Consider the following 57671-nt stretch of genomic DNA (forward strand, 5'->3'; position numbering starts at 1 on the left):
GAAGGTTTCCAGCCACACATCGAGATTTTCCAGCGCGCGATTACGGCGCTCCTTCAGTGCGGCGCGCGTGGCGGGAAAATCGATCGCGGTCATGGCCGTGGCGCGAGCCGATACGAACTTGGTCGACAGCTTGGTGAGGTTCTGCTGCAGACGCTGGTCGGCGAGTTTCTGACCGGCACGTGCTTTGAACTGCATCGATTGGACTTGCATGGCGGCCTTGTACGTGATCAGGCAAAGCGGGCGAACCGCGAGTTAGGACGAGTGAGTCAAGCGCGCCTATCTGGATAAAAAGGCGGACGTGCAGCCGCCCGCGTTATACGTCGCCGGCCAGCACCTGCGCGATGTGCAGCACGCGCGTGGTGGCGTCGCCGGTCCGCCGCAAACGGCCCTCGATATTGAGCATGCAGCCGAGATCGCCCAGCACGACCGCGCCAGTGCCGCTGGCCCGAATATTCGCGCATTTTTCGTCGACGATCGCCGTGGAGATATCGCCGTACTTGACCGCGAAAGTGCCGCCGAAGCCGCAGCAATGCTCGCAATCCTTCATCTCGTTCACCGTCACGCCGACCTGCGCCAGCAAGGCGCGCGGCTGCGCCTTCACGCCGAGCTCACGCAGACCGGAGCAGGAATCGTGGTACGTCACCTGACCCGCGAACTCGCCCGGCTGCAATTGCACTTTGGCCACGTTCACGAGGAAATCGGTCAGCTCGAACACCTTGGCGCGTAGCCGGCCGAAGCGGTTCATCAGTTCAGGATCGTCGGCGAAGAGGTCGCCGTAATGCGCTCGGATCATGCCGCCGCACGAACCGGACGGGACCACGACGTAATCGAACTGCTCGAACTCGCGCAAAGTCTTTTCGGCCAGATCGCGCGCGATGCGCCGCTCCCCGGAGTTGTACGCCGGTTGCCCGCAACAGGTTTGCGCAGGCGGCACCATCACCTCGAATCCGGCGCCTTCGGTCAGTTTGATGACCGAAAAACCGATCTCGGGACGCATCAGGTCGATCAGGCAGGTAACGAACAATCCGACTCGCATGAGCCCTCCTTCGGGAAAACGTCCCTGATTATCCGCTGTTTGCCGCACAATACCAACGGCCGGAAGGCATAGGACGAAAGCGACTTAATTTGGAATAGACGTTCCAACCGCTTTCCATCTTTTCACAATACGGGATACAATCAATTTCCGCTGTTTGACGCGTCAACCGATTCCTCCCCATGAGCGATACGAACCCGGATCCCAAAACTTCGATCCAGGTGATCGAACGCATGATGCGCTTGCTCGACGCACTCGCTGCGCACAGCGACCCGGTCAGCCTGAAAGAACTCGCCATCCGCACGGAGCTGCATCCGTCCACTGCGCACCGCATCCTGAACGATATGGTGATGTGCCGGCTGGTCGACCGGTCGGATCCCGGCACTTACCGTCTCGGCATGCGCCTGCTCGAACTGGGCAATCTGGTGAAGGCGCGCCTGTCGGTGCGCGACGCGGCGCTCACGCCGATGCGCGAACTGCATCGTCAGACGGGCCAGACCGTGAATCTGTCGGTGCGTCAGGGCGACGAAATCGTCTATATCGAGCGCGCTTATTCCGAGCGTTCCGGCATGCAGGTGGTGCGCGCCATCGGCGGACGGGCGCCCTTGCATCTGACCTCGGTAGGCAAGCTGTTCCTCGCCGCCGACGAATCCACCCGCGTGCGAGCCTACGCCACGCGCACCGGTTTGTCGGGCCACACGCAGAACAGCATTACCGACCTGACCAAACTGGAGCGTGAGTTGTCGCATGTGCGCCAGCAGGCGTGCGCGCGAGACAACGAAGAACTGGAACTCGGCGTGCGCTGCATCGCCGCCGGTATCTACGACGACACCGGCAAGCTGGTTGCAGGTTTGTCGCTGTCGGCGCCGGCGGATCGCTTGCAAGACTCCTGGATTGGCCAGCTGAGCCAGACCGCGCTGATGATCTCGGCGTCACTCGGCTATCGACCGCAACCCGCGCAGGACCATTCGCATAGCCATCACGCGTAAGCCGGCACTTCACATCCGCGGTTCAAAACAAAAAGCCTCGCAAAAAATGTGAGGCTTTTTGTTTTCATGCGGCCGGTCCGAAAACCGGCCACTGACGCAACACTTCAGGTACCCGGGCCGCCGGCGTCCGCGCTGGTAATGCGCGCCTGGTCGCCGCCGTTATCCAGCCATGTGCGCAGACGCGTGGCGTCAGCGAAGCGCGAGTACTTACCCGACGAGTCGAGCAGCACCATGATCATCGGACGGCCGTGAATGGTCGCCTGCATCACGAGGCACTCGCCCGCTTCGTTGATGAAGCCGGTCTTTTGCAGACCGATGTCCCACGTTGGGTTACGCACCAGCGCATTGGTGCTGTTGTACGCCAGCGAGCGCTTGCCGGTGTACACCTCGTAGCTGTGGTCAGTCGAGAACCTGCGGATAATCGGATACTGATACGCCGCATTGACCATCTTCACGAGGTCGCGCGCGCTCGACACGTTCTGGCTCGTCAAACCCGTGGGATTTTCAAAGTGCGTGTCGGTCATGCCGAGCTGCTTGGCCTTCGCATTCATGGCCGCGAGGAACGCCGGACGGCCACCCGGGAAATAACGCGACAGCGCCGCGGCCGCGCGATTTTCCGACGCCATCAGCGCGATGTGCAGCATGTCTTCACGCGAAAGCACCGAGCCTACCGACAAACGCGAGCCGGTGTTCTTTTCGTAATCGCGGTCTTCGTCCGTGACTTCGATCTGGTCGGTCATCGGCTCTTTCGAGTCGAGCACCACCATCGCGGTCATCAGCTTGGTGATCGACGCGATCGGCACCACGGCGCGCGAGTTCTTGTCGAACAGCGATTCGCCCGAGTTCTGATCGATCACGTACGCAACGCTCGAGCGCAGCATGAGCGCGTCCGGCGTTTCGTGCAGACCGAAAGCCTGACCGACGCTCGGCTGACGCGGCTCGTACGCAATACGGCGCACCACCGAACGGTGACGGCCGTTCGACGTATACGTTACGCGCTTGCGCTTGACGCCCGCGCGCGGTGCGTCGTCGTCCGCGGCTACGGTCTTTGCAGCCGCGCCCTTGGTCGCCTTCGAGGCTTTGCTCGACACCTTGGTGGCAGGCGCGGCAGCCGGCTTTTTGGCCGCCTTGGCGTGTTTGGAAGTTTTTGCAGGTGCAGCAGGTGCGGCGGCAAAAGCGCTCACGGGCGTAGCAAACGCCGCTGCGATGACCATGGAGGCGGCCACCGACAGAGCGGTGCTGCGGGCCGCGCCGTGGATCACTTTTAGCGACGAAAACATGTCGGTTTTCATGGGTGTTCGGTAGGGAGCGGCGAGTGGGTTCCGCAAGTGTAGTAAAACAACGAAAAATTAGCAATTTGAAGCACTTATGAGCGCTCCTTAAACCGGCTTGTAAGCTCCGATCGCAAAAACACGAATAAGTGCCGCGCTTCGATCGAAAAAAACGATCGCCGACGCGTTACGCCTCGCCGCTGCCGCCATACGCCGGAATCGAGGTGATTCTTCCAGCATAACGGCAATTTCGAGACAACCTTGATCAGGGGAAATACGGTCAGAGCACGGGCGGTCAAGACCGCCGGAGCAACAGCACGTGGCCAGAATCGCGCGGCAGGCTTGTTAAATGCCTGCTGCAGACCGCCAACGCGCATTCGACCAGCATCAAGCATTAACGTTCCGTGACACTTTCCGGTTTACACCGAAACGGCCTTCGAAAGCTTTTTTAACGATCGCAGGATGTTAACCTCCCCGCGTTAGCACGCGCTCGCTCGCCAAATTCACCTTACCATTTTGTAATAAATGCGGCATGATTCAGCACCAGTGCGGTGCGGCGGTTAAATTGACCTGCGTCACGCCGATGTCATGCCGATCGCATAACACTCTGTTTTATCAGCAGTTTCTTAATATTGTGCGACGCACAAAAAGCGCTTGACATTCTTTGCAGCCATCCTAAAATGGGAACCATTGCTGCGATGCACAATTCATCGCGGTCCGGCGGGACGCACCAATGTGTCTCACCACTCACCCAATGCGGTCCGCACAGACAGACCGCGATCCAGGAGCGTAAACCATGACTTTGCTGACCCCTGAGCAGTTCGCCGCAGCCCAGAAAGCCAACTTTGAAACGTTGTTCGGCCTGACGACCAAAGCATTTGAAGGCGTCGAAAAGCTGGTTGAGCTGAACCTGCAGGTCGTGAAATCGACGCTCGCGGAAAGCCAGGAAAATGCCCAACGCGCGCTGTCGGTCAAGGACGCGCAGGAATTGCTGGCACTGCAAGCAAGCCTTGCACAGCCGGTGGCTGAAAAGGCGCTGTCGTACGGCCGTCACGTGTACGAAATCGTTTCGGCAACGCAAGGTGAGTTCACCCGCGTCGCAGAAGCCCAATTCGAAGAGCAAAACCGCAAGGTGCAATCGCTGGTCGAAAACGTCGCGAAGAATGCACCGGCTGGTTCGGAAACGGCTGTCGCCGTTCTGAAGTCGGCTATCACGGCTGCCAACACCACGTACGACACGGTTCACAAGGCAACGAAGCAAGCTGTCGAAATCGCTGAAAGCAACTTCAATGCAGCTGCAACGGCCGCATCGAAGGCAGCTTCGCAAGCCGCCGCACAAGCATCGCGCTCGGCCAAGAAGGCAGTCTAAGCTTCGGTCGCAAGCAGCACGCTTCAAGCATTAACTGGCGCCGGCGCAGCTCACGAGTTGTGCCGGCGTTACCGCAAGCAACAGCGTTGTGCCGTTGCCGCTCACACGGTGTTAATTGGCCGAACGCTCCGATACGTTGAATAGCGTATCGTTTGCCCGGCGAAAGGCCGGGATTTTTTTATCCCACGCCTTTTCACTGTCGTCGCGGCGGCGCCGCCCTACTCTGCTGCCCGAAGAAAAAGCGGCGCGCCCTTTACGGGGCGCGCCGCTTTTTTTATCGATCCCGCCTGCACGAATGCAGACGGTCCGAATCGCGTTACTTCTTTTTCTGCGGCGGCAGGTCGGTACAGACGCCTTCATACAACTCGGCGGCCATACCGATCGATTCGCCGAGCGTCGGATGCGGGTGAATCGTCTTACCAATATCCGTTGCATCCGCACCCATCTCGACCGCCAGACAGACTTCGCTGATCAGGTCGCCCGCATTCAGACCGACAATCCCGCCGCCGATCACGCGATGCGTTTCCTCATCGAACAGCAGCTTCGTGAAGCCTTCGTCGCGGCCGTTGGCGATCGCGCGGCCCGACGCGGCCCACGGGAACACAGCCTTACCGTACTTGATGCCCTCGGCCTTCAACTGGTCTTCCGTCTTGCCGGCCCACGCCACTTCCGGATCGGTGTAGGCAACCGACGGAATCTGCAGCGCATCGAAGTACGCCTTTTCGCCGTGTGCGACTTCGGCGGCGACGTGAGCTTCATGCACGGCTTTATGCGCGAGCATCGGCTGGCCGACGATATCGCCGATCGCGAAAATGTGCGGCACGTTAGTGCGCATCTGCTTGTCGACGTCGATGAAACCGCGCTCCGTCACCGCGACGCCTGCCTTGTCCGCGCCGATCTTCTTGCCATTCGGCGAGCGGCCGACGGCAACCAGCACGAGGTCATAGCGTTGCGCTTCGGCCGGCGCTTTCTCGCCTTCGAACGACACATAGATGCCGTCGTCCTTCGCTTCGGCCGCGGTGGTCTTGGTCTTCAGCATGACGTTAGCGAAACGCTTGCTGTTGTACTTCTCCCAGACCTTGACCAGATCGCGGTCCGCGCCGGCCATCAGGCCGTCGAGCATTTCGACCACGTCGATCTGCGCGCCGAGCGTGGCATACACCGTGGCCATTTCCAGCCCGATGATGCCGCCGCCGATCACCAGCATGCGTTGCGGAATCTGCCGCAGTTCGAGCGCGCCGGTCGAATCGACGACACGCGGATCTTCCGGAATGAACGGCAGCTTCACCGCTTCCGAGCCCGCGGCGATGATTGCCTGCTTGAACTTGACGACCTTCTTGCCGCCCTCGACCTGCACTTCCATATGATGCGGATCGACGAACGAGCCCGTGCCCGTGACCACTTCGACCTTGCGCATCTTCGCCATGCCGGCGAGACCGCCGGTGAGCTTCTTGACGACGCCCGACTTGAAGTCGCGCAGCTTGTCGAGATCGATTTGCGGCTTGCCGAACGTGATGCCGTGCGAGCGGAGCGCTTCGGCTTCGTCGATCACGAGCGCGGTATGCAACAGCGCCTTCGACGGAATACAGCCGACGTTCAGACACACGCCGCCAAGCGTCGCGTAACGCTCGACCAGCACCGTCTTCATACCCAGGTCAGCCGAACGGAACGCCGCCGAATAGCCGCCGGGGCCCGAACCGAGCACGAGCATGTCGCATTCGATATCCGCGTTGCCGGAGAAGCTGCCCGCCTGCGGAGCGGGCGTGGCAGCCTTGGCCGGAGCCGCCTGCGCCGCTTGCGGTTTGGCTTCCGCCTGAGCAGGCGCCTTCTCAGGTTCCTTGGCCGGCGCCTTCGGTGCGTCTTTCGCGGGCGCTGCATCCGCCGACGTTTCGACGAGCGCGATGACCGTGCCTTGCGAGACTTTATCGCCGGCTTTGACGCGAACTTCCTTGACCGTGCCGGCGGTATCGCTCGGCACTTCGATGGAGGCCTTATCGGATTCGAGCGTCATGAGAGCCTGTTCGTTCTCGATGACATCGCCCGCTTTGATATTGACTTCGATGACATCGACGTCTTTGAAGTCACCGATATCCGGCACTTTTACTTCGACGAGACTCATTAGTGTCCCCTTCTCTTATTGACCGTGATGAAGGAAGAACCCAAAAAAAGCAGCCTACAAGCTAGCAGCGCGGCAAACAGAAAACATCCTTTGCCGTCCGCCGAAGGACGCGCCTTTCTTTTGCCTACTTTTCTTTGGAAGACAAAGAAAAGTAGGTGCCGCCCCGCACAGGGGCGACGCTAATAGACCGACAAGAAATCAGGTTCTACAGAGAGACGCAGATAACAGAAACAGAAAGAAACCCGCGCCCCACGCAACTACACGATCAAAGAATCACACGCCGGAAATCGGCAAGAAGCGCCCCAAGATACGCATTAAACCTGGCCGCCGCGGCACCATCGATCACCCGATGGTCATACGACAAGGACAGCGGCAGCGTCAGCCGAGGCACGAACTGCTTACCATCCCAAACCGGCTTCATCGCGCCACGCGACAGACCGAGAATCGCGACTTCAGGCGCATTGATAATCGGCGTGAAGTTCGTGCCACCGATGCCACCCAAAGAAGAAATCGAGAAGCAGCCGCCTTGCATCTGATCCGGCTTCAGCTTGCCGTCACGCGCGAGCTTGGACAACTCGGCCATTTCCTTGGCGATATCGATCAACCCCTTCTTGTCCGCATCGCGAATAACAGGAACGACCAGACCATTGGGCGTATCAGCTGCAAACCCGATATGGAAATACTGCTTGAACACCAGGTTATCGCCATCGAGGCTGGCATTGAACGTCGGGAACTGCTTCAAAGCCGAGACCACAGCCTTGATCACGAAAGCCAGCATGGTGATCTTCACACCCGACTTTTCGTATTCCTTGTTCAACTTCACGCGCAACGCTTCCAGCTCGGTGATATCCGCTTCGTCGTTATTGGTGACGTGCGGAATCATGACCCAGTTGCGATGCAGATTCGCGCCCGAAATCTTCTTGATGCGCGACAGCGGCTTCGGATCGACCGGACCGAACTTCGTGAAGTCGACCTTCGGCCAAGGCAGCAGGTTCAACTCGCCGCCACCGCCCGCGGCCGCCGGTGCGGCCGCACCAGCCGGCGCAGCACGCTGACCGGTCATGACGCCCTTGATAAAGGCGGTCACGTCGGCTTGCGTGATACGGTTCTTCGGACCCGTGCCCTGCACCTGCGTCACATCGACACCGAGCTCACGCGCGAATTTACGCACGGACGGCGATGCATGACTCGCATGGCGCGCGCCACCTTCACCAGCCGGAATCACCGGCGCCTGAGCGAGCGCCGACGGAGCCGCCGGAGCCGGCGACGGAGTGGCCGGCGCATCCGACGGTTTCTCGACCGCTTGCTTCGGAGCCGGAGCGGGGGCCGCAGCCGCGCCGCCTTCCGCTTCCACGATCACAATCACCGAACCTTCCGACACGGTATCGCCGACCTTGACCTTCACTTCCTTGACGACGCCGGCAGCCGAGCTCGGCACGTCCATGGTCGCCTTGTCGGATTCGAGCGTCACCAGCGACTGCTCTTTCTCGACGCGATCGCCGACCTTCACCGCGACTTCGATCACGGGAATGTCTTTGTAGTCGCCGATATCCGGCACTTTGACTTCCTGCAGACCGCCGCCGCTCGCAGCGGGGACGGGTGCAGCCGCGGGGGCCGCAGCCGCCGACGGAGCCGGAGCAGCGGCAGGCGCCGGAGCCGGCGCAGCCGCGCCACCTTCCGCACCTTCCAGCACGACGATCAGCGAACCTTCTGACACGTTGTCGCCGACCTTGACCTTCACTTCCTTGACGACGCCGGCGGCCGAGCTCGGCACGTCCATGGTCGCCTTGTCGGATTCCAGCGTAACGAGCGATTGCTCTTTTTCGACGGTGTCACCCGCCTTCACCAGCACCTCGATCACAGGAATGTCCTTGTAATCGCCGATGTCCGGCACCTTGACTTCGATCGCTTGACTCATTGTTAGTGTCTCCTGGGCCGCGCACGCGGCCTGCCCCTGCAAATGCAGGAGCGGGCGCGCACGCCATGGCACACGGGGAATGATGCCTTAGACGGTCATCGGGTTGGGTTTGGCGGGATCAAGGTTGTACTTCTTGAGCGCCTCGGCGACTACCTTGCGTTCGATCGTGCCTTCATCTGCGAGTGCATTCAACGCGGCAACCGTCACCCAGTAGCGGTCGACTTCGAAGAAGTGGCGCAGCTTTTCGCGCGTGTCCGAACGGCCGTAGCCATCCGTGCCCAGCACGACGAATTTCTGCGGCACGAACGCGCGGATCTGCTCGGTCAGCGCGCGCACATAGTCGGTCGATGCGATGACCGGACCTTGTGCGTCCTTCAGCAGCTTCTCGACGTGCGAGAGCTTCTTTTCTTCGGTGGGATGCAGCAGGTTCCAGCGCTGCACTTCGTGGCCTTCGCGCGCGAGTTCGGTGAAGCTCGGCACGCTCCACAGATCGGCGGCGACGCCCCAGTCGTTCTTCAGCAGGTCGGCGGCGGCGATCACTTCGTTGAAGATAGTGCCCGCGCCCATCAGTTGCACGCGCGGCGCCTTCTTGTCCGCTTCGGCCTTACGGAACGCGTACATGCCCTTGATGATGTCGGCTTCCACCGAGTCGCCCTGCGGAATCGCCGGGTGCTCGTAGTTCTCGTTCATCACCGTGATGTAGTAGTACACGTCTTCCTGATCCGCGACCATGCGGCGCAGGCCGTCGCGCATGATGACCGCGAGTTCGTAACCGAAGGTCGGGTCGTAGCTGATGCAGTTCGGCACCGAAGCCGCCCACAGCAGCGAGTGGCCGTCTTCGTGCTGCAGACCTTCGCCGTTCAGCGTGGTGCGGCCGGCCGTACCACCCAGCAGGAAGCCGCGCGAACGCATGTCGCCGGCTGCCCATGCGAGGTCGCCGATACGCTGGAAGCCGAACATCGAGTAGAAGATGTAGAACGGGATCATGATCTCGCCGTGCGTCGAGTACGACGTCGCGGCCGCGATCCAGTCACACATACCACCGGCTTCGTTGATGCCTTCCTGCAGAATCTGACCGGTTTCCGACTCACGGTAGAACATCAACTGGTCGGAATCTTCCGGCACGTACTTCTGGCCTTCCTGATTCCAGATACCGATCTGACGGAACAGGCCTTCCATACCGAAGGTACGCGACTCGTCCGGCACGATCGGCACGATGCGTTTGCCGAGCGCCTTGTCTTTCAGCAGGATGTTCAGGATCCGCACGAACGCCATGGTCGTGGAGATCTCGCGGCCTTCGCCCGTGCCCTTGAGCAGCGGTTCGAATACCGACAGTTCCGGCACCGGCAGCGACTCGGCCTTCTGGCGACGCGCCGGCAGATAACCGCCGAGGTCCATACGCTTCTGGCGCATGTACTCGAGTTCTTTCGAACCCTCTTCGAACTTGAGATACGGCACGTTGACGAGGTCGTCGTCGGCGATCGGCAGGCGGAACTGGTCGCGGAATTTCTTCAGCTGATCCACGTGCAGCTTCTTCTGCTGGTGGGTGATGTTCATCGCCTGGCCGGCTTCGCCCATGCCGTAGCCCTTGATCGTCTTCGCGAGAATGACGGTCGGCTGGCCCTTCGAATTCGACGCCTCCTGGAACGCCGCGTAGATCTTGTGCGGATCGTGGCCGCCGCGGTTCAGGTTCCAGATTTCCTCGTCGGACCATTCGGCGACCAGCGCCTTCAGTTCCGGCGTATTGAAGAAGTGCTCGCGCACATACGCGCCCGACTCCGACTTGTACGTTTGATACTCGCCGTCGACCACGTCCATCATGCGGCGCATCAGCGCGCCGGACTTGTCGCGTTGGAACAGCGCATCCCAGCGGCTGCCCCAGATGACCTTGATGACGTTCCAGCCCGCGCCGCGGAATTCGCTTTCCAGTTCCTGGATGATCTTGCCGTTACCGCGCACCGGACCGTCGAGGCGCTGCAGGTTGCAGTTGATCACGAACACCAGGTTGTCGAGGCGTTCGCGGCCGGCCATGCCGATCGCGCCGAGCGATTCCGGCTCGTCCGTTTCGCCGTCGCCGAGGAAGGCCCAGACCTTGCGGCCATCGGTCTTCGCAATGCCGCGCGCCTGCATGTACTTCATGAAGCGCGCCTGATAGATCGCCATGATCGGGCCGAGGCCCATCGAGACGGTCGGGAATTGCCAGAAGTCCGGCATGAGCCACGGGTGCGGGTACGACGAGATGCCCTCGCCACCCACTTCCTGACGGAAGTTGTCGAGCTGATTCTCGGTCAGGCGGCCCAGCAGGAACGCGCGCGAGTAGACGCCCGGCGACGAGTGGCCCTGCACGAACACGAGATCGCCGCCATGTTCAGCGGACGGCGCATGCCAGAAGTGGTTGTAGCCGACGTCGTACAGCGTGGCGGCGGAGGCGAACGAGGCGATGTGGCCGCCGACGTTGGTGTCCTTGCCCGCGCGCAGCACCATCGCGATGGCGTTCCAGCGCGTGTACGAGCGAATGCGGTGTTCGATGTCCTGATCGCCGGGGATCTTCGCCTGACGCGAAACGGGGATCGTGTTGATGTACGGCGTGTTGGCCGAGAACGGCAGATGTTCGCCATGCACGCGGGCGAATTCAATCTGTTTCTCGATCAGGTAGTGAGCGCGATCGGGGCCCACAGCAGAAATCACGCCATCCAGCGCTTCAAGCCATTCGCCGGTTTCCTGGGGATCGTCGTCTTTTTCAGCAGCGACATATTTCATGACTTCGTCGGGTACAGCGGACATGCTCGTCTCCTGGATGTAGAGGAACGCTCTTTGAACAGACGACGCGGACGAAGCACGGCCGCGGCAGCTTCGGCCGATTGTAATAAGGGTCCCGACGTCAGCGCAACAAAATTTTCGAATTACGAGATCGGATCTCATAATGCGGAAAATTGTTGCGGCGCAACCTGATTTGACTGCCGATCGACGGATACGCTGGCTAGTTTGCGCCGATTAATGGTCCTTTCCGCGCTTTTTTGCGCCATTTGCTAGCTTCACGCTGCGCTACAATGCCACGCATGTTGACCGAACGGCTTTTCGCACGCTCGGCGCGCACCGCCGGTTCGCCCGCGGATTCGACGCCGTCCTCCCGCTGGCACCATGGACCATGGTGGTCCAATTCCTATTTGCTTACGCCGCTTCTGTCGATCCTGGTCTTCCTGGTCGTCATGAGTCTGATTTTGTGGAGCCTGAACCGGCGCGAACAGCAACAGCAGGAAGACACGCTTTACCGTAACGTCGCATGGGCGCAGCAGCAGATCCGCCTGTCCATGACCGGCGCGCAGGAACAGATCCAGGCGCTCGCGCGCGATCTGGTCGCCGGCCGCGCCGATCCGCATTCGTTCCAGGTGTCCACCACGGACATCATGCAGGGGCATCCCGAGATCCTCTACATGAACTGGTACACCAGCGCGCAGCAACCGCGCTGGCCCAATACCGCGCTGCCCGTGTTCGGCCAGCGTCTGGCCAAGCCGAACGACGCGCAGATGGACGAAGCCGTCAAAGCCGCCTTCACCGAAGCGCGCAATACGCGCCGCCAGGTGTATTCGCCGCTCATCTACGACGACGTCGGCAACGGCTACATCACGCTGCAAACGCCGGTGTTCCGCGACCGCGACTTTCTCGGCACGATCGCCGCCGTGTTCTCGGTGGAAGGGATCCTCAAGCACGACATTCCGCCTGAGCTGTCCGCCAAATACAAAATCTCGATCATCGACGTGAACAATCGCGAGTTGACGACCACGTCGACCCGCCCGCGCCTGCCGCGCGACATGTTCTACGATCTGCCGCTCGACCCGCCGGGCCAGGGCGTCTCGGTGCGCGTCTACGCGTTCCCGCAGATGACCAACTTCACCAACAACACGCTGGTGTGGCTGGTGGCGGGTCTGTCCTGTTTCGTGCTGTGGAGCCTGTGGAGCTTGTGGAAACACACGCGGCAACGCTTCGAGGCGCAGCAGGCGCTGTACGCCGAAGCGTTCTTCCGCCGCGCAATGGAAAACTCCGTGCTGATCGGCATGCGCGTGCTCGACATGCATGGGCGCATCACCCACGTCAATCCGGCCTTTTGCCGCATGACAGGCTGGGACGAAAGCGATCTGGTCGGCAAGAACGCGCCATTCGCCTACTGGCCGCGCGACGCTTACCCCGAAATGCAGCGCCAGCTCGACATGACGCTGCGCGGCAAGGCGCCCTCTTCCGGCTTCGAATTGCGGGTGCGCCGCAAGGACGGTTCGCTGTTCCACGCTCGTCTCTACGTGTCGCCGCTGATCGACAGCTCGGGCCGCCAGACCGGCTGGATGTCGTCGATGACCGACATCACCGAGCCGAAGCGCGCGCGCGAAGAGCTCGCCGCGGCGCACGAGCGCTTCACCACGGTGCTCGAAAGCCTCGACGCCGCGGTCTCCGTGCTGGCCGCCGACGAAGCCGAGCTGCTGTTCGCCAACCGCTATTACCGGCATCTGTTCGGCATTCGCCCGGACGGCCATCTGGAATTGGCGGGCGGCGGGTTCGATAGCGCACAGGCGTCGTCCGATTCGATCGATATGGTGGACACATACGCTGGCCTGCCCGCCGCCGCGTTGACCGAAAGCACCGCGGATGCGCAGGAAATTTACGTGCAGAGCATTCAGAAGTGGTTCGAAGTGCGCCGCCAGTACATTCAGTGGGTGGACGGCCACCTCGCGCAGATGCAGATCGCGACCGATATCACCACCCGCAAGCAGGCCCAGGAACTGTCACGCCAGCAGGACGAGAAGCTGCAGTTCACCAGCCGCCTGATGACGATGGGCGAAATGGCTTCGTCGCTCGCGCACGAACTGAATCAACCGCTCGCCGCGATCAATAACTATTGCTCGGGAACTGTGGCGCTGGTTAAATCCGGTCGGACCACGCCTGACAATCTGCTGCCCGTGCTCGAAAAAACCGCCCAGCAAGCGGTGCGCGCCGGCATGATCATCAAGCGCATTCGCGAGTTCGTGAAGCGCAGCGAGCCGAAGCGGCAAGCCACGCGCGTCGCCGATATCGTCGCCGACGCCGTGGGCCTTGCCGAAATCGAGGCGAGGAAGCGCCGCATTCGCATCGTCACAGATCTGCGCTCGCGCCTGCCGGTGATCTACGTCGACCCGGTGCTGATCGAGCAGGTGCTGGTGAACCTGCTGAAGAACGCCGCCGAAGCAATGGCCGAGGCCCGTCCGAACGCGGTCGATCCGGTGATCCGCGTGGTCGTGCGGCTGGAGAGCGGGTTTGTCTGCTTCAGCGTCGTCGACCAGGGGCCGGGCGTCGACGAAGCGACAGCCGAGCGGCTGTTCGAACCGTTTTACAGCACCAAGTCCGATGGCATGGGCATGGGGCTGAACATTTGCCGTTCGATTATCGAATCGCACCGGGGCCGTCTGTGGGTGGTGAACAACGTTGAATCTGACGGCCACATCACAGGCGCCACGTTCCATTGCAGTCTGCCTATTGGAGAGCCTGATGGCCCGAGCAACGGCGGGACACAGGCGCCGACACCACAAACCGTTACGGGAGAGCTATGAATAGCCCAGTCACCACACAGGAAACTGTCTTTGTCGTCGATGACGACGAGGCCGTGCGAGATTCGCTGCGCTGGCTGCTGGAGGCGAACGGCTACCGCGTGCAATGCTTCTCCAGCGCCGAGCAGTTCATCGACGCATGGCAGCCGCATCAGCATCCGGGCCAGATCGCGTGCCTGATTCTGGATGTGCGGATGTCCGGCATGAGCGGACTCGAATTGCAGGAACGCCTGATCGCCGACAATGCATCGCTGCCGATCATCTTCGTGACGGGTCACGGCGACGTGCCGATGGCCGTGTCCACGATGAAAAAAGGCGCGATGGACTTCATCGAAAAGCCGTTCGACGAAGCCGAGTTGCGTAAGCTGGTCGAGCGCATGCTCGACAAGGCGCGCAGCGAAAGCACCAGCGTGCAGCAGCAGCGCGCCGCCGCCGAGCGGCTGGGCAAGCTGACCGCGCGTGAGCATCAGGTGCTCGAGCGCATCATCGCCGGCCGCCTGAACAAGCAGATCGCCGACGACCTCGGCATCAGCATCAAGACCGTCGAAGCGCACCGCGCGAACATCATGGAAAAGCTCAACGTCAACACGGTCGCCGATCTGCTGCGACTGGCGCTGTCGAACAAGCCGCAACCGGCGCAATAAGCCGCAACCGGCGGCACGCGGCCCGAAGGCAAGCGCCTTTGGGAGAGACGTCGACGGGTTGAAAGTGACTGCGCATTAACGGCCGGACTATGACGAGTCCGGCCCGTCTCGCCCCTCTTTTTCCTCGTATTTCCCCGCGCTTTTTCATCTCCTCCATCGCACGGCAATCACACTAACCGCGTGATTTCGGCACGGTCGGCTCGCGCAAAATAATACGCGTCGGTCAGCAATCACTGACCCCAATCCGCAACAGATTCTTTCGTCCGACAAGGTCGACGGATTCGGACGCACCCTCCTTAATTACCCAGCATTCCTCAGCAAACCTTGCCGACGCGGTGATTAACGCGGGCGCGACGCGTGCTGCGAAACGCCGCATCCGGCATTGCCTGGTGATGCGAAACAATGGGAGCGAGTCGAGCGTTTCCCGCGCCATGGTGCGTGTCAATCGAGCCTTTCGACCACTTACCCGCCGCCAATCCGACGCGCCATTTTCCATCGCGGCGAAGCGACGCAGCCCGTGCCGCGCATCGACATCTCGTCGTATAAACCCCACCGGGAGGACGCAGCCGAGCATTACTCCGGCCGCAACCGTCGAACAGAAAAGGAAGAATCCGATGATGCATCTATTCGCAAAGCGCAAGCTGCGCGCCCAAGTCCTGACATTTGCGATCGCTCTCGTTACCACCGGCACACTGGTGCTGGCGCCGATTCTGCTGATCAGCGCGATTCCCGCCCATGCCCAGGCGCTCTATCCCAGCGCGGACGACGCCGCCAACGCCTTCGTCGAAGCCCTCGCCCGCAACGACGAAGACGCGCTCAAGCGCGTGCTCGGCGGCGATTTTCATCGCTTCATTCCGACCGATGGCATCGGCCAGGACGACATCTATCAGTTCCTCGGCGAATGGTCGAAAAACCATCAGATCGTCAAGGATCCAGTCAGTGACAAAGGCCGCGCCACCGCGCATCTGACGGTCGGCGACAGCGGTTGGACCTTGCCGATTCCGCTCGTACAGTCGGGCAAGGGCTGGCGTTTCGATCCGCCGGCGGGACGCGATGAAATGCTGACACGCCGCATCGGCCGCAATGAACACGGCGCGATCCTGGCCTCGCTGGTGTATCTCGATGCGCAATACGACTATCGCAACCTGACCCGGCACTATGCACAGCGTCTCATCAGTACGCCGGGACAGCACGACGGCCTGTACTGGAAGACGGCGCCCGGCGAAGCGGAAAGCCCACTTGGACCGATCTCCGCCACCAGGCCCGACGGCACGCGGTCTGAAGAGGCGTATCACGGCTATCGCTTCCGCATTCTCACGGCCCAAGGCGCGCACGCGAAGGGCGGCGCCGACAACTATGTCGAGAACGGCGTGCTGAGCAAAGGGTTCGGACTGATAGCCTCGCCAGCCGAATATGGCAGGACCGGCGTGATGAGTTTCATCGTCAACCAGGACGGGCAGGTCTATGAGAAAAACCTCGGGCCGCGCACCACGCGCGCGGCTGCCGCCATCACGGCATTCGATCCGGGTTCCGGCTGGCAGGCGGTCGAGCCTTAGCCGTCGCGTTTGACAGCCGAGCTTGCGCCCGCTACGCCGGGCGGCAGGCACCAAGCGACAGGCGCCAGGCTTTCGGCGGCAGGCGCGGCGCCGAATAGGCGAACAGTTGCCTTGGCAGCGAACCTGTGGCCGCCACCGCTCGAAGCGGGCATTCGTGCCCACCATGTGAAGCACGCACGACCCGCGTCCCCACTGCGCCACGCAGCCAGGAATCCGTACGCGGCATGCCTGGCAGGGCCGGTATAATGTCGCACTTTGCAGCGCCGCTTAACCCCGATTCGCGCCGCGCGCTTTTCACGTGCCGACCCATTCCCGTTGAAAAGCGCCATCGCGCGCGGCACGCACGAGCGTCTGCGCCCCGCCCCGCTTTCCAAACTGCCCATCTCGACCCGACCATGACTGCCAAACTGATCGACGGCCTAGCCCTTTCCAAGACCCTGCGCGCCGACGTCGCCGCGCGCGCCGCCGCCCTCACCGCCCGCGGCCATCAGCCGGGCCTCGCGGTGGTGCTGGTCGGCGACAACCCGGCCAGTGAAGTGTATGTGCGCAACAAAGTGAAGGCCTGCCACGACAACGGGCTCGGCTCGTCGTTCGACCGCTATCCGGCCGATCTGCCGGAAGCCGAACTGCTCGCGCGCATCGACGAACTGAACCGCGACCCGCGCATTCACGGCATTCTGGTGCAACTGCCGCTGCCGCCGCATATCGACAGCCACAAAGTGATCGAGGCGATCGCGCCGGAAAAGGACGTGGACGGCTTTCACGTCGCCAACGCCGGCGCGCTGATGACCGGCCGGCCGTTGTTCCGTCCGTGCACGCCGTACGGCGTCATGAAAATGCTCGCCGCTTACGAGATTCCGCTGCAAGGCGCGAACGCGGTGGTGATCGGCCGCTCGAACATCGTCGGCAAGCCGATGGCGCTGCTGCTGCTCGAAGCCGGCGCGACCGTCACGATCTGCCACAGCAAGACGCGCGATCTGGCCGCTCACACGCGCAACGCGGATGTCGTGGTCGCCGCCACCGGCTTGCGCAACATTCTCACGGCGGAGATGGTGAAGCCGGGCGCGGCAGTGATCGACGTCGGCATGAATCGTGACGACGCCGGCAAGCTGTGCGGCGACGTGGATTTTGCGGGCGTCAAGGAAGTGGCCGGCTACATCACGCCGGTGCCGGGCGGCGTCGGCCCGATGACGATCACCATGCTGCTCGTCAACACGATCGAAGCCGCCGAGCGCGAAGCGGCAGCGAACGCGTAAAGCGGCTGGAGAAAAGCCGGCGGAGCGTCTTCGCCGGCTTTGGGACTTTTGGCCTTGGCGTTGTGTCAGGGTATCGACGTCTATCGGCGCTAACGCGCGCCACAGCTCTTAGCGCTCGCGTTGGTCGCCTGAACGCCGGCGAAGCAACCTCACCGGCATCGGGATGCTTGCGGCCTTGGCGTCTTGCCAAGGTATCCGCATCCATCAGCGCCGCACGCGCCTCTTACGTCAGCGCATCTCAGCTCAGTTCAACGCACGGCTCGATCGCCAGCCGGCATCCCCGCCGCAACCGGCGTCGACGACCGCGCCAGACGCCCGCGGCACCACTTCAGCACCGGCCGTTCCACGAAGTGCCACGACAACGCCGCGCACAGCAGAATGACCGGCGCGGCGATCAACACCGCTGTCACATGGTTCAACTGCGGCGCGATATTCGCGACGCATTGCTGCACCATGAAGCCATACAGATAGATGCCGTACGAGTAATCGTGACGCGGCACGAAGCGCCGCAGGAGCGGCGTCGTGCCGATCCACAGCACGCCGTACACGAAGGCGAGATAGAACAGCGGCTGCGCACCGGCCGTATCGCGGAACACCAGAAACACCATCGTGAACGCCAGCGCGGTCAACCCGTTGATGTCGATCCGTTCGCGCCAGCCATACAGCAGCATGCCCAGCATGAAAAACGGCTCCGGCCAGAACGAATAGCCGTCCGGCGTTTCGCTGAAATCGCGCAAGCCGATCTGCCAATGCGCGTGATCCACGTGCAGCATGAAGAAGGCGCAGCCGAGCGCGGCCGCGAGCATCACGCCGCGCGAGCTGGACAGCAAACCCACCATGCCCGTCACGAGCACGAGCAGATAGCAGCGCACTTCAACCGGCAGCGTCCAGAGCGGTCCGCAAATGTCGACCGGATAGCGGTTGTGCTCGAACACGCCGGGCAGCGCCCAGCCGGCGCTGCGCACGATAGTCGAGAAGTTGTCGAGATTGGCCCACGTCATGCCGGAGGCGAAATACTCGCGCAGCGTCAGCGTCGTAAAGAGCGGACCGATGATGAACACCGTCACCAGCGACCCGGCCGCCACCGCTGGCCACAACCGCGCGATGCGCAACACGGCGAAGCGCGGCACCGAGCGTTGCCGGTCGAAGCTGGCGGTCACCAGCATGCCGCTCAGCAGGAAAAAGGCGTAGACGCCCAGCGCGCCGAAACCGTCGAAGCCCAACGCGTTCTGAACCCAATCCGTCGTGCCGTCGGGCGCCTGAAGCACATACGAATGGCCATACACGACGGCAATGGCGGCGAGCAGCCGCACGAGATCGAAATTATTACCCTTGTGCGCGAGTGCGTCCGAAAGCGGATTCATCGATACCTCTTTGCAAAAAAACGCCGCCGACCGACAGCGACGCTCCACATTGCCGCATGGCAGCAATCGAAACCGTGCGCTTTCGCACAGAGCACGGCGGCGGATTTCGGTGCGCGTGGACGCTCGGCTGCCATGTCGCGCTCGCGCGCAGGGCCGCGACATCTGATAATTTGTCTGCCGACGGATTGGAATCAACGCGCCCTGCCCCAATAATGTCTATATCGGCTGTTTTGGGGCGTCATAGCGCGCGCCCCGAAGGCGGTCCCCTCGGGGACGCCCGTCGATGCACCGATTACCCGTTCACCCGCGTCAGACAGGAAGCCTCATGTCCACTACCGCCTCGAATCACGACAATCCGCTCCTCGATTTCTCCGACCTGCCGCGCTTTGGCGAAATCCGCCCCGAACACGTCACGCCCGCCCTCGATGTGCTGCTCGCCGATGCGGCCGCCGCCGTCGAGCGCGCCGCCCAGCCGATCACGCCCGCTTCATGGGCCGACGTGGTCGAGCCGGTCGAGCGCGCCACCGAACCGTTGTCGCGCGCCTGGAGCGTGGTCGGCCATCTGAACGCGGTTGCCGACACCCCCGAACTGCGCGCCGTGTATGGCGAGAATCTGCCGCGCGTCACCGAGTTCTGGTCGAGCGTCGGGCAAAATCTCGCGCTGTATGAGAAGTACAAGGCGTTGAATGCCAGCGTAGACTTCGAATCGCTGACCGGCGAGCGCAAGAAAATCCTCGGCAATGCGCTGCGCGATTTCCGCCTGTCCGGCGCGGAATTGCCGGAAGACCAGAAGCCCCATTTCGCCGAGTTGCAGGAACGCCAGGCGGCGCTTTCAAAAGCGTTTTCCGATCACGTGCTCGATGCGACCAACGCATACGCGTATATCGTCGAAGCCGGCAACGAAGCAGAACTGGCCGGTTTGCCCGAAGACGTGATCGAAGGCGCGAAGGAAGCGGCCGAACGCGAAGGCAAGACCGGCTACAAGTTCACGCTGCACTTCCCGTCGTACTTCCCGGTGATGCAGTACTCGGAAAATCGTCCGATGCGTGAAGCGATGTATCGCGCCTTTGTGACGCGTGCTTCCGAACTCGGCCCGCAATACGGCAACGGCAAGCCCGAGTGGGACAACACCGCGGTGCTCGCGGAACAGCTGAAACTGCGCGCCGAAGAAGCGCACATGCTCGGCTTCAACAACTTCGCCGAAGTCTCGCTCGCGCCGAAAATGGCCGAGTCGCCCGCCCAGGTGATGAGCTTTCTGGAAGACCTCGCCACGCGCGCGCGTCCGCATGCCGAGCAGGACTGGAAGGAACTGCGCCAATTCGCGGCGAACGAACTCGGCATGACTGAACTGCAACCGTGGGACATGACGTTCGCCGCGGAGCGTCTGCGCCAGAAGCGCTACTCGTTCTCCGAGAACGAAGTCAAACAGTACTTCCCGGAAGACGCCGTATTCAAGGGTCTTTTCAAGGTCACGGAGACACTCTTCGGCGTGCGTATCCGTCGCGACGAAGCGGCCGTGTGGCATCCGGACGTGCGCTTTTTCCGCGTCGAGAATCAGGACGGCGGCCTCGTCGCGCAGTTCTACCTCGATCTGTATGCGCGCGAAGGCAAACGCGGCGGCGCCTGGATGGACGACGCGCGCGGCCGTCACAAGCACACGCACGGCAGCGTGCAGACGCCCGTCGCGTATCTGACGTGCAACTTCTCGGCGCCGGTCGGCGGCAAGCCGGCCTGCTTCACGCACGACGAAGTCATCACGCTGTTCCATGAGTTCGGCCACGGGTTGCATCACATGCTCACGCGTGTCGATGAGCTGGGCGTGTCGGGTATCAACGGCGTCGAGTGGGACGCCGTCGAACTGCCGTCGCAATTCATGGAGAACTTCTGCTGGGAGTGGGACGTGTTGAGCGACATGACCTCGCACGTCGAAACGGCCAAGCCGTTGCCGCGCGATCTGTTCGACAAGATGCTCGCCGCGAAGAATTTCCAGAGTGGTCTCGGCACGCTGCGTCAGATCGTGTTCTCGATGTTCGACATGCAACTGCATACCGGCTTCGATGCGTCCGGCACGAAGAACGCCACCGAACTCGCGAGCGAAATCAACGCGCGCTTCCATGTCGTGCCGCAGGCGCCGTTCTCGCGTTGGCCGAATACGTTCAGCCACATTTTCGCGGGCGGTTATGCGGCGGGTTACTACAGCTACAAGTGGGCTGAAGTGCTCTCCGCCGACGCCTACGCGGCATTCGAAGAAGCCGCGCAAACGGCGAGCGGCAGCGTGCTCGATCAGGCGACCGGCCTGCGCTATCGCAAGGAGATTCTGGAAGTGGGCGGCAGCCGACCGGCAATGGAATCGTTCAAGGCGTTCCGCGGGCGCGAGCCGAATATCGACGCCTTGCTGCGCCACAATGGCATGTCGCCGGGCGCGGCGCATTGATCGGTTGATGCGAACCTCGGCGCTTTGCATGGGCCGATAAAAAACCGGTGACCTGCGTTATGCAGGCACCGGTTTTTTTGTTTCGGGCGAGGCTCCGAGCCTCGCTGCAATCAGCCGCGATGCAGCTTGAAATCCACTTGCGCAGGGCGGCCTTCGAGCGACAGCGCCGCGCGCGCAGCCGGCGCACGGCTCACCACCTTGCCGCGGCTCACCACCGCAAGGCGCGCGGCGCGCAAACGAATTGCTTCCACCGGATCGCGCGCGTCGAGCAGCACGAGATTGGCCGCGCATCCCGGCGCGACGCCATAGCCCTCCAGACCGAGAATGCGCGCAGCGTTCACCGTCACCGCGTCGAAACAGGCGCGCATACCGTCGACGCCCGTCATCTGCGCCACATGCAAACCCATGTGCGCGACTTCGAGCATGTCGCCCGAACCGAGGCTATACCACGGGTCCATCACGCAATCGTGACCGAATGCGACGTTGATGCCGGCCGCCATCATCTCGGGTACGCGCGTCATGCCGCGGCGTTTCGGATACGTGTCGCTGCGTCCTTGCAGCGTGATGTTGATCAGCGGATTCGCGATCGCCGCGACGCCCGACTCGCGCATCAGCGGCAGCAGTTTGCTGACGTAGTAGTTGTCCATGGAATGCATGGAGGTCAGATGCGAACCGGTGACGCGCCCGTGCAAACCGAGCCGGTGCGTTTCGGCCGCGAGCGTCTCGATGTGCCGCGACATCGGATCGTCCGATTCATCGCAATGCATGTCGACGCGCAAGCCCTGCTCCGCCGCGTACTCGCACAACAGGCGCACGGACTGCGCGCCGTCGGCCATGGTGCGCTCGAAATGCGGAATGCCGCCGACCACGTCCACACCCATCGCGATCGAGCGCTTGAGGTTCTCGAAAGCGCCCGGGCTGCGCAGCACGCCGTCTTGCGGAAAGGCCACCAGTTGCAGATCAAGATAAGGCGCCACGCGGCGTTTCACTTCGACCAGCGCCTCGACCGCGAGCAGGCGCGGATCGCACACATCCACGTGGCTGCGAATGGCCAGCAATCCGCGCGCGACGGCCCAGTCGCAATACTGCAGCGCGCGCTCGATCAGCGCCTCCTGCGTCAGGTCCGGCTTCAGTTCGCCCCATAACGCGATGCCTTCGAGCAGCGTGCCCGACGCGTTCACGCGCGGCAGACCGTACGAGAGCGTTGCGTCCATATGGAAATGCGGATCGACGAACGGCGGCGTGACGAGTGAGCCCGCGGCGTCGATTTCCTCGTGCGCGTTGGCGGCCAGATTCGGTTCGACCGCAACGATGCGGCCCGCTTCAATGCCGATGTCGACCGGCTCTTTATGTTGCGGCGCGGCGCCTGGCGGCAGCATCGCGCGGCGGATGATCAGATCCATCTATCGCTCCCTTTGACCCCGTCCTGATTGATTACGATTCTATCGGCGTCAGAAAGCGCGTGGCGGCGAATTTGTTCGACGTTTTTTCATCCGGGCGTACCGGCGAGCGGCGCGCGATCCGTACCGGCAGTGCATCGCGCCGCCCGCCTATACTCGCCGGACAGACGGTCGATGCCGCGCCGTCATCCACTCACGGAGCAAGCACATGAAAACGATCGGCGTGATCGGCGGGATGAGCTGGGAATCGTCCACCGAGTACTACAAGCTTCTCAACCGCCACGCCAAGGCGCGGCTCGGCGGTCACCACAACGCGCGCAGTCTGATGCTCACCCTCGACTTCGCGCCGATCGAAGCGAACCAGCGCGCGGGCGACTGGACCGCGCTCGGCCAGCAGATGGCCGACGCCGCGCGCCAACTCGAACGCGGCGGCGCCGATCTGGTGATGCTGGCGACCAATACGATGCATCGCGTGTATGAATCGATCGAAGCGGCGATCGACGTGCCCTTCCTACATATCGCCGATCCTACCGGCAGCGCGCTGCGGGCGGCAGGGATCGAGCGGGTGGGCTTGCTGGGCACGCGCTATACGATGGAGCAAACTTTCTACACGGGACGTCTGCGCGAGCGCTACGGCCTGGAGACGGTGATTCCCGACGAAGCCGAGCGCGCGGACGTGCATCGCATCATTTATGACGAGCTATGCCACGGCAACGTGAACGACGCTTCGCGCGCGGTGTATCAGCGTGTGATCGAAGCGCTGGCCGCGCGCGGCGCGCAGGCGGTGATTCTCGGCTGCACGGAGATTACTTTGCTGATCAAGGCGGAAGATTCTGCGTTGCCTGTGTTCGATACGACTGCGTTGCATGCGCAGGCGGCGGTGGAATGGGCGATTGATGGGGAGTGAGGTGGAGGCGCGGGAGTAATAGGCAATGCGGCTTCGAAACTGGGCGGGGCTTCGTCAGTATCGAGTTGGACTCAGCGTACTTCGATAACGCGTGCGAGCGCATCAACGAAGTTCACCGCCAAGGCGCGCTATTCGATCACGCCGACACGGCGCAGGAACAACGGCGGCTGGCGATTTAGTGAGGCGACGCTGAAGGCAGGAAGGCAACGTTGGCATTAGTCGCTTTGACAGCAAGGCTGAGGCGTTCAGGGTTTTTTGTTCGGAATCGAACAGTGTGCCCGTATTCATCGGTTACGCCTTTTGCCGTTATCCCGGATGGGAACGTTACCCGGTAGGCAATTTGCGCTAACGGCTTACCTTCTGAGTCGGCAATTGTGTATTGCATTGAATTCGGGAATTTCTTAGATAGGTCCGAATCCGTCGGATTGCTCCCTGTATTTGCGTCGGCCGTCTCCGGTACTTGCGCTGCAACGTGGTGCGCGGCAATCGTGGCGCTCACCACGAACAACGCCAATATAAGATGTTTCAATTTCAAGTTTCCTCGTGGATCGAAAAGCCCCGCCGAAGCGGGGCTGATAATCACTGGGGCGCAGGTAGTCTAACGGACTATCGAGATTGGACCTCTCGCGTAACGCCAATACCCAACCGTCCCCTGTCTTCGCAATCACCTAGCCGACGGTGACCTAAAAGGAGTTTCAACGATTGAACATTATTAGCTTCATAGAACATCGTGTACCCGCTAGCGTCTGTTTCTCCTATTGCGGCCACGCCGGATGGGTAGCAAACTGTGTAATAAACCCTAGCACACGGGCCATTTCTACACGCTAATAGAAAACGTACAAATGAACGGTCTGAATTCGCTTTCCCCGATGTGATTGTGGTCGGCGAATCATGTTTTGCGTCGACCGTCTCCGGTCTTTGCGCTGCAACGTGGTGCGCGGCGATCGTGGCGCTCACAACGAACAACGTCAATATAAACCGTTTAATTTTCAAGCTCCCTCACGGATCGATAAAGCCCCGCCGAAGCGGAACTTACGAGGCTGATCCTTGCCCTGCGCAACCTTTGCCAATCGACTAATAGCTATACTGGTCGACTTTCACCTCAATAGTTGTGTACTCAGGGCCAAGTAGTTGTAGAAGTTCGGTGCGTCCCTGATTGTCCGTCATACCTATATATTTATGTGCGCTCGTCGCGATTTGATAGCAAACCCCCGCGCGCGGCTTTCCGCCGTTAGTGGCCAACGTAAGAGCTTGCTCCTTCGTAGTAGCGGTCCAAACTTCACGCGTAATAATGCGGGCGTTAGCCGGTTCCCGCTTATCTCCACAAGTAAAAATGTTACTGCCGGGCACGAGTCCGGGTGTATCTGCTGTTACGGCATAGCTGACGACCCCCGGAAGATTCGGCGTATTACACAGTTTTTGACAGCCGGTGGCCGGACACTTCGGCACGAACTCAACGCCGATCTGCCATTTATCGTCCGGATCAATTTTTCCCTTGTTGAGTTCTATAACTCTCTCATCAACATCTATATCGTCTTTGTCGAGCCCCAGTTGCTTTAGGAATGCCGTGATCTTTTCCCCTCGCAACGCCGCAAGCTGCTTGGGATTCGATTCGTATTCGAACGCGGTTGCCTCGACTGTGGCTCTCGTTCCTTCTCCCGTCCACTCCCTTGCAGTTAGATAGTGGCGAGTCAGGGCAAGACGATCGCCGTTGCTTATATCTGTCGCACCGTGCGGCAACTCGATTTTGTCTTGGAGAAGAATCGTACATGCCGTTGCCTGCAATGATGCAGCAGTCAGCACTAACCCCAAAATATAGATACCTATTTTCATATATCCTCTCTATTCGTCGCGAGCCAAAATGTACCAAGCAATGCTGTCCGCATTGTTTATCGCAATATCCGAATGATCGCGGGCCAGCCAACCACAAGCCGTTCTCCCGTATGCGCCACGGTAGTCAATCGTGCCGAATGTATCCATAAAATGCGTGCATTCATGAACCAGTGTCAATTGCATTGACGACAATTTACCCGCTGACTTTTGCGGCAAGTAACAGAAATTTGTATCAATCGCTATTGTATGCGTAGCCGTATCAGGGCCGCAAACGTGTGCAACTTCCCCTCGATTATTTGCATTCGGTGTGCAGCCGACGGCGCGGTCTCTTTCTGGGTCTGGTCGAATGAAATTGCTGGCAGTTAGCCCATTCATTACTTGAATAAGATTATTCAATCCGTTTATCAGCGTCTTCCGCACAGCGTCGTCGTTCGAGCCAAACCACGCCTTGACTCGATCGCGCGCTGAAGGCGACCACATGGAAAGCTCACTTTGCCGCTGACGGATGATCTTTACGGCCTCATCTCTTAGAGACAGTACGGTTTGCCGAAACTCTCTATCAGTCATATTCGGGCAAATTGGTGTCGTATCTATGGACACGTAAACCATCGACCCGGGATTCGTATTTGTGACGGCACTCGAATGAACCTCGAACCATTCTTCGTTTTCGCTCGTCTTGAAGCCGTAACTGTTGCTGCCGGCGTCACTCATTGATCGATTCTCCAGTTATGTAGAGCCTTAGCCTTTCTGTTCCATCTGTTTCGATGCGTTCTGTTGCACCGATCGCGTTCGTCGTACCTGTGGTGACTTGGCCGCTATTGGTGACGATTCGATAGCGAATATGTGCGAGCGGGCGGCGCGTGTCGTCAACCAAGGTAAATTGCTCATCGAAGGGTGCAGTTTGCGTAACTCCAGGCGGCGGGTTCCCTACGGTGGAACGCCCGATATTCGTATTTTTATGAACGAAGCACTTCGCATCCGAAGCGGCGATTACTCGATTCTTTCCGCAAGGGCATAGAACAGGATCGTTATCAAGTACAACCGGTGTTCCACGGTTCCGCATCTTGTCGCCGGTTCCGTGCATCGGCCACAATCCCTTGCAGTTTCCGCAAGTTGCGTGTTCACTGGAGTTGACCCGGTAACTCAGGACACTCGGACACCGTTAAGTTGATGATGCAGCGGTTCGCCGGAACTCCCGGGGAGAACGGTACTTTAGTGCCTTATGCGGGTGGCGTTCGTTGTAATGTTCAAAGGCGTCGGCCAGATGCGAGAGCGCTGTTGGCACGTCGGGCTTCTCCATAAAGGCGATGTAATCGTGCTTGATTGTCTTCACGAACGACTCGGCCATGCCGTTACTCTGCGGCGAACGAACCGGTGTAGTCAACGGCTCCAGACCCAGCTCGCGAGCGAAACTGCGCGTGCGATGGTCGATGTAGGCAGAGCCGTTGTCCGACAGCCATTCAATGGGTGCACCTGCCTGCGTCGTGCCGAAGCGTTGCTCGACCGCTGCGAGCATCACATCTCGCACGACGTCGCCGCTATGACCGGCAGTAGTCGCTGCCCAACTGATGGCTTCCCGGTCATGGCAGTCCAGCGCAAACGTCACGCGCAACGGCGAGCCGTCGTCGCAACGGAACTCGAAGCCGTCCGAGCACCAGCGGACATTACTGCGGTCAACGGCAATGCGTCCGTCATGCCGACGGGTATCGCGACGTTGGCCAAGGCGCCGGAGCAGCAACTGATGGTCACGCATGACGCGATAGACCCGCTTGGCGTTCACGCACGGCGCACCGGTCAATTCGTGACTACGTCGCAGCAATGCCCAGACTCGTCGGTATCCATAAGTCGGCAAGTCCGCCACATGCTCGTGGATTGCAGCGACCAGCTCCGTGTCGTCGGTCTGTCGGGCGCGGCGGCCGTCCTGCCAGGTCTGGAGAGCGGGCTTTTCTGACTGCCAAAGCAGAGCGCGCCACGCCGAGAACATCGCAGACCGTTTTCATTGGTCGTCCCCGGGCAGTAAGGGCGAGCGCGCAATCCAGTTTTTTGAGCGGCCATACTCGACTGCTTCCTTCAGGATTTCTGCCTCCTGCGTCTTCTTGCCAAGCAGACGCTGCAGTTCCCTGATTTCCTTCATCGCTGTGGCCAACTGCGAAGCGGGCACCACGGCTTCTCCAGCCTTCACCGCAGCCAGGCTGCCTTCCTCGTATTGCTTGCGCCACGCAAACACCTGGTTTGGGTTGACCCCGTGCCGTCGGGCAACCGCTGAAACCGTTGCTCCCGGCTCCAGGGTTTCCTGCACGATGGCCACCTTCTCCTGGACCGAACGTCGACGACGGCGCTCCGGCTCGGTCAGAACTTCAATGCTTTCCACGATTTGCCTAGGCTTGAAACCAGTCACAAGATTCCCTCTTATTTTAAGGGGTGCCTCGTGTCCTGAGAATCAAGGGGCTACTCCATTCACCGTCCAGAGCTAGCTTTATCCCGTTGTCGTGAATCATCGCCTTTAATGCAATGACACGCCCGCCAGTCGTTGTAACGTCCCGGTCTCTTACTACAGCAATACGCATTAGTGACCTCCAGCGATTTCAAGCACTAGCCGCTTTGCTGCGTCCGTTGCGATTCGCTGCGTTATTCCTTGTGAGTCGGTTACGCCACTTGCTACGATGTTTGAGCCGACGCGCACGCGATATCGAACACCAGCAAGTGGTCGGCGCTGGGAATCCCTGAGCGTGTATTGTTCGTCACAAGTCGCGCGCGGACCGGCGAAGGATTGCGGGCCATTCGTTGCGCGTGCGACGGCGCTATAGTCTTCGTCATCGCACCATGATTCGCCCGCAAGCTTCGCAACGATTCGGGGTGGCGTTTCGCAATTGCATAAGACGATATCGCCGTCCGCTGCGGTTTCACCCATAAAATTGATTCGGCGCGGGCCTCCGGCTTTCGCGATAACGCCCGTGCTCTTGCACGCCTCGCAATACGCGGAGCCGCCGATTAATGCGACCTGGTGGCCGCCGTCACCCCACGCGCAAAGCGGGCCTTCGTAATGGTCGATTTGCCCGCCTGTACTGAGCTGGTCTCCTACGACCGCTACCCGTCGCATCATGGCTATTCCCCGTGTGTTACTGGCGCGTGATTACTTCGCCGTGTTCGTTGACAGGAACAAAGACTGTTGATGTGCGCACGTCACGGTGCAGGCTATCGTTAATCACGTCGCCGTTATCGAGCATGCTGCCCACAATCCCGAACGCACAGGCAGGCTTTCCGGGCAGTGCGATCCCGGTAATGATGCGGGCGCGCGTACCGTCCGCATACTCCATGAAGTCACCGATGCGCGCAGCTTTCTTGCGCATCTCCTGAACTTCGTATGTGCCTGTAGCGTCCGTGAGTACGCCGCCTCTTGGTGTTGTCGCGCCAGCCACAGCTAAACGCGCTGAAGGTTTGTGCGACTCGGGCACATAATCGACATCGAATAGCACCTCAATCTCTTGGTCTTCGTCTACAAAGATCCCGCGCTCGCTCCAGATGGCCGAAACGATCCTGCCGCCATTGCTCAGGCTGCTACCAACGAGTGCAACGGGATTGCCGGAATAGACAAGCGCGATGCCTGCGCCGTCCATAACGACCGGTTCGCTGACGTCGCTATACATCACAATGTCGCCGACGCATGTAACCGGAAGGCCGCAGATTTGAAGTACGCTGCCGCTCGTCACGCATCCGCTACGCTCGGTACGAGCCCCGATGGTTGCGAACGGATACAACTCGCCATTACATTCCTGCTGTTCCGACATTTACCCCCCACGAAGTAGAAGAAAGCGATCCGCCCGGTAACGCGGCCGGCGATGCGGTAGCGGGCTGAATTGCTCCCGCTCGGGTCATCGTGCTTCAGGTTTGAAACAGGGGGGAATAAGACAAAGACTAAAAGGGGGGCGATCAATGCGCGTTGCATGCCGGCGCGATCATGATCTGACATACGACAATCCAGCCTAATATGGCGAATTATTGGGACGACCTGAACTTGTCCGAAATTTTGAAGCCCGCGCAATGCGGGCTTTGTCGTTTCTGGCCGTACTTACTGCGGAAAAGCTCACCATGCGCGACCTCTACGCCAGTCACGCCGCCGCGTTGCGCGAGTGCGCAACAGCTTTCGCAGGACTGCAGCGATGTTAATTATTCGTCCGCTCGCGCCGGGCTTGCTCGAAGCGTGGAAGACGCTTAACCGTCGCCGTACCGACTTCGCTAACGGCTTCGCGTACCCGGTTCGCACCGCGTTTATCGAGGAAGCGCTCGAAGTCAATGATTTGCCGCCACCGGATAACGCGCCGCCGTTCATCGAAGCGCGCGGCGCATATTCGCGGCGTACGTGGATCGGCCCCGGCCGTAGGTGGATTGATCCGGTAGCAGAAAAGCAAGGCGCGGTGCTCGGCATGGAAGCGGGACTATCGACGCTCGAAAGCGAGCGCGCGGAAAATTCCGGCGAGGACTGGGAAGACGTGCTCCACCAGCGTCTTGCGTCGGTTCCTTGCATGCCACGTTCATCGACGTAGCGTCACGAAAGCCGGAAAAATATTTCGCGGTAACACTGCGAGCAATTAGGTGATGTGAGAGGCGTAATGGAAACTGTGAAAGCGAATCTTGCCGTGCTTGGCGGCGCTGGTGCGGTTGTCGCAGCGGTGTGTGCTGCATCCGCAATAATGTTTCGCGCACCTTGACTGCATGGCTCACAAAGCGCGTTACGAACGGTCACGGGCATACGCGCGAAGTGCGTCAACGCTTTCCGCACACACCTCGGCGTACCCTGTTCGTTTCGTGAATTTGCCTGCAACCTTCTGACGTGGCGCACAGATCGCGCGACAGATTGCAGTGAGGAGAACGAGGTAGCTGGTCGATCACCCGTTGCGACGGCGGTTCAGAACAACGCCATGTGGATGCGTATGCAACCATGCGAGATAGGCTGAATCGTTACCGTCGAAGAGAATTGCGGACAAGTCGGCTCCTCGTAGAAGAGGTTGCTCTCCGACAAAAGACAACAAAAAACCCGCACGGGGCGGGTTTCAGTTTTCGGGCAACTTCGCACGGAATACGCAAGCTTTGCCTTCAGTTTGCCCTAACGGTGAATTCAGGGCGATTCAAACGGATACACAAATCGGCTATAAGCCTCGGTGCGACTGGTTGCGGGGGTAGGATTTGAACCTACGACCTTCGGGTTATGAGCCCGACGAGCTGCCAGACTGCTCCACCCCGCGTCAGAGAAAACGGATTGTATAGAGATGTTCGCAAGACGTCAAACAATCGCGCGAATTATTTCGCGCTCGTGAAATGACGCACACGCGACTCACAAATCCTGGACCGTCGCACCTTCCACCTTGCCGTCGATAATATCCGCACCGTACTGGCTCGCGCTGCGTTTGGCCACGCCGAAATCGGAGAACGTGACCGGCAGCACGAGACGAAATACGCGGCTCGCCTTCGAGCCGCTGATCGCGCCCGGACGGCAGACGCGCACCGCGACGTCGTAACCTTCGGAGTGGCGCTTGTGACCGTCGAACTTGTCGAACGCCCGCGAAAACACCAGCGGATGCACTTCGAAGTCCTTATAAAGGGCTGGGTAAAGTTCGGCCATGATGCCTCCCCGATGCGCAAAAGCGCGAGTGTGAGTCGCCCCACTATACGCCGCGGCATGAGCGGCTCGCGCTTTTATTTTCGACGCCGCGACGGGGCCATTTTCACCGCCCCCTCGTCCGCGCGATAAGATGCGGGACTATCGGAATCACGCAAGAAAAAGAGAATGTCATGAAAATCGCCACCTGGAACGTCAACTCCCTCAAAGTCCGCCAGCAGCATGTGATCGACTGGCTCGAAACCAGCGGCACCGACGTGCTGTGCCTTCAGGAACTGAAGCTGCCGGACGAAAAATTCCCGCGCGCCGAACTCGAAGAGAAAGGCTACCGCAGCTGGTTCGCCGGGCAGAAGACCTATAACGGCGTCGGCATTCTGGTGCGTGGCGGCCTGACAGTCGACGAAGGCAGCATCGTGCGCAACATTCCGGGCTTTGAAGATCCGCAGCAACGCGTGATTGCCGCGACCATCGAAGGCGTGCGCATCATCTCCGCGTATTTCCCGAACGGTCAGGCACCGGGCACCGACAAGTTCGCGTACAAACTGCGCTGGCTTGCTGCGCTGCACGACTGGATCGCGAGCGAGATGGCGCTGCATCCGAAGCTCGCGCTGCTCGGCGACTACAACATCGCGCCGGACGATCGCGACGTGCACGATCCGAAAGCGTGGGAAGGCCAGAACCTGGTGTCGCCGGAAGAACGCGCTGCGTTCGTGCGGCTCATCGAGCTCGGTCTTCTCGACGCATTCCGCCAGTTCGAGCAGCCGGAGAAAATCTACTCGTGGTGGGACTACCGGATGATGGCGTTCCGCCGCAACGCGGGGCTGCGCATCGACCACATCCTGCTGTCGAAGGCGCTGGCCGACGTGTGCTCGTCCTGCGACGTCGACAAGGTGCCGCGCAAATGGGATCAGCCGTCGGACCACGCGCCGGTTGTCGCGCAACTCGGCTGATCTCGCGTCATCAAGTCCAGGCTACGTGGACGGGTTCAACGTACGCCACAGGAACTCGAACACCATCGCATCGTGCTCGGCCTGCTCCAGTTCATCGGAGCCGCCGTGCCCGCCCTCCGTATTCTCCCGATACCACACGTGCTCCACGCCCAGCGCCTGCATGCGCGCGGCCATCTTGCGCGCGTGGCCGGGATGCACACGGTCGTCGGCCGTCGACGTGGTGAACAGCACCGGCGGATACGCAACGTTCGCCGCCACGCGGTGATACGGCGAGTAAGCGGCCAGCATGCCTGCCTCATCGGGCTCGTCGGGATCGCCGTATTCGTCTATCCATGACGCGCCCGCGTGCAGCAGATGATAGCGGCGCATGTCGAGCAAGGGCACCTCACATACCACGGCACCGAACAGCTCGGGGCGCTGCACCATGCACGCCGCCACCAGCAGGCCGCCGTTGCTGCCACCCTGAATGCCGAGTTGCGCGGCGCTCGTCACACCCGTGTCGATCAACGCCTCGGCCACCGCGATGAAATCATCGAACGCGCGCTGGCGATGCTTGCCCTGCGCGGCCGTATGCCATCTCGTGCCGAACTCGCCGCCACCGCGAATATGCGCGACCACGTACACACCGCCGCGCGCCAGCCAGCCGATACCTTGCCCGGTGAGGTAGCTCGGCAGCAACGGAATCGCAAAGCCGCCGTAACCGTTGAGCAGGCATGGGCGTGCGTGTTGTTGCGCATCGCGTGGGCCGACGACGGTGTACGGCACGCGCGTGCCGTCCGCGGAAACTGCGTGAGCGCGCGTGACGGTAAATTGCGTCGCGTCGAATTGCGTCGGCCAGCGGTCGAGCAATTCCCATTCGCTCAGGTCGTCGCGCGCGAGATCAGCGAGCCAGTATGCGGGCGGCTGCAGATAGTCGTCGGTATCGACGAACACTTCGTCGTCGAGCGTCGGCTCGACGGGCGACACGTCGGCTTGCGTGTCGTCGCGCGTCGGAAAGATGCGTTGCTGCCAATGCCACGCCTGGTTGTCGGCTTGCGACGGCGTCAATAGCAAGGTCTTGTTCTGCACATCCTCCAGATACGACACGATCAGATGGTTGAGCGTATGCGTCCACTCGCAGGCCGAGGTTTGCGGCGTCGGCGTGAATAACGGCAGGACGTCGCGCTCGCCGCGCAGGAACGCATCTTCGCGAATCACCAGCAACGCGCCGCCCGGATAGTGCGCGCCATTGCAGTCCCAATCGAGTCGCGGCTCGAGCAACAACCAGCCTTGCCAGCCGCTCACCGCGACATGCGACGGCACCTCGTAGCGGCGCCATGCGTCGGTGGCACCGTGGGCGTCATCGAGGTAGTACGTGTGTGAATCGAAGAAATCGACGCTGCTCACCACCGTATGCCGCTGCTCGACCGGATCGTAGTGTGCTTCCACGCCGATATCGCCGAACGCGCCCTTGAACACCACAGGCGCGTCGGCGAGCGCCGTGCCGCGTGTCCAGCGCCGCACTTCGCGCGGATACCCGGAGCGCGTCAAGCTCTTGCGGCCGTTATCCCAGCCCACATAAAGCGTGTCCCGATCGATCCACGACGCCGTGTGCTTGCCGGCCTTCGCGATCACGAAACCGTCGTCGACGAAGCGTCGCGCGTCGATGTCGAATTCGCGCACCACGAGCGCGTCCGAGCCGCCCGGCGACAGCGTGATCAGCGCGCGGTCGCCATCGGGATAGAGAATGTCCAGTTCCACGCACACCCACGGCGTGCCTTCGGCGGCGCCGAGCGCGTCGAAGTCGAGCAGGTTCTGCCACTCCGGTTTGCCGCCACGCCATGCCGCCCATGTCGTACGCCGCCAGATGCCCTTGGGATTGCGCTCGTCCTGCCACAGGTCGTAAGCCCAATCCTTCCAGCGGTCGGGAATCACCGGACGCTCGCGGGGCAGATAGGCGTCGGCGAGCCGCTGCCTGAGCGAGGCGAACTCCGCGCTGCTGCACCACGCGGCGCGCGTGCGCGCGTTCTGCTGTTCGACCCACGCGAGCGCGTCAGGGTCGTCGAGCGCTTCGAGCGACAGAAAGGGATCGGGGGAAAGCGGCCAGGAGAAAGGAGCGGTGAGAGTGCGAGGTGCGGGCATCGTCGGCTGTCGAATGAAAACAGCGTTGATTATGCCTTGCGGGAGCGCGCGACTCGTTCGACAAGCGAATGAACGGGGGCGGCTCACGCGCCGCCCCGCTCTGCGGCCAGACGCTCAGGGCTCGAGATTGAGTTCCTGAATCTTGCGCGTAATCGTATTGCGGCCGATGCCGAGACGCTCCGCCGCTTCGACCTTGCGTCCGCGCGTGAAGTCGAGCGCCTCGCGAATCACCGCCGCTTCGAAACGGCGCGCGAGTTCATCCATGACGTCCGCGGCATTCTCGCGCAACATCCGCGCGACTTCGGTGCGTAACCCGCCTTCCCAGGCGCTGACGGTAGTCGCGGCCGGCATGCCGCCCGCCGCGGCCGGATGCGTTGCCGCACTCGTGCCGTTGACCGGCACGCCGCCTGCGAGAGTCGCATCACCCGCGCCGATCACCCCGCCGCCACCGCCGGTCAGATCGCTCACGCCGGCTTGCGCGGGGCCGAGATCGGGCGGCAAGTCCTTGATCTCGATGGTCTGCGCCGGCGCCATCACCGTCAGCCAGTTGGCGAGATTCTCCAATTGACGCACATTGCCTGGAAACGGCAACGACGCGAGATGAGCCAGCGCCTCTTCGGACACACGCTTCGGTTCGACGCCGAGATCGCGCGCGCTCTTTTGCAGAAAGTGCCGTGTGAGCAGCGGAATGTCCTCGCTGCGCTCGCGCAAAGCCGGCAAGCGCAAGCGAATCACATTGAGACGGTGATACAAGTCCTCGCGGAACAGACCCTGACGCACGCGCGATTCGAGATTCTGGTGCGTCGCCGCGATCACACGCACATTGGCGCGCAATGGATTGTGGCCGCCGACGCGATAGAACTGCCCATCCGACAACACTCGCAACAGACGCGTCTGCAGATCGAACGGCATATCGCCGATTTCGTCGAGAAACAGCGTGCCGTTCTCGGCCTGTTCGAAACGGCCCTGACGCATGGCCTGCGCGCCGGTGAAGGCCCCGCGCTCGTGACCGAATAGTTCGGATTCCAACAGATCTTTTGGAATCGCGGCGGTGTTCAGCGCGATGAAGGGACCGTTCGCGCGTGGGCTATGTCGGTGCAACGCACGCGCGACCAGTTCCTTCCCGGTGCCTGATTCGCCGGTAATGAGCACGGTTGCCGCAGAATGGGACAAACGGCCGATCGCGCGGAACATATCCTGCATCGCTGGTGCCTGGCCGAGCATTTCTGGTGCTTCGGTGACGCGTTCGTCCCACGTCTGTTCGCCGCGCATGCTTTCGCCCACGGCACGGCGGATCAGTTCGACGGCCTTGTCGACGTCGAACGGTTTGGCGAGGTATTCGAAGGCACCGCCCTGGAATGCGGCGACCGCGCTATCCAGATCCGAGAACGCCGTCATGATGATGACGGGCAAGCCCGGCACCTTGTCGCGTACGGTTTGCAGCAATTCGAGGCCGGAGCCGCCAGGCATCCTGATGTCGGACACCAGCACCTGCGGGCTGTCGTGGTCGAGCGCGGCCGACGCTTCGCGCACGTTCGCGAAGCTGCGGGTCGCGAAGTTTTCGCGGGCCAGTGCTTTTTCGAGCACCCAGCGAATCGATTGATCGTCGTCTACTATCCAGATCGGCTTCATATGGGTCGGTCAGAAGTCTTGAGTACGTTTGAGTACGTATGGTGTTAGCAGTCGAGCGGCAGCAGAATCTGAAACTCGGTGTGGCCCGGGCGGCTATCCACTTCGATCAAACCGTCGTGCTGTTGCACGAAGGTCTGCGCGAGCGTCAGTCCAAGACCGCTGCCGTCCTCGCGCCCCGACACGAGCGGATAGAAAATGCGGTCACGGATCTCTTCGGGAATGCCTGGGCCGTTGTCAGTGATATGCAAGTCCAGTGCCAGCTTACATAAGCGTTTCGACACCGTAATCTTGCGAGCCACGCGGGTGCGCAATTCGATCCGCGCATCGCCCTGCGAAATACGTTCGCGCAGCGCTTCAGCCGCATTGCGCACGATATTCAGGAGCGCCTGGATCAACTGCTCCTTGTCGCCGCGCAGGTCCGGCACGCTCACGTCGTAATCGCGTTCGATGGTGAGGCCGCGCGGAAACTCCGCGAGGATCACCTGGCGCACGCGCTCGCACACCTCGTGAATATTCACGTCGCCGACGATATGCGGATGACGGTGCGGCTCCAGCAGTCGATCGACCAGCGTTTGCAGCCGGTCCGACTCCTTGATGATCACCTGGGTGTACTCGCGCAACTCATCGCGCTGACGCTCGCCGAGTTCGAACTCGAGCAGTTGCGCCGCGCCGCGAATCCCGCCGAGCGGATTCTTGATTTCGTGCGCGAGGTTGCGGATCAGTTGCTTGTTGACCGCAGTGAGGTCGTTGATGCGCTCCTCGCGGTCGGTGCGTATATGGCGCTCGTTCTCGAACAGTTCGAGCAGCACGTAGTCTTGCGCGCCTTCCAGGAAACCGACGATCGCATGCACATGCAGCGGCTCGTGGCCCGGACGCTCGAGCACGGCATCCAGATGCGTCGCTTGAAAACGGTGGGCGGCGATCGCGGAAATAGTCGCGACCAGTTCGTCGGCATTCGAGAAGATGTCCGGCCACGCCATTTGCGTCAGTTGCCGGCGCGAGAGCTCCAGCATCGACTCCGCCGACGGATTCGCAAACGCGACGCGCAGCGTGCGCTTTTCGAGCACCAGCACGACAGTCGGCAACGCCTCGAAGCCCGGCAGCAAACCCGAGCTGACTAGTTGAGCGTCGTCGGAGAGCGCCTGCTCGTGCCCTTTCCTTGCCTTGATCAGATTCTTGAGAACCATCTTGCAGTCTGGCCGATAGGAGATGGTGATAAAACTTTGATGCGCTTTAGGTGTTGCTCATTGCCTTGCCCGCGAGCCGCAAACGTTACGAGCGTTGCGGATGTTACGAGCGGCCTAACGAAAAAGGGACGGCGCCGCCGTCCCTTCGTGACCGATCGCGAGCGTCGGGCAAAGCGCTTCGCCGTATGAAGGGCGAAGCGCCATGGCCGCTTACAGCGAGTAGTACATTTCGAATTCGATCGGGTGCACCGACTGACGATAGCGTTGCAGCTCGCCCGTCTTCAGTTCGATGTACGCGTCGAGCATCGAATCCGTGAACACGCCACCGCGCGTCAGGAATTCGCGGTCCGCGTCCAGCGCGTCCAGAGCCTGGTCGAGGCCGGCGCACACGGTCGGGATCTTTGCATCCTCTTCCGGCGGCAGGTCGTACAGGTTCTTGTCGGCGGCTTCGCCCGGGTGAATCTTGTTCTGCACACCGTCCAGACCCGCCATCATCAGCGCGGAGAAGCACAGGTACGGATTCGCCATCGGATCCGGGAAGCGCGTTTCGATACGGCGGCCCTTCGGGTTCGACACGTGCGGAATGCGGATCGATGCCGAACGGTTGCGAGCCGAGTAAGCCAGCTTGACCGGTGCTTCGAAGTGCGGCACGAGGCGCTTGTACGAGTTCGTTGACGGGTTCGTGATCGCGTTCAGGGCGCGAGCATGCTTGATGATGCCGCCGATGTAGAACAGCGCGAATTCCGACAGACCCGCGTAACCGTTGCCCGCGAACAGGTTCGCGCCGTCTTTCCAGATCGACTGGTGAACGTGCATGCCCGAACCGTTATCGCCGACCACCGGCTTCGGCATGAACGTTGCCGTCTTGCCGTACGTGTGCGCGACGTTGTGGATGATGTACTTCATTTGCTGCAGCCAGTCGGCGCGTTGCACCAGCGTCGAGAACTTGGTGCCGATTTCATTCTGGCCCTGGCCCGCGACTTCGTGGTGATGCACTTCGACCGGAATGCCGATCTGTTCGAGTAGCAGACACATTTCCGAACGGATGTCCTGGAACGTGTCGACCGGAGCGACCGGGAAGTAGCCGCCCTTGGTGCCCGGACGGTGGCCGGTGTTGCCGCCTTCGAATTCCTTCGCCGACGACCACGGTGCTTCTTCCGAACCAATCTTGATGAAGCAGCCCGATTGATCCGTGTTCCACTGGACCGAATCGAAAATGAAGAATTCGGGTTCCGGACCGAAGAATGCCGTGTCGCCGAGGCCCGTGCTCTTCAGGTAGGCTTCGGCGCGCTTTGCCAGCGAGCGCGGGTCGCGCTCGTAGCCCTTGCCGTCCGCCGGTTCGACGACGTCGCAGGTCAGCACGAGGGTGGATTCTTCGTAGAACGGGTCGATGAAAGCCGTATTCGCGTCCGGGACCAGCAACATGTCTGATGCCTCGATGCCCTTCCAGCCGGCAATCGAAGAACCGTCAAACGCATGGCCGCTTTCGAACTTGTCTTCATCGAATGCCGACACCGGCACCGAAACGTGTTGCTCCTTGCCGCGCGTGTCGGTGAAACGAAAGTCGACAAACTTGACGTCTTCGTCTTTGACGAGTTGCACGACGTCGGCCACGGATTTACTCATAACCTATCTCCTGATTAACGAATTCGGCGGATTCAGCCGCCGCCCAATCTAGCTGACCCGTCCCGGCGCGTCCACCCTCAATCGTTGAGGACGACCATAAAAGTCTGCCTGGACAAATCGATCGGCACCAATAAAGCAGCTTCCGTGCCATGTATGCGCCAACCCGGCGCAGCACCGTACTGCGCGCGCGTTTGCGGGGAATCGACGCACCGAGCGGCATGCAGCCCCGAAATCTGCCGGCCCGGCGTCGCACCAAATGTGTGCATTCACCTGATTGGCAACGACCGTCATCTCTATTTTGGTGCATCGCATGAAATTTGCACCATCTTTGCGCACTCCGGAGATCGCGAAGTTTGCCGGTTCTCCGCCGCTCGCGGCCATGCGCGCGCGCCGTACGCCGCGCGCTAGAATGGTCATTTGGTCCGAAGGAGATTTGCGCTCATGAGCACGCTCGAACAGTTGTACGCCAGCGCGGACAAGCGCCGCACCGAGAATCAGTTGCCGTACGCGGGCGCGATATCGCCCGCCGAAGCGTTCGAACTGCTGCAACTCGATCCGCGCACGCGTCTCGTCGATGTGCGCACCCGCGCTGAGCTCGATTGGGTCGGACGGCCGGTGATCGGCGACGGCCAATACGCGCACGTGGAATGGACCCGCTATCCGGGCGCGGTGCCGAATCAGGAATTTCTCGCGCAGTTGAAACAGGTCGCCACGCCCGACACGCCCGTGCTGTTCCTGTGCCGCAGCGCCGCGCGCTCGAAGCTCGCCGCGATCGCCGCCACGCAAGCCGGCTTCACCAAGGCGTATGACCTGCTGGAAGGCTTCGAAGGCGACAAGGACGGCCAAGGGCATCGGAAGACGGTGTCGGGCTGGTGCTTTCGCGGATTGCCGTGGATCGGCGCGTAAATACGGCGATTGCGTGACTGCTGCGTGGCGGCCGCGTGGCGGCTGTGTCGCGCTCGCTCGCGCGCTACCGTTCGTGGCCGGCCTGCGTGATAACTGCCCGCTAGCAGTCACGGCGGATTGTCTGGAGCGGTTCACAACGCCAGCTTCTTGAGGCCCGCACCTGAGGACCAGCACATCCTCCGCGCTCAATGTGACAGGCCAATGATCCGCCTAAGCCGCGCTCAGCATCCGCAACGCGCGCAATGAAAAACGGGCGCCGCAGCGCCCGAGCAAAGTCAAACATATGTCACGCGAGATCAACCGCGCGGCTTCGCCGCCGCAGCCGCCGCCTCGGGTTCGACAATATCGCCGCCCAGCAGGTGCACACCTTCCCGCAGCTTGACGAACGCCGCCGCCACCGCTTCCGGCTCGCCCTTCACGCCCAGATCGATGTGATGCCGCGCGTACACGCCGCCGCGCTCCGCATCGCCCACGCTCGGCAGACTGAAGACCCGCACGCCCGGAAAATCGCGTTCGATTTTTTCCATCAGCGGCGTGATGCGCGACTCCGGCAACTCGAACACCAATAGCGACTTCTCCGCATGCGGCATGGCGTGATGCAGATGCGCGTACTGCGTATCCAGCACCCACTCGATCATCGGCCACGCCATCACCGGGAAACCCGGCACGAAGTGATGATGATGGATCGAAAAGCCCGGAATCTTGTTATAGCCATTCGGAATGATCGACGCACCCTGCGGATACGTGCCCATATTCAGCCGATGCCGATTTTCCGGCGACTCCAGATCGAGCGGCGCGGGCGAGTTCGCCGGGTACATCTCGCGGATGCGCTCCTGAATGAGCTTCGCGGCCTCCGGATGCAGTTCGAGCGGCACGCCGAGCGCGGCCGCCGCGCACTGGCGCGTGTGGTCGTCCGGCGTGGCACCGATGCCGCCCGTGGAGAACACGATGTCGCCCGAGGCGAACGTGCGTCGCAGCGTCGCGGTGATGCGCTCCGGATCGTCGCCGATGTACTCCGCCCAGCCGAGCGACAGCCCACGCGCGCCCAGCAATTCGATGACCTTCGGCAGATGCTTGTCGACACGCCTGCCCGACAGAATTTCATCGCCGATGATGATGACGCCAAATGCCATTGCCGCCTCTTTTTCGCTTAGTCAGTAATGCATCAGTAGGGAACCGGCGCCGCGTGCCGCACGCCGCCGTGCTCATCCGCGCGCATGCGCTGCAGCGCGCGCAAACAGTAGTAGCCGAACCATAGCGCCGAAAATATGAGGATGAACGCATAGATCCAGATCGTCACGGCCGTGACCACCGGGAACAGCACGATCAGCCAGACCGACGACGCCCACAACAACGTCGGCAGCGAACCCAGCAAGCCGCTCGCGATGCCGATCAGCAGCAGCGGCAAGCGGAAGCGCCGCACCAGCGCGCGCCGCTCGTCACGCGTGGCATGGAGCGCGAGCGCGTCGTAGCTCATTACACGATACGTCAGCCAGCCCCACAGGAGCGGCGGAATCAGCGCGAAGAACGGCGGCACGAGCCACAGCGGCAGCGTCACGATCAGCAGCACCAGACACACCAGCGTGGTCCACAACGCCTGACCGAGGCTACCGTACCACGTTCCGCCGCGACGCATTTCCAGGCTTGGAAATTGCCGCGCCGACAGGAAGCGGATCACCGCGGGCATCGACAGCGTGGCGATCAGCAGCAGCACCGTGACGACGATCAGCGGAATCGCCATCGCGATCACGATAAACGGCGCGATCGCCGCATGCAGCGCCGAAAAACCGAGCCAGTCGAACAAATGATAAAGCGTGATCGTGAACGACCAGCCTTCGAGCCAGCTGCGGGTCGCGCCGATCAGCGTCTGCCAGGAAAACCACAGGATCACGCCCCACCCGACCGTCGCCGCCAGAAATGGCATGAAGGTCAGCCAGAGCATGCGCGGGTGGAGTGCGCTTGCGAGCGCGCGTCCGAACGAGCGCAACAGATCATTCATGCGAGCCAGTGCCGGTGAACGAAACGATGGAAGGGAGCGAACCGCGCGACGAACCCGCCGGGCAGCCCCGCGTCTGGTCGCAAACGTGAACAGGATAAACCACGTGACGCGCCGCCGGGGAAACCGGCGGCGTGGGAGGAAGCGCGCTCAAACGGCGGCGGCGTCGTTGCTTTCGGTGCGGCGCTTCGGCGAAAGACGCCCGGCGATGCGCACGAAGGCGAGCCAGTGCTGCGCCCAGAAGCCGTCGCCGTAACGGCGTCCTTCGAGTTGATCGCTGATGCCGGTCGGCTCCATCTCGCGGCTCCAGGACACGCTGCGGAACAGCATGTCCCACCACGGAAACAGCACGCCGAAATTGCAGCCGTATTTCAACCCTTCGTGGCCGTAGCCGATCGCATGGTGGCGCCGATGAAACGTCGGGCTGACCAGCAGCCGCTCGCCCAGCCAGCCGAAGTACATGCGGATGTTCGCATGCTGGACGCTCTGCGCGAGGTTCGTGATGGCGACCAGCACGACGAACTGCGACGGCGGCACGCCGATCACCAGCGCGATCATTGCGAAAAAGGAGGCTTGCAGCAGATCGTCGAGCAGATGGTTGCGGTCGTCGGACCATAGGGACATCTGCTGCTGGCTGTGGTGCACCGCGTGCAGTTCCCACCACACGCCGATCCGGTGTTCCCAGCGGTGATACCAGTAGCCGGCGAAATCGAGCACCAGCAGATACATCACGAACGTGACGAGCGGCTGTGTGGTGACGCCGGGCCACAGATTGTCGAACTCGATATTCGAAATGTTATGCAGCCGCAGCCACGCCTGCACGGTGTCGAAGAACGGTTGGAGCGCGAAGAAAAAGGACAGGTTGAGAATGCCGAGCTTGGCGATCCACGTATAGATCACGTCGACGCGCACCGCCTTGCGGCTCTGCCACTGCTCCACCGGACGCAGCGCTTCGAGCGGACGCAGAACCGCGTACATGGCCAGCACTTCGACGATTCCCACGATCACCCAATACAGGCTGTCGTAGGTGTCTTCGTCGTAATCCATCAGATTGAAGCGGAACAGCAGCGGCTGCACCACGTCGACGTACAACAACGTCTGCACGGCGGAGACGAAGTTGTCGAGGGAAGAAAAAATCAGATGGAACATGGTGCTGGCCGGTTACTTCATCCGTGACGGTTCGCGTGGTGCGGCATGAGCCTTCGCATCAGGCGCCGTTCGGCGCCGTGACGGGCGCGCGATTGAAGAAATAGATGCCGTGCGGCGAACGGCCGACGGCAATCGTCTGGATCAGCTTACGCGTGTTCAGGTCGATGATGCCGACGTGCTTCGCGAAGCGGAACGTAACCCACAGATAGCGTTTGTCGGCGGAAAGTTCCATGTCGTCCGGTCCAGGCATCAAACCGGTGATGTCGCCGACGTTGGTAAGCGTGTCCTCGTCGATGATGCTGATGGTGCTCGCCACGCGGTTCGACACCGCGACGTGCTTGCCGTCGGCCAGCGAACGGAAGTTGTGCGCGCCGTTGCCGGTGTGGATCGTCTTGACGATCTTCTGGTTGCGCCAATCCACCACCGCGACGTAATCCGAGCCGGTCATGCCGATCAGCAGATATTTCTCGCCCGGCGTCATCCACAGGCCCGCCGGCACCTTGCCGACCTTCATCTTCCACTTGACGGTTTGCGTGGCCAGGTCAATCGCGGCCAGTTCGCCCGACACCTGCAGCGTGACGAAGACCGTCTTGCTGTCATTCGTAAACGCCATATGGCTCGGCATGACCGCGAGCGGCAGGCGCGACGCGAGCGTCATCTGGTTCTTCTGGCCGTCGTAGTGATAGATGTCCAGACGGTCCAGACGCAGGCCCGTGGTGACCAGCCATTTGCGATCAGGCGAAAAACCGATCTGGTACGGGTCTTCGATATTTTCGACCCAGCGCTGCACCTGGCCGGATTTCGGATCCACGAACATCAGATTGTTCGACACCGAATTCGCGACGATCAACGACGAATTGTCCGGCGTGGCCATCAGGTGATGCGGTTCCTTACCCGTGGGCACCGTGCCGACAACCTGGCGGGTCGCCTCGTCGATCAGGCTGAGCGTGGCTTCGCCGGAATTGAGCACGATCACGTTGTTGGCGTGGGCTGCCGGAGAAAAAAAGCCTGTGGCGGCGACTAGCATCGCGCCCGCCGCGACCGTGGCAGTCAAGCCGGGAAGAAAAAATTTACGCATGAAAACTCACTTCGGAGAACAACCGTCATTGTAGAACGTTTGCCGGGGCCAGCGGTTGACGCAGGTCGGGGTATGGACAGGAGAAATCAAGGGCGGGATGCCTCGGCTCGCGGCACGGCGCGCGAGCGCGAACACAACACGCGATCACGTTTTTCCGAAAGCGCCGGTGACGGATTGTCACGCCTGAAACTACGAATCTCAATGAAAACGGATAGACACGAGAATACGCCTATATTAAATAAATAATTATCAGAATATACGCTGAAGATTCTTTATTTATTGCTTCTCACCCATTAACCAATCAAGACACGCCTACACAAAGAGATTTTTCCGCAATCGCTTCGGATTTAGCTGATCCACCGCGCCGCCGCCAGACAGGACAATCGTCTGGTCTCATCCCTATCCAATCATAGCTGGATGCACGGGCGTTACGCGGGTGTTGTGCAAGTTAAGAAAGAACGAAAGACTGAATCGGGCAATGCCAAAGTCTCGAGATTTTTTGTTGCGCGATTAATCAGGACGATTAATCCTTATACGAAAACCCGCGCTCATGTGCCGTGCACTCTCGCACTACGCGGAGTTTCTAAAACAATGAATAGCAACAACCCACTGGTTTGGTGTGAAGCGACGACAATGTCGGCGGCAACGGCAAGATTAAAGACAAAGCGCAGAAAGGTCATCACGCGCGCAGTGCTGATTCTGGTGGCACTGGCAGGGGGCGCGCCGGCGGCGCAGGCCGCCCTCTTCGTAGATACGAGCGTCAATTCCCCCGGGAGCGATGTCTTCGCATCTGCGGTGGGCCCAGGCGCGATTGCGATCGGCATCGGTGCAATCGCAGGGGGCCCCTACGCAATCGCGACAGGCTTTCAGTCCGGTGCGCAGGGCTACATGTCGATTGCAACCGGCGTTCAGGCTCAGGCATCCGGCGACAAATCGCTTGCAATGGGCGTGCAGGCGACAACCGCAGCTGCCGCCCTCTACGGAATCGCAATCGGCGATCAGGCCTTCGCCAGCGGGGTGGGGGCCACGGCGTTTGGCTCAGGCGCACGGGCTAGCAACCTGAACTCGGTCGCTATCGGCTATGCGGCGTCAGCCACGGTCGCCAACAGTGTCGCACTCGGCGCGAACTCGACCACCACCGCGAATCTCAGCCAGCCCGGCGAGGAATTCGGCACGAGCGGCGTGGTCGAGGCGACAGCGGCCCTCGGCGAGGTCTCCGTTGGCTCGCCAGGCAAAGAGCGCCGCCTGACTAACGTTGCAGCGGGCGCGGCGGCGACCGACGCCGTCAACCTGAGCCAGTTGAGTGCGGTCGATGGCAAGGTCGGCACGCTTGCGCAAAGCGGCACGCAGCACTACTTCAAGGCCGACGGCACCGCCGACGGCACGGACGATGCCGTCGCAAGCGGCACGCATGCGGTCGCAACAGGGGTGCTCGCAAACGCCTCAGGCGACTACGGCACGGCGCTCGGCACCAACTCCGCCGCGACGGGAACAGGCGCCGCCGCGCTCGGCGCGTATGCATCGGCAACGTCGGCCGGCAGCATCGCATTGGGTTACAACGCCGTTGCCGGCAATGTCGATTCAATTGCGATAGGCCACGACGCGGACGCGTCCGCTGACGGCTCCGTCGCCCTGGGCCAGGGTTCGGTCGCCGACCGCGCGAACACCATCTCCGTCGGCTCGGCCGGCAAGGAGCGCCAGATCGCCAACGTCGCGGCCGGCACCCAGGCAACCGACGCCGTCAACCTGAGCCAATTGCAGGCAGCCAGCGCGACCGCCTCGCGCTACTTCAAGGCAAACGGTCTGAACACCGGCAACGACGACGCTGCGGCCACCGGCGACAACGCGGTCGCCGTCGGCAGTTCGGCGCTTGCGGCGGGACAAGCCGCGTCGGCCATCGGCACGAGTTCGCAGGCGAGCGGCGATTTCGCCACGGCGGTCGGCGGGTTCGCCAACGCGCAGGGCAACGGCTCCACCGCGCTGGGCTATCGGGCAAGCGCCCTCGTCGACAACTCCGTTGCGCTAGGCTACGAGGCGAGCGCAGCAGGCGCGAACTCAACCGCTCTCGGTTACCAGGCCAGCGCAGTGGCCGATAACTCCGTAGCGCTAGGCTACCAGGCCGGCGCAGCGGGCGTGAACTCCACCGCTCTCGGCTATCAGGCCCGCGCCTCTGCGGAGAACTCTGTCGCCTTGGGGCAAGGATCGATCGCCGACCGTGCGAGCACCGTCTCGGTCGGCTCCGTCGGCAACGAGCGCCAGATCACGAACGTCGCAGCCGGCACTGCCGACACCGACGCCGTCAACGTCGCGCAGCTCAAAGCGGTGAGCGATCAAGGTGCCGCCAATGCCGCCAAGCTCGACGGCGCGGTGATGTACGACCAGAACGCCGACGGCAGCGTCAACCGGAACAGCGTGACGCTCGGCGGCGACGCCGCCAACGGCGGCACGGCGATCCACAACGTCGCGGCGGGCGTGGACGGCACCGACGCGGTCAACGTCGATCAGCTGAACGCGGCCATCGCGGGCGCGGTCAACAACGTCGTGGTCAACTCGGGCAATCCGTTCTTCAGCGCGGAAGGCGATCGCGATACTCAAGGCGCCCTGTCGTCCGGTACGCAGTCCGTGGCCGCGGGCGCCAACGCTCGGGCAACCGGCACCGACGCGGTCGCCATCGGCGCCAACTCGCTGGCGAGCGGCGCGAACGCCACCTCGCTCGGCGCGAACTCCATCGCCAGCGGCGCCAATGCCACCGCGCTCGGCGCGGCGGCAAACGCCACCGCCAGCAACTCCGTCGCGTTGGGGCAAGGCTCGATCGCGGACCGCGCCAACACCGTCTCCGTCGGCGCGGCAGGCCAAGAACGCCAGATCACCAATGTCGCAGCCGGCGTGCAAGGCACCGACGCGGTCAACGTGAGCCAGTTGCAGCAAAGCGTGGGTGGAGCGCTCAGCCAGGCGAACAGCTATACCGACGACCAGATCCGCTCGGCCCGTCGCGATGGTTACGGCGGCACGGCGTCCGCCATGGCAATGGCCGGCTTGCCGCAGGCGATTCTGCCGGGTCGCGGCATGGTCGCGATGGCCGGCGGTACCTATGCCGGCCAGTCGGCGTTGGCCATCGGCGTATCGCAAATCTCGGAAACGGGGAAGTGGGTCTACAAGCTGCAAGGCACCACGGATTCGCGCGGCCAGTTCGGCGCGGCAGTCGGCGCCGGCATGCACTGGTAACGGAACTGGAAAGACAAGCGAGGCCGAAGCGAGTCACAGCAAACGCGTGACCCATCGACTTTTCATGTGCGACGAGCGCGGGCTCGACCCAAGCCCCACGCCCGTTTTTGCGCGCGACGCCATTCCCATAAGGCATGGCGTCGCGCGCTTTTTTACCTCGCCGCAACAGGCTGCCGGTCTATTACGCCGATCGGTAGCCGAAACGGCTCACGCGAGGCGCTCCCTGCCCGTCCCGATCAGCGCTGCATCGACTCCCACACTTTATAAAGCCGCTTCACCGAAATCGGCATCGGCGTACGCAACTCCTGCGCAAACAGCGAGATCCGCAACTCTTCCAACAACCAGCGGAACTCCGACAAACGCGGATCCAGCACACCGCCGCGTTGCGCCACGGCGCGCTGATAGTTCTGCAGCAGCGGCTGGAATTCGGCGAACTGCCGTGCGTCGCGCGCGGGGTCCGCCTTCAGCTTGTCGATGCGCAGCGCGATCCCCTTGAGATAGCGCGGGAAATGCGCCAGTTGCGCGTACGGCGTATCGACCACGAAGCGCTTGCCGATCAGTCCGTCGAGCTGGTTCTGCAAATCGGCATACGCCGCCGTGAACGACTTCGCCTGCACCAGCTTCTTCGCGACGCTCGCGTATTCGCCCAGAATCTGCCCGACCAGCCGGGCAATTTCCTGAGCGAGCAGGGTCAGGCGGCTGCGGCCTTCGTCGCGGCGCGTGTGGAAACTGACGTCGTCATCGGGCAGCGGGTCTTGCAGGCACGCGCGGTCGAGTGCAGTGTCGATCAACTGATCGCGCAACTCTTCCTGCGTGCCGCGCGGCATGAACTGCATCGCCATTTCGCGCAGACCCGGCAGATTCTTTTCCAGATACTTGATCGGCTCCTTCAACTGCAACGCGAACAGCCGACGCAATCCCGCGCGATGAATCCGTGCGGCCTCGTCGGGTGAATCGAACACTTCGACGTCGCAATGCGTGCCGCGATCCACCAGCGCCGGATAACCGAACAACGTCTGCCCGCCGCGACGGATTTCGAGCAACTCGGGAAGCTTGCCGAAATTCCATGTCGTCAGCCTTTCATACAGCGCCGTGCCCTGCGCCCCGCCCTGCGGCGCGGTCTGCGGACCTGACGCTGCGCCCACACCGCCTTTGCCCCGCAGCGCGCCCGCGCCGGCCGCACCGGTGGTTTGCGCCGGCGTCGCGACACCGCCGCCGCCCGCGTCCGCCAACGCCGCCCCGGCGGCGCTCGACGCGATTTTCTGAAAATGCTGCTGCGCCTGGCCGCCGAGTTCGGCGCGCAGTTGCGACATGTTGCGGCCCATCGCGAGCTGGCGTCCATGCTCGTCGACGACCTTGAAATTCATGAACAGATGCGGCGGCAAGGTCTCGAGCTTGAAGTCCGACTGCTTCATCGCGACTTGCGTCTGTTCGCGAACGTCGGCGATCAGCGACTCGAGCAAACCGCCCGCACCAAAGCGCGGACCGCTGTGCCGATCGACGAAACCCGCGGCGTACTCGGGCAGCGGCACGCAATGCCGCCTCAACTTTTGAGGCAAGGACTTGAGCAGCAGTTGCGTCTTCTCTTTCAGCATGCCAGGCACGAGCCATTCGCAGCGCCGCGCGTCGACCTGATTCAGTGCATACAGCGGCACGGCGAGCGTCACGCCATCACGCGGCGAACCCGGCTCGAAGTGGTAAGTGAGCGCCATCTCGACGCCCGCCATCGTCATCCGTTTCGGGAACAGATCGGTGGTCACGCCGGCGGCTTCGTGCCGCATCAGATCGTCACGCGACAAATACAGCAGGCGCAGCTTGTCTTCCGGCTGGCCGCTCTTTTTCACTTCGTCGCGATACCAGCGTTCGAACGACGCGCCGGTGTAAATGCCTTTCGGCAATGCCTGATCGTAATAGGCGAAGATCAGTTCGTCGTCGACCAGCACGTCCTGGCGGCGCGACTTGTGTTCAAGCTGCTCGATATCGGCGAGCAGCTTGCGGTTATGAGCAAAAAACGCGAGCTTTGTATCGAACTCGCCCTCCACTAGCGCGCCGCGAATGAACAGCTCGCGGGCACGCGCCGGATCCTGTTTGCCGAAGCTCACGCGCCGCCGGTGATAGATCGGCAGGCCGTACAGCACCGCGCGCTCGAACGCCGAGACCTGCGCCGCGCGCTTCTCCCAATGCGGCTCGGAAAGCGACTTCTTCAACAGATGCGCGCCAATCTTCTCGATCCACTCCGGCTCGATCTTCGCGATGCAACGCGCGTACAGGCGGCTCGTCTCGACCAGTTCGGCGGCCATCACCCACTTTCCAGCCTTCTTCACCAACGCCGAGCCTGGCCACAGATAGAACTTGATGCCCCGCGCGCCGAGGTAATACGGTTCGTCGTCGGCTTTGAGGCCGATGTTGCCGAGCAGGCCAGTCAGCAGCGCGAGATGGATCTGCTCGAAAGTCGCTTCCGCCTCGTTCAGACGCCAGCCGTGCTCGCGCACGACGGTCAGCAGTTGCGAGTGCACGTCGCGCCATTCGCGCAGGCGCAGTTGCGACAGGAAGTTCTTGCGGCACTCTTCGTGCAGCTGCTTGTTCGACTTCTTGTGCGCGATCGCTTCTTCGAACCAGTTCCAGATTTTCAGCCACTGCAGGAATTCGGAGCGATCGTCGGCGAAACGGCGATGCGCCTGATCGGCCTGCTCCTGCGCTTCGATCGGCCGGTCGCGCGGATCCTGCACTGACAAGGCGCTGGCGATGATCAGCACTTCCTTCAACGCCTGCTGGTCGCGCGCGGCGAGAATCATCCGGCCGACACGCGGATCGAGCGGCAGGCGCGCGAGTTCGCGGCCGAGCGGCGTGAGCTGATTGTCGTCGTCGACGGCGCCGAGTTCGTTGAGCAGCTGATAGCCGTCGGCGATCGCGCGGCCCGGCGGCGGCTCGATGAACGGGAACGTCTCGATCGCCGTCAGATGGAGCGACTTCATGCGCAGAATCACCGAGGCCAGCGACGAACGCAGAATCTCCGGATCCGTAAACCGCGCGCGGCTCTGATAATCGCTTTCCTCATAGAGACGGATGCAGATGCCGTCAGCGACGCGGCCGCAACGCCCGGCCCGCTGATTCGCGGCGGCCTGCGAAATCGACTCGACCTGCAACTGCTCGACCTTGTTGCGATACGAGTAGCGCTTCACGCGCGCGAGGCCGGTGTCGACCACATAGCGAATGCCCGGCACCGTCAGCGAGGTTTCGGCGACGTTGGTGGCCAGCACGATGCGGCGCGCGTTCGAGGTGCGGAACACGCGCTCCTGTTCGGCCGCGGAAAGCCGCGCGAACAGCGGCAGAATTTCCGTATGCGGCGGATGATGCTTGCGCAGCGCCTCGGCGGCGTCGCGGATTTCGCGCTCGCCGGGCAGGAACACGAGCACGTCGCCCGGGCCTTCGCGGCAGAGTTCGTCGACGGCGTCGACGATCGCGTCCATCAGATCGCGATCGGTTTCGCGCTGCGATTTCGGCCGGTCGCCGCGCGGCGCCGACGGCGCATCGCCCTGCGCGGCCTTCACGGCGGGGCTATCTTCCGCGACCGGCCGGTAGCGCACCTCGACCGGATACAGCCGCCCGCTCACCTCGATCACCGGCGCGGGTTTCTCGTCGCTGCCGAAGTGGCGCGCGAAACGATCCGCGTCGATCGTCGCTGAGGTCACGATCAGCTTCAGATCCGGACGCTTGACGAGAATTTCCTTCAGATAGCCGAGCAGAAAGTCGATGTTCAGGCTGCGCTCGTGCGCCTCGTCGATGATCAGCGTGTCGTACGCTTTCAGCAGCGGATCGGTTTGCGTTTCGGCGAGCAGAATACCGTCGGTCATCAGCTTGACGGAGGCGCCCGGCGACAGATTGTCGGTGAAGCGCACCTTGTAGCCGACCACTTCGCCGAACGGCGTGCCGAGTTCTTCGGCGATGCGGCGGCCGGTCGCCGACGCGGCGATCCGGCGCGGCTGCGTGTGGCCGATCAGCCCGGAGCCGCCCGCGCCGAGACCGCGCCCAAGTTCGAGGCAGATTTTCGGCAGCTGGGTGGTTTTACCGGAGCCGGTTTCGCCGCAGACGATCACGACCTGATTCCGGGCAATGGCTTTGGCGATTTCCTCGCGACGGCCTGAAACCGGCAGCGCTTCCGGGTAAGTAATCGGCGGAATCGGATTGGGCTCGACCACACGCGGCGCGCGGGGTGCGCGGGGTGCATGGGGTTCACGGGGCTGACGCGGTTCGCGGCGGCCAGCGCCGCGCTCGGACGCCCGTCGCGATTCATCACTTGCAGCGTGTTTCGGCGTGGCGTCATTTCCTTGAGCGCGCACGCCGCGATTCGAATCATTCTTCCGCGCCCGCGCATTTTCCGCGGCGCGCCGCGGCTCGCGCGCCGTGTGCGGCGTGTTGCGTTCGGCGTCCTGCGCATCGCGGCGCGGCGCGTCGCCGGCCTTCGGTTGATCGGCGGCCGGCGCCGGATTCTCGTTCGCCGCAGCGGGACTTTTGGGTACATTCGACATGGGGGCGCATTATAATCCCCGGCATGAATTCCCAAACCGACCTCGTCCCCGCGCCCGCGAGCGCTCCGGCCCCCGCCGGCGCAACGGAAGATCTCGCCCAGCACGCGCAATTCGTCGACTGGATGCGCTCAGTCGCCCCTTACATCCATGCGTTCCGTAACAAGACGTTCGTCGTCGGGTTCGGCGGCGAGGTGGTGCATCAGGGGCTCCTGAACGCGCTCGTCTCCGACATCGCGCTGCTGCAGGCCATGGGCATCCAGATCGTGCTGGTGCACGGCTCGCGCCCGCAGGTCGAAGAGCAGATGAGCCTGCACGGGGTGGAGTCCGAGTTTTCGCACGGCATGCGCATTACGGACGCACGCGCGCTCGAATCCGCGAAAGAAGCGGCCGGCGAAGTGCGTCTGGATATCGAGGCGGCGATCAGCCAGGGCTTGCCGAATACGCCGATGGCACACGCGCACATCAGCGTGGTGTCGGGCAACTTCGTGACGGCGCGGCCGGTCGGGATTCTCGACGGGGTCGATTTCGCTCACACCGGCGTGGTGCGCAAGATCGACGCCGATTCGATCCGCCACTCGCTCGCAAGCCGCAAGCTGGTGCTGCTCTCGCCGCTCGGCTTCTCGCCCACCGGCGAAGCCTTCAATCTGGCCATGGAAGACGTGGCGTCCGCCGCGGCGATCGCGCTGCGCGCCGACAAGATCGTGTTCCTGACCGAAACGCCGGGCCTGATGGAAGCCGGCGAAGAAGGCCCCGTACTGGTGCGCGAACTGTCGCTCGACGACGCCTACAAGCTGCACGAAAGCGGTGAAGTCACCGGCGACGCGGGCTTCTATCTGAAGCACTCGATTCGCGCCTGCCGCGGCGGCGTGGCGCGGGCGCACATCATCCCCTACGCGCTCGACGGCAGCCTGCTGCTCGAACTGTTCCTGCACGACGGCGTGGGCACGATGATCTCGTACGAGAACCTCGAAAGCCTGCGCGAAGCCACGCCGGACGACGTCGGCGGCATTCTCGCGCTGATCGAGCCGCTCGAATCGGACGGCACGCTGGTGCGGCGCGGGCGTCACCAGATTGAACGCGACATCGATCATTTCTCGGTGATCGAGCACGATGGCGTGCTGTTCGGCTGCGCGGCGCTGTATCCGTACACGCAGGAGCGCATCGGCGAAATGGCGTGCCTGACGGTCGCGCCCGAAGCGCAAGGCACCGGCGACGGCGAACGGCTGTTGAAGCGCATCGAGCAGCGCGCGCGGGCGCGCGGCCTGACGCGCATTTTCGTGCTCACCACGCGTACCGAACACTGGTTTTTGAAGCGCGGCTTCGTCAAGGTCACGGTCGACGACCTCCCGGAAGACCGCCGCCGACTCTATAACTGGCAGCGCAAGTCGCTCGTGCTGATGAAACAGCTCTGAACGGCCCTATATAGCGACTGTCCGCCCCCACACCGATTTTAGGAGAAGCACAGCATGACTCGTATGGTTCAATGCGCGAAGCTCGGCAAGGAAGCCGAAGGCCTCGATTTCCCGCCGCTGCCCGGCGAACTCGGCAAGCGGATCTACGAAGGCATCTCGAAGGAAGCCTGGCAGGCCTGGTTGAAGCAGCAAACCATGCTGATCAACGAAAACCGCCTGAACATGGCCGATCCGCGCGCCCGCCAATATCTGATGAAGCAGACCGAAAAGTTTTTCTTCGGTGAAGGCGCGGACACGGCACAGGGTTATGTGCCGCCGTCGGCTGAGTAAAGTAAAGGCTTTCGCGCTTTTAAACTGCATGACCGAAATCCGCGCCGCGTGCGCGGATTTTTTTCGTCTGCGCGCGCAACCGGATGCACCGATCGAGACCACCGATTCGCGCCTCCAACACCGCCGGGGAAACTCTCCAAACGGTACATTTCCGCACGGTCTTAAGCCCCTTTTCCAGACCGCCAGGATCCGCTCGATCCCCCGCCCCGCAAGGGATTGAGCGTGCCCGCCGGGGCCCTCGGCGGACAGCGGGTTTGCACGATCCTCTGTTATCGTGCTATCATGTGCCTCGTTCCAACAGCATTTCACCTTCATTCACGTTCTCTTCAATCTGGCGCGCAGTGCGTGTGCCAACCCGAATTGAACAGTTTTTATACAAGAAGGCTTGTCGGTCGTTTCCCCGTTTCGCGTCACCCGTGAGCGGCGAATAAAGCACCGGCCTTTTTCGTTTCAAGCCTTCCCGCGGCGCATGGGCCGGCTTTCAGCCACCCCGGCGTCCTCATGCACCTGCCCCCCTTCCACGGCCACGCAGGTGCAACGTCAGCACAATCTAGACGAGTGTTTTTTCGCGATCTGTCTCGCGAGGCACGGGCGCTGTGTTTTCCATCGCGCCCCGCTCCATTGCCCTTCAACGGCGACGGAGATGCTTTTCGCCTTGCTCGCGAAACCGCACTTCCCAGCAACCGTGGCGGAACGTTCATGCGCATCATGAGTTTCGTCGCAGTCATTGGAGTTTTCACCTTGACCGCTTCCAGCAACGGCTTCTGGCGACACCACAAAGAAGAACAACGCCTCTCTCTCGACGACATCACCGTCGTCGACAAATCTCTCCTCAAGCGGGCCGTCGGCGCCATGGCGCTCGGCAACGCGATGGAATGGTTCGACTTCGGCGTGTATAGCTACATCGCCGTCACGCTCGGCAAAGTGTTCTTCCCGTCGGCCAGTCCGGCTGCGCAGTTGATCGCCACGTTCGGCACGTTCGCCGCGGCGTTCCTCGTGAGGCCGGTGGGCGGCATGGTGTTCGGGCCGCTCGGCGACCGCATCGGCCGGCAGCGTGTGCTCGCCATGACCATGATCATGATGGCGCTCGGCACTTTCGCGATCGGTCTGATTCCCAGCTACACAACGATCGGCATTTTCGCGCCGATGCTGCTGCTGGTCGCGCGTCTGGTGCAAGGTTTCTCGACCGGCGGCGAGTACGGCGGCGCGGCCACCTTCATCGCCGAATTCTCGACCGACAAGCGCCGCGGCTTCATGGGCAGCTTCCTCGAGTTCGGCACGCTGATCGGCTACGTGCTCGGCGCGGGCACCGTTGCCGTGCTGACCGCGACGCTCTCGAACGACGCGCTGCTCTCGTGGGGCTGGCGTGTGCCGTTTCTGATCGCCGGCCCGCTGGGTCTGGTGGGTCTGTACATCCGGATGAAGCTCGAAGAAACGCCCGCGTTCAAGAAGCAGGCCGAGCAACGCGAAGCCGAGGACAAAGCCGTGCCGAAGCAGTCGTTCGGTCAGTTGCTCGCGCAGCAATGGAAGCCGCTGCTGCTGTGCGTCGGCCTCGTGCTGATCTTCAACGTCACCGACTACATGGCGCTCTCGTATCTGCCGAGCTATCTGTCGGCCACGCTGCACTTCAACGAAACGCACGGCTTGTTCCTCGTGCTGCTCGTAATGGTGCTGATGATGCCGATGACGCTCGCCGCCGGCCGTCTGTCCGACACGATCGGCCGCAAGCCGGTGATGCTGTTCGGTTGCGTGGGTCTGTTCGCGCTGTCGATTCCCGCCCTGCTGCTGATCCGCATGGGCACGGTGTTGCCGGTGTTCGGCGGCCTGATGATTCTGGGCGTGCTGCTGTCGTGCTTTACCGGTGTGATGCCGTCGGCGCTGCCGGCGCTGTTCCCGACCAAAATCCGCTACGGCGCGCTGGCGATCGGCTTCAATATTTCGGTGTCGCTGTTCGGCGGGACGACCCCTCTCGTGACGGCGTGGCTGGTCGACCGTACCGGCAATCTGATGATGCCCGCGTACTACCTGATGGGCGCGTCGCTGATCGGTATCGTCTCGGTGGTAGCACTGCGCGAAACCGCTCGCAAGCCGCTGCTGGGCTCGGGCCCGTGCGTTGCGACGCGTGCCGAAGCACATGCGGTGTTGCGCGGTGAGCGTGAAGCCGAAGAGATGGACGAACGTTATGCGGCTACGGCTACGGCACGTGCCTGAACACGGGTTGTTTGATGGTTAGCGCGGCTTGGCCGCGAGTAGTCCGAGAGCGGGCCGGCAAATTTGCCGGCCCGTTTTTTTATGACACCAGCGGATCGAAGCTCGCACTCGCGTGCGCACCTTCGACGATCAGGATTCCAGCAGAAATTGGCAGCTTGAAACGCCGTGGCCCTGCACTGCCTGGATTGACGAACAGCACGCCGTCGCGTTCGCTGATCATTGGCTTGTGCGAATGGCCGGTCACCACCACGTCGATCCCCTGGCTGCGCGGATCGGCGCCCACATCGGCGATGTCGTGCACGACGAGAATCGTCACTTGCTGCACGGTCAGCGTGGTGTGCGTCGGCAACGACGCGGCCCAGTCGCCGGTGTCGTTGTTACCGCGCACCGCCGTGACCGGCGCGATCCGCGTGAGTGCATCGAGCACGGCTTCGTTGCAGATGTCGCCCGCGTGAACGATCGCGTCGCAGCCGGCCAGATATTGCAACGCCTCCGGGCGCACCAGGTTGTGCGTGTCGGAGATCAGGCCGATTCGTGTGCGTGTGGGTTGTCGAGTGCGCGAAGTCATGTTGGCAGTATCGGGCAAATGAGCGGCCTGCGTGCGCGGTCGTTTCGCTGAGCGGGCATCTCCGCTTTTCGCGGTCATCAGCGCGGCAAATCCCGCCCACTCAATCCGTCGACTGCTGCTCGGCGAGTTCGCGCGACACCGCCTGCACCGGCCGTCTCGCGCCGAGCATCCGTTTAGTGGCGCCCTGCACGATCACCGACACCGCGAAGGCACACGCGAAGCTGATCCACACGCCGTACTGCGGCAGCATCGTCGCCGTCACGGCAAAGAAAGCCGCGAACGAGGCGCGGCCGATCACCATGCCGCGCATCAGCAAGGCGACGAAGTCCGGACCATGCGCGCGCTGCGCGGACACCGCGAGCACGATGCCGAGCAAGGGAAAAACCGACAGCAGTCCGCTCCACGTCGCGCCCATCGATGCGGACAGCGTGGTCACCGCGACCGTCAGCAGCGCCCCGGCGAGCATGCGCACGGCAAGATCGCCGAGTCCGAGTCGCGCCGCGGGCACGTGACCGTTCACGCGCGGCAAGCCGCTTTGCGACACCGCCACGGCTACACAGGCCGCCACCACGGCCCATGCAAGTCCAACGGGAAGCTGCGTGAGCACAAATGCAACGCCGACCCAACCGACCATACCGACGCTCAGCGCGAGCGGCCACGCCACCCGCCGGCAAGTCCACGCATACGCAAAATTGAACGCTTCCGATGCGGCGATCGCCGCGATCGAAGCCGCCGACGCCTGCGCCGCAAACGACGGCCCGCGCTCCAGCGCAAGCAGCAACACGATCGGCCCGGCGACCACCGGCAGCCCCGCGAGCCAGCCCGCCACCGACGGCCCCCACACGCGTCCCGCCACGGTCAGCGCGGCGAGAAACGCCGGCACCAGCGCGAGCTTGAGCGCAAGCAGCACGCTTACGATTCCAGCACGTGTTCGATGCGCCGGTCCGGCACCAGCCACCACGCGGCAGCGAGCGTATAAAGCGCGGCCGAAACCCAAGGCACGACAAACGCCAGCGCGATACCCGTCAGATAGATCACGACCGAAACCTTGCCCTTGAAATCGTTGCCGACGGCTCTCGCAAGCGCCGAGTCTTTGCCGTGCTCGCGGATCAGCACGCCCATCAGAATGAAATATGCGATGGACGACATGAACAGCACCACGCCGTACATCGCGGTCGGCCAGGAAGCCAGATGGTTTTCGCCGACCCAATGCGTGACGGCCGGCAGCAGCGACAGCCAGAACAGCAGATGGAGGTTGGCCCACAGCACCGCGCCGTTGACCTTCTGCACGGCATGGAACATGTGGTGATGATTGTTCCAGTAGATGCCGACGTAGATAAAGCTCAGCACGTACGCGCAAAACACTGGAAGCACAGGCCGCAGCGCGGCAAGATCGAAGCCCTCCGGCACCTTCAGCTCGAGCACCATGATCGTGATGATGATGGCGATCACGCCATCACTGAAGGCT

The 57671-nt window shown here is 62.1% G+C and carries 41 protein-coding genes, 1 tRNA gene and 1 pseudogene (2 of these 43 only partly in view); 15 read left to right on the forward strand and 28 right to left on the reverse strand.

Translation table 11 applies throughout. The annotated features are described in order from the left end of the window. Both BPHYT_RS12805 and BPHYT_RS12810 read right to left on the reverse strand, forming a co-directional pair. A protein-coding gene (locus BPHYT_RS12805) for a lactate utilization protein B (RefSeq protein WP_012433572.1) crosses the window boundary here: on the reverse strand, positions 1-210 show its 5' portion. It extends 1206 nt beyond the left edge of the window; only the first 210 of its 1416 coding nucleotides appear in the window; its start codon is at positions 208-210; its stop codon lies beyond the left edge, outside the window. A 103-nt stretch (positions 211-313) separates the two neighbouring features. After that, positions 314-1036, reverse strand: coding sequence for a (Fe-S)-binding protein (locus BPHYT_RS12810; protein WP_012433573.1), 723 nt, complete (start codon positions 1034-1036; stop codon positions 314-316). Between the two features lie 179 nt (positions 1037-1215). On the opposite strand from BPHYT_RS12810, the gene BPHYT_RS12815 reads away from it, so the two are divergent. Continuing rightward, on the forward strand, positions 1216-2022 hold the full coding sequence (locus BPHYT_RS12815) for an IclR family transcriptional regulator (RefSeq protein ID WP_012433574.1): 807 nt from the start codon (positions 1216-1218) through the stop codon (positions 2020-2022). Positions 2023-2126: 104 nt separating this feature from the next. Here the strand turns inward: BPHYT_RS12815 and pbpG are convergent, their stop codons facing one another. After that, positions 2127-3314, reverse strand: coding sequence for a D-alanyl-D-alanine endopeptidase (gene pbpG, locus BPHYT_RS12820; protein WP_012433575.1), 1188 nt, complete (start codon positions 3312-3314; stop codon positions 2127-2129). Between the two features lie 775 nt (positions 3315-4089). On the opposite strand from pbpG, the gene BPHYT_RS12825 reads away from it, so the two are divergent. Continuing rightward, positions 4090-4662 carry a phasin family protein gene (locus BPHYT_RS12825; protein ID WP_012433576.1) on the forward strand — a complete coding sequence of 191 codons (573 nt, stop codon included), beginning with the start codon at positions 4090-4092 and terminating at the stop codon, positions 4660-4662. Positions 4663-4978: 316 nt separating this feature from the next. On the opposite strand, the gene lpdA is transcribed toward BPHYT_RS12825, so the two are convergent. From lpdA to aceE, 3 genes are all read right to left on the reverse strand, one after another. Next, positions 4979-6781 (reverse strand): dihydrolipoyl dehydrogenase, encoded by a 1803-nt coding sequence (gene lpdA, locus BPHYT_RS12830; RefSeq protein WP_012433577.1) that lies wholly within the window; start codon positions 6779-6781, stop codon positions 4979-4981. 265 nt (positions 6782-7046) lie between these two features. Beyond that, entirely contained in the window at positions 7047-8699 is a 1653-nt protein-coding gene (gene aceF, locus BPHYT_RS12835) for a dihydrolipoyllysine-residue acetyltransferase (protein WP_012433578.1), read from the reverse strand. Between the two features lie 87 nt (positions 8700-8786). Beyond that, complete coding sequence (gene aceE / locus BPHYT_RS12840) at positions 8787-11483, reverse strand: pyruvate dehydrogenase (acetyl-transferring), homodimeric type (RefSeq protein WP_012433579.1); 2697 nt, start codon at positions 11481-11483, stop codon at positions 8787-8789. Positions 11484-11758: 275 nt separating this feature from the next. Here aceE and fixL point away from each other — a divergent pair, with 275 nt between their 5' ends. The 4 genes from fixL (at position 11759) to folD (ending at position 17728) form a co-directional block, all read left to right on the forward strand. After that, positions 11759-14275 carry an oxygen sensor histidine kinase FixL gene (fixL, locus tag BPHYT_RS12845; RefSeq protein ID WP_012433580.1) on the forward strand — a complete coding sequence of 839 codons (2517 nt, stop codon included), beginning with the start codon at positions 11759-11761 and terminating at the stop codon, positions 14273-14275. After that, the gene (fixJ, locus tag BPHYT_RS12850; RefSeq protein ID WP_006051254.1) at positions 14272-14916 is read left to right on the forward strand and encodes an oxygen response regulator transcription factor FixJ; all 645 of its coding nucleotides are present in this window, start codon (positions 14272-14274) and stop codon (positions 14914-14916) included. The genes fixL and fixJ overlap by 4 nt, the downstream gene beginning before the upstream one ends. 614 nt (positions 14917-15530) lie before the next feature. Continuing rightward, positions 15531-16472 (forward strand): DUF2950 domain-containing protein, encoded by a 942-nt coding sequence (locus BPHYT_RS12860; protein ID WP_012433581.1) that lies wholly within the window; start codon positions 15531-15533, stop codon positions 16470-16472. A gap of 395 nt (positions 16473-16867) precedes the next feature. Continuing rightward, positions 16868-17728 (forward strand): bifunctional methylenetetrahydrofolate dehydrogenase/methenyltetrahydrofolate cyclohydrolase FolD, encoded by an 861-nt coding sequence (gene folD, locus BPHYT_RS12865; protein WP_012433582.1) that lies wholly within the window; start codon positions 16868-16870, stop codon positions 17726-17728. 248 nt (positions 17729-17976) lie between these two features. On the opposite strand, the gene BPHYT_RS12870 is transcribed toward folD, so the two are convergent. Then, the gene (locus tag BPHYT_RS12870; protein ID WP_012433583.1) at positions 17977-19092 is read right to left on the reverse strand and encodes an acyltransferase family protein; all 1116 of its coding nucleotides are present in this window, start codon (positions 19090-19092) and stop codon (positions 17977-17979) included. A gap of 325 nt (positions 19093-19417) precedes the next feature. Between BPHYT_RS12870 and BPHYT_RS12875 the strand changes: the two genes are divergently transcribed. Beyond that, positions 19418-21526 carry a M3 family metallopeptidase gene (locus tag BPHYT_RS12875; RefSeq protein ID WP_012433584.1) on the forward strand — a complete coding sequence of 703 codons (2109 nt, stop codon included), beginning with the start codon at positions 19418-19420 and terminating at the stop codon, positions 21524-21526. 110 nt (positions 21527-21636) lie between these two features. Here the strand turns inward: BPHYT_RS12875 and BPHYT_RS12880 are convergent, their stop codons facing one another. Continuing rightward, complete coding sequence (locus tag BPHYT_RS12880) at positions 21637-22929, reverse strand: amidohydrolase family protein (protein ID WP_012433585.1); 1293 nt, start codon at positions 22927-22929, stop codon at positions 21637-21639. A gap of 205 nt (positions 22930-23134) precedes the next feature. Between BPHYT_RS12880 and BPHYT_RS12885 the strand changes: the two genes are divergently transcribed. Beyond that, positions 23135-23833 (forward strand): aspartate/glutamate racemase family protein, encoded by a 699-nt coding sequence (locus BPHYT_RS12885; protein WP_012433586.1) that lies wholly within the window; start codon positions 23135-23137, stop codon positions 23831-23833. A 175-nt stretch (positions 23834-24008) separates the two neighbouring features. Here BPHYT_RS12885 and BPHYT_RS38190 read toward each other — a convergent pair whose 3' ends face one another. The 6 genes and pseudogenes from BPHYT_RS38190 to BPHYT_RS12905 form a co-directional block, all read right to left on the reverse strand. After that, positions 24009-24368, reverse strand: a complete 360-nt coding sequence (locus BPHYT_RS38190; protein WP_148225089.1) for a hypothetical protein — start codon at positions 24366-24368, stop codon at positions 24009-24011. Positions 24369-24907: 539 nt separating this feature from the next. Further along, a complete protein-coding gene (locus BPHYT_RS12890; RefSeq protein WP_012433589.1) occupies positions 24908-25666 on the reverse strand; it encodes a hypothetical protein in 759 nt (252 codons plus the stop codon). Positions 25667-25675: 9 nt separating this feature from the next. After that, complete coding sequence (locus BPHYT_RS37270) at positions 25676-26377, reverse strand: M35 family metallo-endopeptidase (protein WP_012433590.1); 702 nt, start codon at positions 26375-26377, stop codon at positions 25676-25678. Then, positions 26370-26750, reverse strand: coding sequence for a hypothetical protein (locus BPHYT_RS38195; RefSeq protein ID WP_012433591.1), 381 nt, complete (start codon positions 26748-26750; stop codon positions 26370-26372). The genes BPHYT_RS37270 and BPHYT_RS38195 overlap by 8 nt, the downstream gene beginning before the upstream one ends. Before the next feature lie 78 nt (positions 26751-26828). Then, positions 26829-28028 (reverse strand): annotated as a pseudogene (locus BPHYT_RS12895) (IS3 family transposase). A gap of 757 nt (positions 28029-28785) precedes the next feature. Further along, positions 28786-29454, reverse strand: a complete 669-nt coding sequence (locus tag BPHYT_RS12905; protein ID WP_012433595.1) for a PAAR domain-containing protein — start codon at positions 29452-29454, stop codon at positions 28786-28788. Positions 29455-29826: 372 nt separating this feature from the next. Between BPHYT_RS12905 and BPHYT_RS12910 the strand changes: the two genes are divergently transcribed. Further along, positions 29827-30210, forward strand: a complete 384-nt coding sequence (locus tag BPHYT_RS12910; RefSeq protein WP_012433596.1) for a phage portal family protein — start codon at positions 29827-29829, stop codon at positions 30208-30210. Between the two features lie 622 nt (positions 30211-30832). Here the strand turns inward: BPHYT_RS12910 and BPHYT_RS12915 are convergent. Further along, positions 30833-30909 (reverse strand) — tRNA-Met (locus tag BPHYT_RS12915). Between the two features lie 89 nt (positions 30910-30998). Further along, positions 30999-31286 (reverse strand): hypothetical protein, encoded by a 288-nt coding sequence (locus BPHYT_RS12920; RefSeq protein WP_012433597.1) that lies wholly within the window; start codon positions 31284-31286, stop codon positions 30999-31001. A 170-nt stretch (positions 31287-31456) separates the two neighbouring features. Here BPHYT_RS12920 and xth point away from each other — a divergent pair, with 170 nt between their 5' ends. Beyond that, entirely contained in the window at positions 31457-32233 is a 777-nt protein-coding gene (gene xth, locus BPHYT_RS12925; protein ID WP_012433598.1) for an exodeoxyribonuclease III, read from the forward strand. A 21-nt stretch (positions 32234-32254) separates the two neighbouring features. Here xth and BPHYT_RS12930 read toward each other — a convergent pair whose 3' ends face one another. From BPHYT_RS12930 to glnA, 4 genes are all read right to left on the reverse strand, one after another. Beyond that, on the reverse strand, positions 32255-34354 hold the full coding sequence (locus tag BPHYT_RS12930) for a prolyl oligopeptidase family serine peptidase (RefSeq protein WP_012433599.1): 2100 nt from the start codon (positions 34352-34354) through the stop codon (positions 32255-32257). A 114-nt stretch (positions 34355-34468) separates the two neighbouring features. After that, entirely contained in the window at positions 34469-35986 is a 1518-nt protein-coding gene (gene ntrC, locus BPHYT_RS12935) for a nitrogen regulation protein NR(I) (RefSeq protein WP_012433600.1), read from the reverse strand. 44 nt (positions 35987-36030) lie between these two features. Further along, positions 36031-37173, reverse strand: a complete 1143-nt coding sequence (gene glnL, locus BPHYT_RS12940; protein ID WP_012433601.1) for a nitrogen regulation protein NR(II) — start codon at positions 37171-37173, stop codon at positions 36031-36033. A gap of 210 nt (positions 37174-37383) precedes the next feature. Beyond that, on the reverse strand, positions 37384-38799 hold the full coding sequence (gene glnA / locus BPHYT_RS12945; RefSeq protein WP_012433602.1) for a type I glutamate--ammonia ligase: 1416 nt from the start codon (positions 38797-38799) through the stop codon (positions 37384-37386). Between the two features lie 441 nt (positions 38800-39240). Between glnA and BPHYT_RS12950 the strand changes: the two genes are divergently transcribed. Then, positions 39241-39705, forward strand: a complete 465-nt coding sequence (locus tag BPHYT_RS12950) for a rhodanese-like domain-containing protein (RefSeq protein WP_012433603.1) — start codon at positions 39241-39243, stop codon at positions 39703-39705. Between the two features lie 296 nt (positions 39706-40001). Here the strand turns inward: BPHYT_RS12950 and BPHYT_RS12955 are convergent, their stop codons facing one another. The 4 genes from BPHYT_RS12955 to BPHYT_RS12970 all read right to left on the reverse strand — a co-directional run bounded on the left by BPHYT_RS12955 (position 40002) and on the right by BPHYT_RS12970 (position 43928). Then, positions 40002-40838 (reverse strand): competence/damage-inducible protein A, encoded by an 837-nt coding sequence (locus tag BPHYT_RS12955; protein ID WP_012433604.1) that lies wholly within the window; start codon positions 40836-40838, stop codon positions 40002-40004. Positions 40839-40870: 32 nt separating this feature from the next. Then, positions 40871-41704, reverse strand: a complete 834-nt coding sequence (locus BPHYT_RS12960; protein ID WP_012433605.1) for an EI24 domain-containing protein — start codon at positions 41702-41704, stop codon at positions 40871-40873. A 147-nt stretch (positions 41705-41851) separates the two neighbouring features. Next, positions 41852-42850: a sterol desaturase family protein gene (locus tag BPHYT_RS12965; RefSeq protein ID WP_012433606.1), complete on the reverse strand. Its 999-nt coding sequence runs from the start codon at positions 42848-42850 to the stop codon at positions 41852-41854. A gap of 58 nt (positions 42851-42908) precedes the next feature. After that, positions 42909-43928, reverse strand: a complete 1020-nt coding sequence (locus BPHYT_RS12970; protein WP_012433607.1) for a YVTN family beta-propeller repeat protein — start codon at positions 43926-43928, stop codon at positions 42909-42911. A 591-nt stretch (positions 43929-44519) separates the two neighbouring features. On the opposite strand from BPHYT_RS12970, the gene BPHYT_RS12975 reads away from it, so the two are divergent. Next, positions 44520-47153: a YadA family autotransporter adhesin gene (locus BPHYT_RS12975; RefSeq protein WP_012433608.1), complete on the forward strand. Its 2634-nt coding sequence runs from the start codon at positions 44520-44522 to the stop codon at positions 47151-47153. 236 nt (positions 47154-47389) lie between these two features. On the opposite strand, the gene hrpA is transcribed toward BPHYT_RS12975, so the two are convergent. Beyond that, on the reverse strand, positions 47390-51682 hold the full coding sequence (hrpA, locus tag BPHYT_RS12980) for an ATP-dependent RNA helicase HrpA (RefSeq protein ID WP_041758491.1): 4293 nt from the start codon (positions 51680-51682) through the stop codon (positions 47390-47392). A gap of 23 nt (positions 51683-51705) precedes the next feature. Between hrpA and argA the strand changes: the two genes are divergently transcribed. The 3 genes from argA to proP all read left to right on the forward strand — a co-directional run bounded on the left by argA (position 51706) and on the right by proP (position 55635). Beyond that, on the forward strand, positions 51706-53094 hold the full coding sequence (argA, locus tag BPHYT_RS12985; protein ID WP_012433610.1) for an amino-acid N-acetyltransferase: 1389 nt from the start codon (positions 51706-51708) through the stop codon (positions 53092-53094). Between the two features lie 54 nt (positions 53095-53148). Next, the gene (locus tag BPHYT_RS12990) at positions 53149-53424 is read left to right on the forward strand and encodes an oxidative damage protection protein (protein ID WP_012433611.1); all 276 of its coding nucleotides are present in this window, start codon (positions 53149-53151) and stop codon (positions 53422-53424) included. Between the two features lie 708 nt (positions 53425-54132). Beyond that, a complete protein-coding gene (gene proP, locus BPHYT_RS12995; RefSeq protein WP_238535656.1) occupies positions 54133-55635 on the forward strand; it encodes a glycine betaine/L-proline transporter ProP in 1503 nt (500 codons plus the stop codon). 79 nt (positions 55636-55714) lie between these two features. Here proP and BPHYT_RS13000 read toward each other — a convergent pair whose 3' ends face one another. The 3 genes from BPHYT_RS13000 to BPHYT_RS13010 form a co-directional block, all read right to left on the reverse strand. Further along, positions 55715-56203, reverse strand: coding sequence for a metallophosphoesterase family protein (locus tag BPHYT_RS13000; protein ID WP_012433613.1), 489 nt, complete (start codon positions 56201-56203; stop codon positions 55715-55717). A 100-nt stretch (positions 56204-56303) separates the two neighbouring features. After that, the gene (locus BPHYT_RS13005) at positions 56304-57110 is read right to left on the reverse strand and encodes a hypothetical protein (protein WP_041759002.1); all 807 of its coding nucleotides are present in this window, start codon (positions 57108-57110) and stop codon (positions 56304-56306) included. A 5-nt stretch (positions 57111-57115) separates the two neighbouring features. Next, positions 57116-57671 carry the 3' portion of a TMEM175 family protein gene (locus tag BPHYT_RS13010; RefSeq protein WP_012433615.1) on the reverse strand. The gene runs 20 nt beyond the window's last position, so 556 of the gene's 576 nt are visible here — the last part of the coding sequence; its start codon lies beyond the right edge, outside the window — the gene reads right to left on this strand; its stop codon occupies positions 57116-57118.

The sequence above is a fragment of the Paraburkholderia phytofirmans PsJN genome, assembly GCF_000020125.1.
Taxonomy (GTDB): Bacteria; Pseudomonadota; Gammaproteobacteria; order Burkholderiales; family Burkholderiaceae; genus Paraburkholderia; species Paraburkholderia phytofirmans.

What these genes read in the sequence shown, in the direction of transcription:
- BPHYT_RS12810 (WP_012433573.1), bottom strand. Translation starts at nt 1,036, where the DNA reads ATGCGAGTCGGATTGTTCGTTACCTGCCTGATCGACCTGATGCGTCCC.
- BPHYT_RS12815 (WP_012433574.1), top strand. Translation starts at nt 1,216, where the DNA reads ATGAGCGATACGAACCCGGATCCCAAAACTTCGATCCAGGTGATCGAA.
- pbpG (WP_012433575.1), bottom strand. Translation starts at nt 3,314, where the DNA reads ATGAAAACCGACATGTTTTCGTCGCTAAAAGTGATCCACGGCGCGGCC.
- BPHYT_RS12825 (WP_012433576.1), top strand. Translation starts at nt 4,090, where the DNA reads ATGACTTTGCTGACCCCTGAGCAGTTCGCCGCAGCCCAGAAAGCCAAC.
- lpdA (WP_012433577.1), bottom strand. Translation starts at nt 6,781, where the DNA reads ATGAGTCTCGTCGAAGTAAAAGTGCCGGATATCGGTGACTTCAAAGAC.
- aceF (WP_012433578.1), bottom strand. Translation starts at nt 8,699, where the DNA reads ATGAGTCAAGCGATCGAAGTCAAGGTGCCGGACATCGGCGATTACAAG.
- aceE (WP_012433579.1), bottom strand. Translation starts at nt 11,483, where the DNA reads ATGTCCGCTGTACCCGACGAAGTCATGAAATATGTCGCTGCTGAAAAA.
- fixL (WP_012433580.1), top strand. Translation starts at nt 11,759, where the DNA reads ATGTTGACCGAACGGCTTTTCGCACGCTCGGCGCGCACCGCCGGTTCG.
- fixJ (WP_006051254.1), top strand. Translation starts at nt 14,272, where the DNA reads ATGAATAGCCCAGTCACCACACAGGAAACTGTCTTTGTCGTCGATGAC.
- BPHYT_RS12860 (WP_012433581.1), top strand. Translation starts at nt 15,531, where the DNA reads ATGATGCATCTATTCGCAAAGCGCAAGCTGCGCGCCCAAGTCCTGACA.
- folD (WP_012433582.1), top strand. Translation starts at nt 16,868, where the DNA reads ATGACTGCCAAACTGATCGACGGCCTAGCCCTTTCCAAGACCCTGCGC.
- BPHYT_RS12870 (WP_012433583.1), bottom strand. Translation starts at nt 19,092, where the DNA reads ATGAATCCGCTTTCGGACGCACTCGCGCACAAGGGTAATAATTTCGAT.
- BPHYT_RS12875 (WP_012433584.1), top strand. Translation starts at nt 19,418, where the DNA reads ATGTCCACTACCGCCTCGAATCACGACAATCCGCTCCTCGATTTCTCC.
- BPHYT_RS12880 (WP_012433585.1), bottom strand. Translation starts at nt 22,929, where the DNA reads ATGGATCTGATCATCCGCCGCGCGATGCTGCCGCCAGGCGCCGCGCCG.
- BPHYT_RS12885 (WP_012433586.1), top strand. Translation starts at nt 23,135, where the DNA reads ATGAAAACGATCGGCGTGATCGGCGGGATGAGCTGGGAATCGTCCACC.
- BPHYT_RS12890 (WP_012433589.1), bottom strand. Translation starts at nt 25,666, where the DNA reads ATGAAAATAGGTATCTATATTTTGGGGTTAGTGCTGACTGCTGCATCA.
- BPHYT_RS37270 (WP_012433590.1), bottom strand. Translation starts at nt 26,377, where the DNA reads ATGAGTGACGCCGGCAGCAACAGTTACGGCTTCAAGACGAGCGAAAAC.
- BPHYT_RS38195 (WP_012433591.1), bottom strand. Translation starts at nt 26,750, where the DNA reads ATGCACGGAACCGGCGACAAGATGCGGAACCGTGGAACACCGGTTGTA.
- BPHYT_RS12905 (WP_012433595.1), bottom strand. Translation starts at nt 29,454, where the DNA reads ATGTCGGAACAGCAGGAATGTAATGGCGAGTTGTATCCGTTCGCAACC.
- BPHYT_RS12910 (WP_012433596.1), top strand. Translation starts at nt 29,827, where the DNA reads ATGTTAATTATTCGTCCGCTCGCGCCGGGCTTGCTCGAAGCGTGGAAG.
- BPHYT_RS12920 (WP_012433597.1), bottom strand. Translation starts at nt 31,286, where the DNA reads ATGGCCGAACTTTACCCAGCCCTTTATAAGGACTTCGAAGTGCATCCG.
- xth (WP_012433598.1), top strand. Translation starts at nt 31,457, where the DNA reads ATGAAAATCGCCACCTGGAACGTCAACTCCCTCAAAGTCCGCCAGCAG.
- BPHYT_RS12930 (WP_012433599.1), bottom strand. Translation starts at nt 34,354, where the DNA reads ATGCCCGCACCTCGCACTCTCACCGCTCCTTTCTCCTGGCCGCTTTCC.
- ntrC (WP_012433600.1), bottom strand. Translation starts at nt 35,986, where the DNA reads ATGAAGCCGATCTGGATAGTAGACGACGATCAATCGATTCGCTGGGTG.
- glnL (WP_012433601.1), bottom strand. Translation starts at nt 37,173, where the DNA reads ATGGTTCTCAAGAATCTGATCAAGGCAAGGAAAGGGCACGAGCAGGCG.
- glnA (WP_012433602.1), bottom strand. Translation starts at nt 38,799, where the DNA reads ATGAGTAAATCCGTGGCCGACGTCGTGCAACTCGTCAAAGACGAAGAC.
- BPHYT_RS12950 (WP_012433603.1), top strand. Translation starts at nt 39,241, where the DNA reads ATGAGCACGCTCGAACAGTTGTACGCCAGCGCGGACAAGCGCCGCACC.
- BPHYT_RS12955 (WP_012433604.1), bottom strand. Translation starts at nt 40,838, where the DNA reads ATGGCATTTGGCGTCATCATCATCGGCGATGAAATTCTGTCGGGCAGG.
- BPHYT_RS12960 (WP_012433605.1), bottom strand. Translation starts at nt 41,704, where the DNA reads ATGAATGATCTGTTGCGCTCGTTCGGACGCGCGCTCGCAAGCGCACTC.
- BPHYT_RS12965 (WP_012433606.1), bottom strand. Translation starts at nt 42,850, where the DNA reads ATGTTCCATCTGATTTTTTCTTCCCTCGACAACTTCGTCTCCGCCGTG.
- BPHYT_RS12970 (WP_012433607.1), bottom strand. Translation starts at nt 43,928, where the DNA reads ATGCGTAAATTTTTTCTTCCCGGCTTGACTGCCACGGTCGCGGCGGGC.
- BPHYT_RS12975 (WP_012433608.1), top strand. Translation starts at nt 44,520, where the DNA reads ATGAATAGCAACAACCCACTGGTTTGGTGTGAAGCGACGACAATGTCG.
- hrpA (WP_041758491.1), bottom strand. Translation starts at nt 51,682, where the DNA reads ATGTCGAATGTACCCAAAAGTCCCGCTGCGGCGAACGAGAATCCGGCG.
- argA (WP_012433610.1), top strand. Translation starts at nt 51,706, where the DNA reads ATGAATTCCCAAACCGACCTCGTCCCCGCGCCCGCGAGCGCTCCGGCC.
- BPHYT_RS12990 (WP_012433611.1), top strand. Translation starts at nt 53,149, where the DNA reads ATGACTCGTATGGTTCAATGCGCGAAGCTCGGCAAGGAAGCCGAAGGC.
- proP (WP_238535656.1), top strand. Translation starts at nt 54,133, where the DNA reads ATGAGTTTCGTCGCAGTCATTGGAGTTTTCACCTTGACCGCTTCCAGC.
- BPHYT_RS13000 (WP_012433613.1), bottom strand. Translation starts at nt 56,203, where the DNA reads ATGACTTCGCGCACTCGACAACCCACACGCACACGAATCGGCCTGATC.